Source organism: Microbulbifer salipaludis (assembly GCF_017303155.1).
Classification (GTDB): Bacteria; Pseudomonadota; Gammaproteobacteria; order Pseudomonadales; family Cellvibrionaceae; genus Microbulbifer; species Microbulbifer salipaludis.
The window spans coordinates 1,038,085-1,095,755 of sequence record NZ_JAEKJR010000002.1; the positions used below are offsets into that span (position 1 = coordinate 1,038,085).

49 protein-coding genes (1 of these 49 running past the window's edge) are annotated in these 57,671 nt (G+C 58.5%); 27 read left to right on the plus strand and 22 right to left on the minus strand.

Annotated elements, in window-relative coordinates:
• Positions 1-11 precede the first annotated feature (11 nt).
• Both JF535_RS10070 and JF535_RS10075 read left to right on the plus strand, forming a co-directional pair.
• On the plus strand, positions 12-1,127 hold the full coding sequence (locus JF535_RS10070; protein ID WP_340674159.1) for a tRNA-queuosine alpha-mannosyltransferase domain-containing protein: 1,116 nt from the start codon (positions 12-14) through the stop codon (positions 1,125-1,127).
• A gap of 84 nt (positions 1,128-1,211) precedes the next feature.
• Positions 1,212-2,219: a tryptophan--tRNA ligase gene (locus JF535_RS10075; RefSeq protein ID WP_207001743.1), complete on the plus strand. Its 1,008-nt coding sequence runs from the start codon at positions 1,212-1,214 to the stop codon at positions 2,217-2,219.
• Between the two features lie 48 nt (positions 2,220-2,267).
• Here the strand turns inward: JF535_RS10075 and JF535_RS10080 are convergent, their stop codons facing one another.
• The 5 genes from JF535_RS10080 to JF535_RS10100 form a co-directional block, all read right to left on the minus strand.
• Complete coding sequence (locus JF535_RS10080; RefSeq protein WP_242523786.1) at positions 2,268-3,260, minus strand: mechanosensitive ion channel family protein; 993 nt, start codon at positions 3,258-3,260, stop codon at positions 2,268-2,270.
• A 21-nt stretch (positions 3,261-3,281) separates the two neighbouring features.
• Positions 3,282-3,737, minus strand: a complete 456-nt coding sequence (locus JF535_RS10085; RefSeq protein ID WP_207001745.1) for a hypothetical protein — start codon at positions 3,735-3,737, stop codon at positions 3,282-3,284.
• Between the two features lie 55 nt (positions 3,738-3,792).
• Positions 3,793-4,575, minus strand: coding sequence for an esterase/lipase family protein (locus JF535_RS10090; RefSeq protein WP_207001746.1), 783 nt, complete (start codon positions 4,573-4,575; stop codon positions 3,793-3,795).
• A gap of 80 nt (positions 4,576-4,655) precedes the next feature.
• Entirely contained in the window at positions 4,656-5,093 is a 438-nt protein-coding gene (locus JF535_RS10095; protein WP_207001748.1) for a hypothetical protein, read from the minus strand.
• A 136-nt stretch (positions 5,094-5,229) separates the two neighbouring features.
• Entirely contained in the window at positions 5,230-5,772 is a 543-nt protein-coding gene (locus tag JF535_RS10100) for a PH domain-containing protein (protein ID WP_207001749.1), read from the minus strand.
• Positions 5,773-5,934: 162 nt separating this feature from the next.
• Here JF535_RS10100 and gndA point away from each other — a divergent pair, with 162 nt between their 5' ends.
• Positions 5,935-7,455: an NADP-dependent phosphogluconate dehydrogenase gene (gene gndA / locus JF535_RS10105; RefSeq protein ID WP_207001751.1), complete on the plus strand. Its 1,521-nt coding sequence runs from the start codon at positions 5,935-5,937 to the stop codon at positions 7,453-7,455.
• A gap of 82 nt (positions 7,456-7,537) precedes the next feature.
• On the opposite strand, the gene JF535_RS10110 is transcribed toward gndA, so the two are convergent.
• The 6 genes from JF535_RS10110 to JF535_RS10135 all read right to left on the minus strand — a co-directional run bounded on the left by JF535_RS10110 (position 7,538) and on the right by JF535_RS10135 (position 14,129).
• Positions 7,538-8,056 carry a DUF4136 domain-containing protein gene (locus JF535_RS10110; RefSeq protein WP_207001753.1) on the minus strand — a complete coding sequence of 173 codons (519 nt, stop codon included), beginning with the start codon at positions 8,054-8,056 and terminating at the stop codon, positions 7,538-7,540.
• Between the two features lie 140 nt (positions 8,057-8,196).
• Positions 8,197-9,189 (minus strand): recombination-associated protein RdgC, encoded by a 993-nt coding sequence (rdgC, locus tag JF535_RS10115; RefSeq protein WP_207001754.1) that lies wholly within the window; start codon positions 9,187-9,189, stop codon positions 8,197-8,199.
• A 110-nt stretch (positions 9,190-9,299) separates the two neighbouring features.
• Positions 9,300-9,938 (minus strand): HAD family hydrolase, encoded by a 639-nt coding sequence (locus JF535_RS10120; RefSeq protein ID WP_207001756.1) that lies wholly within the window; start codon positions 9,936-9,938, stop codon positions 9,300-9,302.
• Positions 9,939-9,967: 29 nt separating this feature from the next.
• Positions 9,968-10,435, minus strand: coding sequence for a Cys-tRNA(Pro) deacylase (gene ybaK, locus JF535_RS10125; protein ID WP_207001765.1), 468 nt, complete (start codon positions 10,433-10,435; stop codon positions 9,968-9,970).
• Positions 10,436-10,539: 104 nt separating this feature from the next.
• Positions 10,540-12,009, minus strand: a complete 1,470-nt coding sequence (locus JF535_RS10130; protein WP_207001767.1) for an aminoacyl-histidine dipeptidase — start codon at positions 12,007-12,009, stop codon at positions 10,540-10,542.
• Between the two features lie 122 nt (positions 12,010-12,131).
• Complete coding sequence (locus JF535_RS10135; protein WP_207001769.1) at positions 12,132-14,129, minus strand: VacB/RNase II family 3'-5' exoribonuclease; 1,998 nt, start codon at positions 14,127-14,129, stop codon at positions 12,132-12,134.
• A 374-nt stretch (positions 14,130-14,503) separates the two neighbouring features.
• On the opposite strand from JF535_RS10135, the gene JF535_RS10140 reads away from it, so the two are divergent.
• The 3 genes from JF535_RS10140 to JF535_RS10150 all read left to right on the plus strand — a co-directional run bounded on the left by JF535_RS10140 (position 14,504) and on the right by JF535_RS10150 (position 20,153).
• Positions 14,504-15,592 (plus strand): Glu/Leu/Phe/Val dehydrogenase dimerization domain-containing protein, encoded by a 1,089-nt coding sequence (locus JF535_RS10140; protein ID WP_207001771.1) that lies wholly within the window; start codon positions 14,504-14,506, stop codon positions 15,590-15,592.
• A 201-nt stretch (positions 15,593-15,793) separates the two neighbouring features.
• The gene (locus JF535_RS10145) at positions 15,794-18,640 is read left to right on the plus strand and encodes a M16 family metallopeptidase (RefSeq protein WP_207001773.1); all 2,847 of its coding nucleotides are present in this window, start codon (positions 15,794-15,796) and stop codon (positions 18,638-18,640) included.
• A 190-nt stretch (positions 18,641-18,830) separates the two neighbouring features.
• Positions 18,831-20,153, plus strand: coding sequence for a metal-dependent hydrolase family protein (locus tag JF535_RS10150; protein WP_207001776.1), 1,323 nt, complete (start codon positions 18,831-18,833; stop codon positions 20,151-20,153).
• 259 nt (positions 20,154-20,412) lie between these two features.
• Here JF535_RS10150 and JF535_RS10155 read toward each other — a convergent pair whose 3' ends face one another.
• On the minus strand, positions 20,413-21,135 hold the full coding sequence (locus JF535_RS10155; protein ID WP_207001778.1) for an SIMPL domain-containing protein: 723 nt from the start codon (positions 21,133-21,135) through the stop codon (positions 20,413-20,415).
• A 114-nt stretch (positions 21,136-21,249) separates the two neighbouring features.
• Positions 21,250-22,347, minus strand: a complete 1,098-nt coding sequence (locus JF535_RS10160) for a hypothetical protein (RefSeq protein ID WP_242523787.1) — start codon at positions 22,345-22,347, stop codon at positions 21,250-21,252.
• A gap of 167 nt (positions 22,348-22,514) precedes the next feature.
• On the opposite strand from JF535_RS10160, the gene JF535_RS10165 reads away from it, so the two are divergent.
• The 16 genes from JF535_RS10165 (at position 22,515) to JF535_RS10240 (ending at position 42,784) form a co-directional block, all read left to right on the plus strand.
• The gene (locus tag JF535_RS10165) at positions 22,515-22,955 is read left to right on the plus strand and encodes a VOC family protein (RefSeq protein ID WP_207001782.1); all 441 of its coding nucleotides are present in this window, start codon (positions 22,515-22,517) and stop codon (positions 22,953-22,955) included.
• A gap of 32 nt (positions 22,956-22,987) precedes the next feature.
• The gene (locus JF535_RS10170; protein WP_207001785.1) at positions 22,988-24,106 is read left to right on the plus strand and encodes a hypothetical protein; all 1,119 of its coding nucleotides are present in this window, start codon (positions 22,988-22,990) and stop codon (positions 24,104-24,106) included.
• 94 nt (positions 24,107-24,200) lie between these two features.
• A complete protein-coding gene (locus JF535_RS10175; RefSeq protein WP_340674160.1) occupies positions 24,201-24,875 on the plus strand; it encodes a GntR family transcriptional regulator in 675 nt (224 codons plus the stop codon).
• Complete coding sequence (locus tag JF535_RS10180) at positions 24,875-25,183, plus strand: DUF6122 family protein (protein WP_207001788.1); 309 nt, start codon at positions 24,875-24,877, stop codon at positions 25,181-25,183. Before JF535_RS10175 ends, JF535_RS10180 begins: the two co-directional genes overlap by 1 nt.
• Before the next feature lie 183 nt (positions 25,184-25,366).
• Positions 25,367-26,791, plus strand: coding sequence for a Type 1 glutamine amidotransferase-like domain-containing protein (locus JF535_RS10185; RefSeq protein WP_207001790.1), 1,425 nt, complete (start codon positions 25,367-25,369; stop codon positions 26,789-26,791).
• 746 nt (positions 26,792-27,537) lie between these two features.
• Entirely contained in the window at positions 27,538-30,402 is a 2,865-nt protein-coding gene (locus tag JF535_RS10190) for a TonB-dependent receptor domain-containing protein (RefSeq protein WP_207001792.1), read from the plus strand.
• 81 nt (positions 30,403-30,483) lie between these two features.
• Complete coding sequence (yfcC, locus tag JF535_RS10195) at positions 30,484-32,010, plus strand: putative basic amino acid antiporter YfcC (RefSeq protein ID WP_207001794.1); 1,527 nt, start codon at positions 30,484-30,486, stop codon at positions 32,008-32,010.
• A 17-nt stretch (positions 32,011-32,027) separates the two neighbouring features.
• Entirely contained in the window at positions 32,028-33,200 is a 1,173-nt protein-coding gene (iadA, locus tag JF535_RS10200) for a beta-aspartyl-peptidase (protein ID WP_207001796.1), read from the plus strand.
• 21 nt (positions 33,201-33,221) lie between these two features.
• Positions 33,222-33,620, plus strand: a complete 399-nt coding sequence (locus JF535_RS10205; protein WP_207001798.1) for a helix-turn-helix domain-containing protein — start codon at positions 33,222-33,224, stop codon at positions 33,618-33,620.
• A complete protein-coding gene (locus JF535_RS10210) occupies positions 33,617-34,927 on the plus strand; it encodes a cyanophycinase (RefSeq protein WP_207001800.1) in 1,311 nt (436 codons plus the stop codon). Before JF535_RS10205 ends, JF535_RS10210 begins: the two co-directional genes overlap by 4 nt.
• A gap of 354 nt (positions 34,928-35,281) precedes the next feature.
• Complete coding sequence (locus tag JF535_RS10215) at positions 35,282-36,631, plus strand: aspartate aminotransferase family protein (protein ID WP_207001802.1); 1,350 nt, start codon at positions 35,282-35,284, stop codon at positions 36,629-36,631.
• Positions 36,632-36,675: 44 nt separating this feature from the next.
• Positions 36,676-38,061, plus strand: coding sequence for a glutamine synthetase family protein (locus JF535_RS10220; RefSeq protein ID WP_207001804.1), 1,386 nt, complete (start codon positions 36,676-36,678; stop codon positions 38,059-38,061).
• Between the two features lie 368 nt (positions 38,062-38,429).
• Entirely contained in the window at positions 38,430-39,212 is a 783-nt protein-coding gene (locus tag JF535_RS10225) for an OmpW/AlkL family protein (RefSeq protein WP_207001806.1), read from the plus strand.
• A 253-nt stretch (positions 39,213-39,465) separates the two neighbouring features.
• On the plus strand, positions 39,466-40,869 hold the full coding sequence (locus JF535_RS10230) for a glycosyltransferase family 4 protein (RefSeq protein WP_207001808.1): 1,404 nt from the start codon (positions 39,466-39,468) through the stop codon (positions 40,867-40,869).
• Positions 40,869-41,654, plus strand: coding sequence for a class I SAM-dependent methyltransferase (locus tag JF535_RS10235; RefSeq protein WP_207001810.1), 786 nt, complete (start codon positions 40,869-40,871; stop codon positions 41,652-41,654). Before JF535_RS10230 ends, JF535_RS10235 begins: the two co-directional genes overlap by 1 nt.
• Positions 41,651-42,784 (plus strand): prenyltransferase/squalene oxidase repeat-containing protein, encoded by a 1,134-nt coding sequence (locus JF535_RS10240; RefSeq protein WP_207001811.1) that lies wholly within the window; start codon positions 41,651-41,653, stop codon positions 42,782-42,784. The genes JF535_RS10235 and JF535_RS10240 overlap by 4 nt, the downstream gene beginning before the upstream one ends.
• Here the strand turns inward: JF535_RS10240 and JF535_RS10245 are convergent.
• The gene (locus JF535_RS10245; protein ID WP_207001813.1) at positions 42,710-43,342 is read right to left on the minus strand and encodes a class I SAM-dependent methyltransferase; all 633 of its coding nucleotides are present in this window, start codon (positions 43,340-43,342) and stop codon (positions 42,710-42,712) included. The genes JF535_RS10240 and JF535_RS10245 overlap by 75 nt on opposite strands.
• 132 nt (positions 43,343-43,474) lie before the next feature.
• On the opposite strand from JF535_RS10245, the gene JF535_RS10250 reads away from it, so the two are divergent.
• Both JF535_RS10250 and JF535_RS10255 read left to right on the plus strand, forming a co-directional pair.
• Complete coding sequence (locus JF535_RS10250) at positions 43,475-44,197, plus strand: acyltransferase (protein ID WP_207001815.1); 723 nt, start codon at positions 43,475-43,477, stop codon at positions 44,195-44,197.
• Between the two features lie 53 nt (positions 44,198-44,250).
• Complete coding sequence (locus JF535_RS10255; protein ID WP_207001817.1) at positions 44,251-44,760, plus strand: shikimate kinase; 510 nt, start codon at positions 44,251-44,253, stop codon at positions 44,758-44,760.
• 18 nt (positions 44,761-44,778) lie between these two features.
• On the opposite strand, the gene JF535_RS10260 is transcribed toward JF535_RS10255, so the two are convergent.
• On the minus strand, positions 44,779-45,249 hold the full coding sequence (locus tag JF535_RS10260) for an Lrp/AsnC family transcriptional regulator (protein ID WP_010131435.1): 471 nt from the start codon (positions 45,247-45,249) through the stop codon (positions 44,779-44,781).
• Between the two features lie 273 nt (positions 45,250-45,522).
• Between JF535_RS10260 and JF535_RS10265 the strand changes: the two genes are divergently transcribed.
• Positions 45,523-49,086, plus strand: a complete 3,564-nt coding sequence (locus tag JF535_RS10265) for an indolepyruvate ferredoxin oxidoreductase family protein (RefSeq protein ID WP_207001819.1) — start codon at positions 45,523-45,525, stop codon at positions 49,084-49,086.
• 69 nt (positions 49,087-49,155) lie between these two features.
• Here the strand turns inward: JF535_RS10265 and JF535_RS10270 are convergent, their stop codons facing one another.
• Both JF535_RS10270 and JF535_RS10275 read right to left on the minus strand, forming a co-directional pair.
• A complete protein-coding gene (locus JF535_RS10270; protein WP_340674161.1) occupies positions 49,156-50,448 on the minus strand; it encodes an OprO/OprP family phosphate-selective porin in 1,293 nt (430 codons plus the stop codon).
• A gap of 68 nt (positions 50,449-50,516) precedes the next feature.
• Positions 50,517-51,353: a TraB/GumN family protein gene (locus JF535_RS10275; protein WP_340674162.1), complete on the minus strand. Its 837-nt coding sequence runs from the start codon at positions 51,351-51,353 to the stop codon at positions 50,517-50,519.
• Positions 51,354-51,697: 344 nt separating this feature from the next.
• Here JF535_RS10275 and JF535_RS10280 point away from each other — a divergent pair, with 344 nt between their 5' ends.
• Positions 51,698-52,903: a glycosyltransferase gene (locus JF535_RS10280; protein ID WP_207001823.1), complete on the plus strand. Its 1,206-nt coding sequence runs from the start codon at positions 51,698-51,700 to the stop codon at positions 52,901-52,903.
• Here the strand turns inward: JF535_RS10280 and JF535_RS10285 are convergent.
• The 3 genes from JF535_RS10285 to JF535_RS10295 form a co-directional block, all read right to left on the minus strand.
• Positions 52,900-53,496 (minus strand): acyloxyacyl hydrolase, encoded by a 597-nt coding sequence (locus JF535_RS10285; protein ID WP_207001825.1) that lies wholly within the window; start codon positions 53,494-53,496, stop codon positions 52,900-52,902. The two genes, JF535_RS10280 and JF535_RS10285, sit on opposite strands and share 4 nt — an antisense overlap.
• A gap of 125 nt (positions 53,497-53,621) precedes the next feature.
• Positions 53,622-54,773, minus strand: a complete 1,152-nt coding sequence (locus JF535_RS10290) for a sigma-70 family RNA polymerase sigma factor (protein WP_066965083.1) — start codon at positions 54,771-54,773, stop codon at positions 53,622-53,624.
• 339 nt (positions 54,774-55,112) lie between these two features.
• Positions 55,113-55,589 carry a hypothetical protein gene (locus JF535_RS10295; protein ID WP_207001827.1) on the minus strand — a complete coding sequence of 159 codons (477 nt, stop codon included), beginning with the start codon at positions 55,587-55,589 and terminating at the stop codon, positions 55,113-55,115.
• A gap of 178 nt (positions 55,590-55,767) precedes the next feature.
• Here JF535_RS10295 and JF535_RS10300 point away from each other — a divergent pair, with 178 nt between their 5' ends.
• Complete coding sequence (locus JF535_RS10300; protein ID WP_207001829.1) at positions 55,768-56,106, plus strand: hypothetical protein; 339 nt, start codon at positions 55,768-55,770, stop codon at positions 56,104-56,106.
• A gap of 144 nt (positions 56,107-56,250) precedes the next feature.
• Here JF535_RS10300 and murQ read toward each other — a convergent pair whose 3' ends face one another.
• Both murQ and JF535_RS10310 read right to left on the minus strand, forming a co-directional pair.
• A complete protein-coding gene (murQ, locus tag JF535_RS10305; protein WP_207001831.1) occupies positions 56,251-57,174 on the minus strand; it encodes an N-acetylmuramic acid 6-phosphate etherase in 924 nt (307 codons plus the stop codon).
• Between the two features lie 226 nt (positions 57,175-57,400).
• Positions 57,401-57,671, minus strand: the 3' portion of a protein-coding gene (locus tag JF535_RS10310; protein WP_066965071.1) for a YciK family oxidoreductase. It continues 485 nt past the right edge of the window; 271 of the gene's 756 nt are visible here — the last part of the coding sequence; its start codon lies off the right edge, out of view; it ends in the stop codon at positions 57,401-57,403.

Genomic DNA, 57,671 nt, shown 5'->3' on the forward strand with positions numbered 1-57,671 from the left:
GTAACCACATAGTGAAGGTGTTGCTGCTTTCTGCATACGATGCCGACAGTCACAAGCGCTGGCGTCGCGGTCTGGTGGCCGCCATTCCCGATTGGCAGTGGACCGTTCTCACGCTGCCGCCCCGTTACTTCAGCTGGCGGGTGCGCGGTAACAGCCTGAGCTGGGGCAGGGGAGACGCACTGACAGTCTTGCGCCAGCCGTGGGATCTGGTGGTAACCACATCGATGACCGACCTCGCTTCGCTGCGTGGCTTTGTGCCGGAGCTGGGTCGTGTACCCACCGTGGTGTACTTCCACGAGAACCAGTTCGACTACCCGGTGACCGGGGATGCGGTGCCGTCGGTGGAACCCCAGCTGCTGAATATTTACACCGCGCTGTGTGGTGATCTGCTGTTATTCAACTCCGAATACAACCGCCGCACCCTGCTGGAGGGTGCCGAGGTGCTTTTACATAAACTGCCGGATCAGGTGCCCGGCGGGGTGTGCCGTGAACTCGAGGATAAATCCCGCATTCTGCCGGTGCCGCTGGAAACGGCTGCGTTTGAGGTGGCGGGAGAGAAGAACCAACGCCTCACGTTCGTGTGGAATCACCGCTGGGAGCACGACAAGGGCCCGGATATTCTGCTCGCGGCACTGCGCCGCTTCGGCCGTCAGCAGGTCCCGTTTACGCTGCATATGGTGGGGCAGCAGTTCCGCCGGCAGCCGGCGGAGTTCGCCCATATTCAGAAGTTACTCGGCAAGCTGGATGCGTTGGGGGCCTGGGGCTATCGCGAGAGCGTGGCCGAGTATCGCCAGTTACTGGCTGAGAGCCACGGGGTACTGTCCACGGCGCGGCACGACTTTCAGGGGCTATCTGTGCTTGAGGCCGTTGCCGCTGGCTGCCAGCCGCTGGTGCCCGATCACCTGGCTTATCCCGAGTGGTTTGGGCGTGGGGGTTGGCGCTACTCGGAAGATGTAGAGTCCTGTGCGGCGAACCTGTGTAGCGCCATGATGCGCTGTGCCCAGCAGGTGCAGGCCGGGGCCGGGTTGGCGGTGCCAGAGATAACCCACATGAGCTGGCAAACCATGGCCAGCGACTACCGCCAGCAGTTGGAGGATTGTGCCCGCGGGGCGGGGAATTTCCCCTGAGCGTACAACCTCCTGCGGTAAACGGGTATCATTCGGTCCGGATTCGCCGATCGATGATGAGCAACAACGGAAATTCTAGGATTTATGAGCAAGCAGCGCGTACTTACCGGCATCACTACCACCGGTACTCCCCACCTGGGCAATTACGTGGGCGCCATTCGCCCAGCGATTGCCGCCAGTCAGGAAGAAAATAATCAGCCTTTCTATTTTCTTGCGGACTACCACGCGCTGATCAAATGCCAGGATCCGGAACAGGTGCACCAGTCCACCCAGGAAATTGCCGCAACCTGGCTGGCACTGGGCCTGGATAGCGACAACGCCGTGTTCTATCGCCAGTCGGATATTGTGGAGATTCCCGAGCTGACCTGGCTGCTTACCTGCCAGACGGCGAAGGGGCTGATGAACCGGGCGCACGCCTACAAGGCGGCCGTAGACGCTAACCGCGACGATGGGCAGGATTCGGATTTCGGCATCAACATGGGGCTGTACAGCTACCCGATCCTGATGGCGGCGGACATCCTGATGTTCAATGCCCATAAAGTGCCGGTGGGTAAAGACCAGATACAGCATATTGAAATGGCGCGCGACATCGCTGCGCGCTTCAACCACCACTACGGTGAGCACTTCGTCCTGCCAGAGGCGGTGGTGGGTGAGCACGTTGCCGTTTTGCAGGGGCTGGACGGCCGCAAGATGAGCAAGAGCTACGGCAATACCATCCCGCTGTTTTTGCCAGAAAAGAAGCTGAAAAAGCACATCAACAAGATCAAGACCAACCTGCTGGAGCCGGGTGAGCCGAAAGACCCGGATACCTCCACCGTATTCCAGATCTGGCAGGCGTTTGCCACACCGGAGCAAACCGCTGAAATGCGCAAGGCGTTCGAGGACGGCATTGCCTGGGGTGAGGCCAAGAAGCAGCTGTTTGAACTGATCAATGGCCAGATTGGTGAGGCGCGCGAGCGTTATGAAGCACTGCTGGCCAACCCGGCACAGATCGAACTGGAGCTGGAAAAAGGCGCGGAAAAAGCGCGCGCCTATGCTGCGCCTTTCCTGGCGAAACTGCGTGAGGCGGTGGGCATTCGCAAGATTGGCTGAGCGAAAAGTACCGGCAGTTGAGCAGACTGGGCCCACCTTTTGGTGGGCTCAGTCGTTTTTGCCTTCTCGTTTTTGCGCTGCTCCCTGCGCTCCTTCTTGCGCGCCTGTGTGCCGTTCCTTGCGCTGCTTGCGGCCAGCGCGGTCGTGCCCCTCCGTCTGGTCGTGGAACAGATGTACCTGGGTCTCGAAGGGCATGTCGATACCGGCTTCATCCAGCGCTTCTTTTACTGACTGGATCACCCGTGCCCGCACATGGGTCACATTCGCCTGCGTGCTGCTGGTCCACCAGCGGGCACGGATCGACACCCAGCTGGCGGCGAGATCCCACGGCAGCGCTTCCGGTGCCGGATCTGCCTCGACACCTTCGACTGAGGCAACCGCGCGTCGAATGATCTCGCAGGCCTCGCCAATATTGTCGTTGTAGCCGATACCGATTTCGTAGTCGCTGCGGCGACTGGCATGGGTGGTTTTGACCAGGATGGCGTTGGTATAAATATCGCTGTTGGGTATGACCACCCGCTGGCCGTCGTAGGTGTCGATGAGGGTCGCGCGGGTTTCGATGCGGTGCACAGTGCCCTCGAAATCGGTGACTTTGATCTGATCACCGATTTCGAAGGGCTGGCGCAGCAGAATCAACAGCCCGGCCAGCCAGTTTTGCAGAATGTCCTTGAATGCAAAGCCAATGGCCACCGAGCTCACACCCAACCCGGCAATCAGGTCGCCGGGTTTGAGACTCGGCATCACGATGGTGGCAGCAAGCAGAAAGCCCACCAGCACTACACACCACTTGACCAGGCTTCCGAGCACTTCGCCCAGGTTAGGCCTGTCCCTACGGCGCAGGTGCCGGCGGACCAGAAAGCGGAAAATACTGCCGAGGATAAACGCCACCAGCAGTACCACCAGCGCCACGGTGAAGTGGGGGATGAGCCGGATGGCGCCATCGACCCAGCTGTCGACCTGATCGATGGCTGCACTGTAGTCTGTTGAAACGGCCCCGAGTTTGTCGAGCGCGTTATCCTGGGACTCCTGAGCTTGCATCATCACCCCTGTGACCTTGCCGGACTAACCGGGATTACGCAGTCGGATACGCAGGGCGAAATCTGCACTTTCCCCTTTGTCGGCGGCACCGTGCAAGAGATAGATCCGCACCCGATAGGTGCCGTCCCGGGGAAGCGTGGCGGAAAAGTGCGCACTCTGGCCGTGCCCCTTGTGCAGGGCCCGGGGGGCGGCGGGGGCAGTAATGCGAAAACCGGCCTGGGTATTGCTGCTGAGCAGGTCGAGCTCCAGGGATTGGCCGGTGCGGGCGTCGATTAGGTATTCAATGGCCTGGTGGCCGATGATGGTCGCGGATACGCGCGCACTCTGGCTGAGTGGCGCGGCAGGTTGACCTCCCGATGGCTGGTCGCTAGTCAATTCAATTTTTTCACGCTGGGCTTGGGGCGCTTCCCGGGCGATGCTGTTCTCACACAGCGTGATGGCGAGCAGCGGCAGTAGTAAAACCCATCGAATATTCAGCACTGGAAACCCTGGATACAGTAGAGCAGGGAACCAGTGTAGTTTGGCGCGGGGCAGATCAGTCGTCGGCGCCGGACCCTGTCTGCCGCTGGAATTTTCCGTGCTGAAGGTAGTGAATCACCTGCGCAATGACTTCAGGGTTCTTCATCATGAACACGTGAGTGACCGGCATTTCCAGGTGATCGTCCATACCCTCGAGGCGGGTGCGCTCGACAGTGACTTTTCCGTCATCTTTCCCCGGCAGCATGCTGGAAAGTATCGGGTTGATACTGCTGGTGCCCGCAATGATGCCCAGGTCAAAGTGTGCCGCACCCAGCGTATTGGGCACACTCATTTCACCGCTGCCCAGCTGTAACCCGGCATCGCCAAACACGAAGTGAAACCCGGGGAAATTCCCCAGTTTGTCCACCACCTCGCTGCCTTGATTGGGTGGGCCCAGCATCACCACACGGCCCAGGTTTTCCACGCGGACCCGGCTCAGATAATGGCGCACCAGAATGCCGCCCATGGAGTGGGTGACAAAGTGCACGCGGTGGTTGGGTTCAGCGGTCTCACTGGCCTGCCGGGTACAGGTGTCCAGCGCCGGGGCAATGGCGGGGCCGGCGAGTGTTTCGATAGGGAAGTCTGTCGATGGGTAACCTACGTTGACCGCCGTAAAGCCGGCGTCATCGATTGCCTTCTCAAGCTTTTTCATCGAACGGTCGGATTTGGCCAGCCCGTGCAGGAGGATCACGCAGTCACTGGCATGCACGGGAATGGCCGTCGCGAGCAACAGCGTGCAGAAAATAGCGTGGCCGAAACGGACAGTGGCGGGAAACAGTCTGGCGCAGGGGCTGTGCATAGGGCGTCGATCCGGGGCTAAGTGTAGCCCCTGATTCTAACCGCTTTGGCCGACCTATGTAGCCGGCGGGCTACTCAGGGCTATTGCTTGGCGTTGTCGATGTCGACGCGCAGTTTGAAATCCGCCGATTCATTGCGCCGCGCTGCGCTGCGCATCATGTACACCTGAATGGTGTAGGTGCCGCTCTCGGGCAGGGTGGTGGTGAAGTGCCCGCCGCTGGTGGAGCCGATAAAGATGGCCGCGTCTCCGGGGCCGCTGCCAGGGCCGTACACGTTGAAATACGTCGCGGTGTGGCTGGTGGAAAGTTTCACCACCATGTGCTGCCCCGCTTTAGCGGTCACCTTGTAATTGACACTGTCATAACCGGTAATTTTGCTGGTTACGGACGTGCCCGTTGCTCCCTTGGCAAAGTGCAGGGTTTCCGTGCGGGACTCTTCGCCCAGGGCGCCATTACCGAACAAAACCAGGGTAAACAGCACCAGAAGTTTTGTCAGTCGCGTTTTCAGCAAAGCTTGCATCACAGATCCTCTCGCCGATGCGTTGGACGCACCAAAATACAGACTTGAAATAGAGTGTAGTTCAGCGCCAAAGAACCCGTGAGTTTTCGATCGACTCCAGAACTCAACCCATCCAAATGCATGCAATTTAAAGTGCTCAGCGCTCGGCAGTTGGAACCGAGCCCGCGAGGTTGAACGCGGCGTTGACCTGGGTCACAAAGCCGGCCGGGTCATCGGGCGTTACCACGATGGTCCGAGCAGGCAGTCGAAGCACAACGGTGCGGGAAAAGTCGGTAGCAAAGGCCCGGTAGCGTCCCAGCGTCTGGTTGCGAAACAGGCCGATAAAGCCAAAAAGCCCACCGTTGCCAAATATCCGGATTGAACCATTGGTGGCCTCCGGCTGGAACACCGCAGATTCGATGCCTTGCAGCGATAGTCGTGTAGACCAGCCGGGGCGAAGCACGAGGAGTCTGTCTCCCTCAAGGCGATAGCCGCGCACAGCAAACAGGGCGCCCAGCAGGAAGATGACGGGACACAGCCAGATCCCGAGCTGATACAACAGCGGTGGAGACTCGGGTGCTTGCGCCAGCATGGTCCCGCTGATACCGAACAGAATCAGGCCGCACAGGCCTGTGAGGAGTGTCAGCTGCCGGCCCCAGGGCGCGGAGAACTCGTGCGAGGGCGTATGCGGTGTATTCATGAGTGCATTCCGGTGGTGTCGACTACAAAGCCCGCATTGTAATCTCTGGCTAATATGTGAGGAATACAGGGCTACCTGATCGCGCAATTCCACCTCCCGGCATGGGCTCTGGGTTGCTATACTCCGCGCGCTTCAAGCAGTACCAATTTTCTGGAGAGATTCATGTCAGATGCACTTTGCGATATCGGCTTCATTGGCGCGGGCGTCATGGGGAAGAACCTGATCCTCAACCTCGTCGACAACGGATATCGCGTATGCGCGTTTGATCTGGACCACGGGCGGCTCGAGACTCTGCTGGAGCAAGACGCCAGTGAGCGTGGCGACCAGCCACCGCGGGTGGAAGTGTGCAATTCCTATACGGAATTACTGTCGCGGGTGAAAGCGCCGCACCTGGTTATTCTCTCGGTGCCTGCCGGTGCGCCGGTGGACGATGTCTGCAACAAGCTGCTGGATGCCGGGCTACAGGCGGACGATATCGTGATCGACACCGGCAACAGCCTGTGGACCGACTCCGTGGAGCGCTGCAAGCGCTATGAGGGCAAGCTGATTTTCTTCACCACGGCGGTGTCTGGTGGCGAAGTGGGTGCGCGCTTCGGACCGTCGTTGATGCCCAGTGGCGACCGCTACGCCTGGGCCCGCATCGAACCCGTGTGGCATGCCATCGCCGCCAAGGTGGACCCCGCCTCGGGACAGCCAATCGAGCGGTTTGAACCGGGTAACCCGGTGAAGGAAGGGGAGCCCTGTGCCGCCTATATCGGCCCCATCGGTTCCGGGCATTTCGTGAAGATGGTGCACAACGGCATCGAGTATGCCGACATGCAGATGATCTGCGAAGTGTACGACGTAATGCGCAGCGCCCTGGAGATGTCGCCCCAGGAAATTGCCGGGGTCTTCCGCGAGTGGAATAAAGGGGTGCTGAACAGTTACCTCATCGACATCAGTGCCGAGGTTCTGGATACCCTGGACTCTGAAACCGGCAAGCCGCTGGTGGATGTGATTCTTGATCGCGCGGGTCAAAAGGGCACCGGTTTGTGGACGGCGGTCGGCGCCTTGCAGACCGGTTGTCCCGCGCCGAGTATTGCGGAAGCCGTGTTTGCGCGTTCGCTTTCCACTCGCAAGGTGCTGCGTACCCGCGCGGCGAAAAAACTGGTGGGGCCGGATGTGGCACCGGTGCCACAAGAAGAGCGCGAAGCTGTGATTGCACAGCTGCACGATGCGCTCTACTGCGCAAAAATCTGCGTGTATGCGCAGGGATTTGACTTGATGAAGCTGGCCGCCAGAGAGCAGGGGTGGGAGCTGAATTTTGCCGAGATCGCCAGAATCTGGCGGGCCGGCTGTATTATTCGCGCGGTGTTCCTGCAGTCCATCAGCGATGCCTACGAGCGTGACACCAAGCTTTCCAATCTGCTGCTGGATGATTTTTTCATCGATCAAATCGCCCGTCACCAGGGCAACTGGCGCCGGGCCGTGGCCGATGCCACCATCGGCGGTATCCCTGTGCCGGCCCTGTCTTCCGCCTTGAGCTACTACGACGCTTTCCGTCGCGAATCCCTGCCGGCCAACCTGCTGCAGGCGCAGCGAGACTTTTTCGGCGCACACACCTTTTCACGGGTGGACAAGCCAGAGCAGGAAAAGTACCACGTACTCTGGGGTGAGTCTGGCAGGCCGATAAAAAAAGTCTGAAAACAAAATGGCCGCACTTACTATCAAAAGCTGCGGCCATTTTTTTGCGCAGCCTTTCTGGTTTCCCAGCGGCTGCTACGGATTAGCGTGCGCGTAGCGGAAAGCTGCGAAATGCCTCACTCACCCCGCGGTCCATGGAGCGCTGGGGTTCGTTTAGCACCTGCCGGGTAATCGGTGCGACCGTGCGGCCTTGCCACACCAGATGCTTTTGACGCGCATCGACAAGGTCAATTGTCAATTGCCCCTCGGTGGCGGATTGCCTGACGCTGGCATGTGGCACACTTGTCAGCATTTGATTCGTGGGATATGCGCGCACCTGCACGTTCACTAGCAGGTCGGGATTACTGCTTGGCATCAGGCCGCGGGACATCAATTGTTGGGAAACTTCATTCTGCGCCAGTGACACGGCGCGGCCGTTACTGGCGGTAACCGGTGCGAAGCCAAAGGTTCGGTACTGGCTCAATGCGGCTGCCGCAGCGTTGTCCGTGGGCGGGCTGGCGCACCCGGTCAGAGTGAATGGCACTGCCAGAGCTCCGGCCAGGGAAAGGGCCAGTAGAGCAGAGGTGGTGGTAGAAGCGGTAAAGGGCTTCCAGTGTTTCATAAGCCAACCCCGAAACGTCAGTAGTGATTACCGACACCAGCTTAGTTTCGAGGTGGCGTAAAAACATCGCTGGAACCAGTTGGTCATTGCGAGGCTTGCTATGGGTCTTACTACGGGGCGTGGTGATAACCCTCCCGGTTCTACTCCACTTCTTCCACTTCTCTGCTGAGTTGTTGTTCTCGATCCTCGCGACTTGCGCGGGCGACAATCTCATCGACGCTGGCGGTGTCTGTATTGAGTCCGCCAAAGGCATTGAGCAGGTCCTTCAGCAGGGCGGAGATTTCCAGGGTCATTACCGAGAATTCAATGTCGAAGCGCTGCGCCGCATTGTCCGCGTCGGCATTGTCCGCTTTTTCAGTGACCGCATCGCTGAACTTCAGGCGCTTGATGGCGAGCTGGTCGTCCACCATCAGCTCCACGCCATCGCGCCAGGTAAGCCCAAGCTTGTGCACCTGCATGCCCGCCACCAGGTGATTGTGGATTTCCTCTGCGCACAGGTCCTGGTTTTTACAACGGATCACGCTGCCGGATTCCTGCGGGTCGCGCAGTTCGCACTCGTGGCCGAATTCGAAGTTGGGCGGCGCTTCCGGGGCGGTGAGCCAGTGGGTCATGGACTGCTGGGGAATATTCTTTGCCGTCAGCGGTATCACCGAGAGGCTGCTGATGGCTTCTCGCAGGTTTTCCAGCAGTTCTTCGGCGGCCTTGGCCGAGGAGGCATTGACTACGATCCAGCCGTCTTTGGGGTCGATATAGGCAAACTGCAGCCGGGAGCGCGCGAAGGCCTTGGGGCGCATCTCTAGCAGGACTTCGTCTTTGAGATTTTGCCGCTCTTTGCGGCCCACGCTGCGGGCTTCTTTTTCCGCGATGGCCAGGGCCATTTCCTCGACCTTCTCATTGACCACTGCCGCGGGGATCACCTTCTCCTGCTTCTTGGCGCACACCATCAGGTAGCCGTTGGCGGCGTGTACCAGTGCACTGCCGTGACGCCCCAATGGCGGAACCCAGCCGTAGCGGGCCAAATCCTGGCTGCCGCATGGCGTAAAGGTACCAGGCTCCAGCAATTCGTTCAGTTGTTCAGCGGAAAGCGTGAATTCGCGGGTAAGGCGGTAGACGCGGAGGTTTTTAAACCACATACAGCAGGCCAGTCGTCAGTTTGAAAGTTGGCCGCGCATTATGCGATGTCTGCGACCTGGGAACCAGCCAAAGTCCGGACTGGTGGTTCCCAGTCAGTCGATAGCGGCCGTCAAATAATGTTCAGGATTTCCTCGGGATGGGCGAACAGGTGCGCCGGGCCGTGCTCGTCGAGTTCCGTGCGGGAACCATAGCCCCACAGTACCCCGGCACTTGGCAGTTGATTTTTTGCGGCGGCGGACAGGTCGAAGTGGCGATCGCCAATCATCAGTGCGCGCTTTGAGATCCGGTTGTCTGCGAGCAGCCTCTGCAGTTGCTGCCACTTGGCAATTCCCACATCGCCGCCACTGACAAACTCGAAATAGTGGTACAGCCCGAATTGTTTGAGTATGCGCTCTGCAAAGTCCGCGCGTTTGGAGGTGCATACCCCGAGCCGGATACCATCTTTCTGGCTGAGGCGTTCCAGCATCTCGGAAATGCCCGGATACAGGGTGTTTTCCGCGTAGCCGCTTGCCCCGTAGCGTTCCCGGTACTTGTCGACCAAGGCCTGGATATGGGGGCCGTCTTCCGAGCCCGTGAGCTTGGCCAGGGTGATCTCCAGCGGCGGGCCGATGTGTGGTACCAGCTCGCTTGCCGGCCGGGTCGGATAGTCAAAGGCGAGCAACGCATGATTCATGGAATTTACGAACCCCTCAGCCGGGTCGCTCAGGGTTCCATCCAGGTCAAACACGAGATAGTCGTAGGCGGGCATAAGTTTCCTTGTCGGCATGTTTTGTCATGCTACTGACAGAGCGCAGCGAAGGTGCCGCGGGTGAGTGCCAGCAGATCTTGCGGCGCGAGCTCAATTTCCAGGCCCCGCCGACCGGCGCTGACGTATAGGGTTTCCAGTCCTTTGGCGGAATCGTGCAGGAAGGTGGGCAGCGGTTTTTTCTGCCCCAGTGGGCTCACGCCACCCAGCACATATCCCGTGGATCGTTGCACCACCTGCTTGTCGGCCATCTCCGCTTTCTTTGCACCGGCGGCCTTGGCGATCAACTTCATGCTGAGGGAGTGCTCGACCGGTAGCACGGCCACGGCGAGCGATGCACCGTCCAGCGCGACGACCAGGGTCTTGAAAACACTTTGCGGCGATACCCCAAGCTTCTCCGCCGCCTCAAGTCCGTAGGATGCTGCCGCAGGATCGTGGGTGTATGTATGGACCTGAAATGGAATTTTTGCTTTTTCTGCGGTCTTGATGGCTGGAGTCATTACACATCCGTGTCCGTTTTTTCCCATTTTGTCTTTATTTTTTCCTGAATACAAAAAAGCCCGGCGCGATTGGCCGGGCTCGGTTCAGAAACTGTATTTCACCGTCAGCGTTGGGGAATGGCTTCCACCACTTTCAGAAAATAATTCCAGAAGTTGCCCACGCTCTGAATATGCACACGCTCCTCCGGTGAGTGGGCGCGGCGGATGGTGGGGCCGAAGGAGACCATGTCCCAGTTGGGGTAGGGCTTGGCCAGCAGGCCGCACTCGAGACCGGCGTGGATGACTTTGACTTCCGGCTCTTCGCCTTCCATTTTCTGGTACACGTCCTTCATCAGCGCCAGTAACGGAGATTGCATATTGGGTGTCCAGCCCGGGTAGGCGTTGTCCAGGGAGGTCTCTGCGCCGGCGAGTTCAAAGGCCGCGGCGACGTTGAGACCGTGTTGGTCGCGGGCGCTGTCGGACAGGCTGCGCACCAGGCACTGAACCCGCACACGGCTCGCGCCGTCTTCGGTTTCGGTCACGACCCGCGCGAGGTTGTTCGAGGTGTCCGCAATGCCTGCCAGCGCGGTGCTCATCCGCTCGACACCGCTGGGGCAGGCGCGCAGCGCCAGGATCAGTTTGCGTTGGCTGGCACTGTCCATAACGCTGGCGGGTGCTTCGCACTCCTCCAGAGTGATATCCAGTTTGGCTTCATTATCGAACTCGGCCTTGATGATTGCGGTTTGCTGCTGGACGATCTCCTGCAGGCGCGGGGCGTCGTCTGCGGGTACGGTGATCACGGTGAAGGACTCGCGCGGAATGGCGTTGCGCAGGCTGCCGCCGTCGAGGCTTGCGATACGCAGGGCGTTCAGTTCGCCGTGTGCGGTGTCGATGATGCGGTTGGCAATTTTGTTGGCGTTGCCGCGGCCCTTATCGATATCCAGCCCGGAGTGGCCGCCGCGCAGGCCGCGCACGCTCAGTTTGAATGCCTGGTGTCCGGCGGGGAAGGATTCTGCGGTATAGGGCAGGGCGACGTTTACGTCGACACCGCCGGCGCAGCCCACGTAGAGTTCCCCTTCGTCTTCCGTATCCAGGTTGAGCAGCAGGTCGGCTTCGAAGTGGCCCGGTTGCAGGTTTTTCGCTCCGGTCATCCCGGCTTCTTCGTCGATCGTCAGCAGTGCTTCCAGGGCGGGATGCGGAATATCGGTGGATTCCAGCAGGGCCAGAATGGCGGCGACACCAATGCCGTTGTCCGCGCCGAGAGTCGTGCCTTCCGCGGTGACCCATTCACCATCCACGTAGGGTTTGATGGAGTCGGTGAGGAAGTCGTGGTCGGTATCCGCGTTCTTCTGCGGCACCATATCGACATGGCTCTGCATCGCCAGGGTTTTGCGATCTTCCATGCCCGGGGTTGCCGGCTTCTTGATGATGATGTTGCCGACCTGATCCAGCTTCACATCCAGACCACGGGCATTGGCAAAATCCACGATATAGGCGACGACTTTGTCCTCGTGCTTGGACGGACGCGGGATCTCGCACAATTTGGCGAAGTGTTTCCACAGGGGGACGGGATTGAGTTCGGCAATGGTGGACATGGGTATTCCTTAATCTTGACCGGGGATGGGTAGATCCGGATGGGCCGGTTTTGGCCGCGGCGCTTTTGGCGCCGCGGCTGCAAGTCTAGTCTGCGACGGCAGCATGCAGAGGCTTCGCGCCGTTACGCCTTGGGGCTGTCTGGCCCTTCCGCAGCCGGGTTCTGCGAGCCCGGCTTTTCACTGGCCGCTTCGCCAACCAGATCAAACGCGATGCGACGTTTTTCAGTATCGACGGCGGCGACTTTTACCTGCACCTGCTGTTCCAGCTGGAAGGTCTCGTCACCGCGGGTGATGCGCAGCCGCTTGCCATCGAAATCAAACGGGTTCTTTTTGCTGTTGAAGCGTGCAAAGCCGTTGATACCAAAGTCGTCCAGGCGGACGCCGATGCCGGCGCCATTCACCAGGGTAATGGTGCCGGTAAATGTTTCTCCGACTTTACCCTCGAGGAACTGGCAGTAGAGCCATTGCTGCAGTGCGCGATCTGCCTGACGCCCGGTGCTGACGCTTTGTTGCAGGGCTTCACCCTGCTCGTCGCCAAGGGCGGGGGTCTTGTCACCCTGCTTTGCTGCGCGCAACACCCGGTGATTGTGCAGGTCGTTGAATTTGCGGATGGGGGAGGTGACCGTCGCATAGTGACCGAGCCCGAGGCCAAGGTGCGGTGCCGCCTTGTTACTCAGTTCACCAGGGCGCAGCATGCGCTTGAGAACGGCGAGGGCATTGTGCATTTCTGCATCCGCATGCGCCTCCAATTCTTTTACCAGCTTCAGGTAAATGTCCAGCTGGTGCAGATCCTGCTCGGCATATTCCGGCAGTGTTTCCTTGAGCAGTGCGCGGACTTCCGCCATGCGCTCGTCGCGGAAGCCGAGGTGCACGGAAAAGCAGCCTGCGCCGATGTCCGCAAGTTTCTCACCCGCACAGATATTGGCAGCCAGCATGGCTTCTTCCACCATACGCTGGGCCGCGGTGCGTTGTTGTTTCTCGATCCGCTCGATTTTGCGCTGCTCATTGAGGATCAGCTCGTAATCCGGGCGGTCCTCCATCACCAGGGAGTGGCCGGCTCGGTATGTGGCGCGGGCCTTACTCAGGGCGTTCAGCTGACGCAGGGGCTCGTGCTGATCGGCCGGTACCGCGCTGTCGTCACCTTCAATAAACTGCGCCACCTGTACGTAGCTGAGTTTGTGCTGGGAACGGATGGCGGCAAATTCGTAGTCAAACCCTTGCAGTGCCCCGTCCTTATCCACGTCGATATGCAGTACCAGTACCGGGCGCAATTCGCCGGCAACCAGGGAGAAGCTGTTTTCGCACAGGTTGGCGGGCAGCATGGGCAGGGTTTCACCGGCGAGGTACACGCTGTTTGCACGAGCGCGGGCTTCTTTATCTAGCGGGGAGTCTGCCTCGATCAGGCTGGAGGGGTCGGCCACGGCGATGTGCAGTGTCCAGCCGTTTTCGGACTGGGTAACGGCGAGCGCATCGTCCATATCGCGGGTAGATTCCGCATCAATGGTGACAAATCCCTGGGCCGACAGGTCTTTGCGTTCGGCAACCAGTGATTCCAGTTGTGCGGGAATCGCGTCGGCTTGCTCCAGTGCCGCCTTGCCAAATGCGTTGGGCAGCCGGTGCTGGGCCACGGTAAAGGCGTGCTCGATGCCCGCCATATCCGGTTTGCCAATGACGCTTTCCACTTTCGCTTGGGACTTGCCGTCCTTGAATGGGTGCCGGGTGATGCTGCAGGCAATGAACTCACCCGGTTGTGCTTTGCCGCGGGCCCGCGGGGGCAGGAAGATCCAGCGCGACAGGCCGTGCTCGCTGGGCTGAATGAAATGTCCCTGGCCGCGCTGCACATACTGACCCACCAGGTACTTGAGGTCGGATTCGATCAGCTGGTCGAGCTCTGCGGAAAGCTTGCCCTTGTCTTCCTCGGTCAGGCTGATGCGCACGCGGTCGCCCGGAAACACCCGATCCATTTCTGCCGGCGGCAGGAATGCCTCGCGACCGTCGTCCAGTACGACGAAGCCGAACTTTCCGCTACTCCCGCGCACACGCCCCTCGGCGAATTCCTTGGTTGAACGGATGTCGGTCTTCAACTGGGACAGCTGTTTCAGGGCGTCGGCATTGAGCATGAAAGGTTCTCTGTAACTCGGGGTGGGTCGGTTTAGGGCGCGGATTCTACCAGACAGGCGGTGACAGGCCAGCGCGGGTATCAATGGCGCCCGGCAGCGGGCGTTGGCGGTAGCGCTGGCGACAGGGCGCTCGATGTCGCCCAGTGAGTGACCAATGCGCCTATTTGGTTATTGTGGGCCTGTTTATCCTAAATTATCTAAAAAATTGGGATGGTATTTGTGCTTAGCGGACTTTGGATGCAAAGAATGCAATGTTCCTAAGTGCCCAGTGGCTATATTCTTAGGGGCCTACAATAAAGCACGGTTGCGGACAGAGCTGACACAATTGGCCGAGTCTGGCGCCGACGTAAAACCGGCCTCCGGAGAGGATTGTTATGAGTATTTTTTCCCATCCTGCCTACGATAACCACGAAGAAGTTGCCTTTTATCACGACGCCAAAAGCGGCCTGAAGGCAATTATCGCCGTGCACAATACCAATCTCGGGCCGGCACTGGGTGGCTGTCGTATGTGGCCTTATGCCGACGATGCCGAAGCCCTCAATGACGTACTGCGCCTCTCCCGCGGTATGACCTACAAATCTGCCATGGCCGGCCTCAAGCTGGGCGGTGGCAAATCCGTGATTATTGGCGACCCGCGCAAACAGAAGACGCCGGAGTTGCTGCGCGCAATGGGCGATTTCCTGAACACCCTGGGCGGCCGCTACATCACTGCGGAAGACTCTGGAACCAGCGTTGCGGACATGAAGATCATCGCCGAGCGCAGCCAGTTTGTGTCGGGTGTGATTGCCGGCCAAGAGCACGGCGGTGACCCGTCCCCGTCCACTGCCTACGGTGTGTTCGTTGGCCTGCAGGCCGCAGCGGCCCACCGCTGGGGTCGCACTGACCTCAAGGGCCTGAAAGTGTCCATCCAGGGTGTGGGTAATGTGGGCTTCCGTCTCGGCAAACTGTTGCAAGAGGCCGGTGCCGAGCTGTTTGTTACCGATATCTTCCAGGACAACGTGGATCGTGCCGTTGCCGAACTGGGAGCTACTGCGGTCAGCTCCGAAGAAATCTTTGACCTGGATGTGGACCTGTTTGCCCCGTGTGCACTGGGCGCCATCCTCAATGACAACACCATCGATCGCCTGAAAGTGGGCGCTATTGCCGGTGCTGCCAACAACCAGCTGGCGGAAGAGCGCCATGCACAGGTGCTGAAAGACAAGGGCATCCTGTATGCGCCGGACTACGTCATCAATGCTGGCGGCATCATCGATGTGTATTACCAGCAGCTGGGCCAGGAGCAGGGCGAGTACAACGCCGAGCAGGTGAAAGCGCACATTGAAACCATCGGTACCACGATGCAGGAAGTGTTCCAGCGCGCGGACGAAACCGGTGAAACCACGGCGCATGTCGCGGACCAGATCGCCGAGGAGCGGTTCGGTCATAAAGACGCCCTGAACAACACTGATTCCGCGGCCGCCTGAATGGCGCGCCAAGGTGTGTAAGAAGCTAGGTAAAAAAGTACCTGTAAAATAGGTGACACACACGCTATTCCATTTCCTCTGACGACGTCATCGTCTCTCTGTGAAGTATCTTTCGGGCGCCACGGCGCCCGTTTTTTTTGCCTACACTTTGCTGCACTGTTCGGGCACAAAATCGGGATACATGGCACAGGACCAATGACAATGGATATGCGAATCGCCTGGAGGCCGGCGGGCCTGATCTTTTTACTGATGCTGTTGGGGACGGCTGGCTGTGACCGCCATCAGGCGCCAGAGGATCGCAAAGACAATGTGCACCGGGCGTTGACGCCAGACAGGGAAGCCGCTGCCAGCAGTAAGGCGGCTGCCAGTCGCAATGCGGCGTATGTGAAGCCGCCAAAAATTGAGCTGCCGTTTCACCGGGAAACCCTGAAGAATGGCCTGACTGTCATCGTGCATGAGGACCGCAAAGCGCCGGTGGTCGCCATCAATATCTGGTACAAGGTGGGTTCCAAAGATGAGACCCGCGGCAAGACCGGTTTTGCGCACCTGTTTGAACACCTGATGTTCAATGGCTCGGAGAACTTCCCCGGCGAGTATTTCGAACCCTTCCAGCGTTCTGGTGCCACCGATATGAACGGCACCACAAACAACGACCGCACCAACTACTTCGAGACCGTTCCCGTCGGCGCATTGGATATGGCGCTGTGGATGGAGTCCGACCGTATGGGGCACTTCAAGGGCGCCATCAGTCAGGAAAAACTCGACGAGCAGCGCGGCGTGGTAAAAAACGAGAAGCGCCAGAGCGAAAATGCTCCCTACGGCCAGGCGTTTGACCTGATTGCCACCCATACCTTCCCTTCCGATCATCCCTATTCATGGACCACCATCGGTTCCATGGAGGATCTGGACCAGGCCAGCCTGGAAGACGTCAAGCAGTGGTTTTCCGATTACTACCAGCCTGCCAATGCGATACTGGTGATCGTCGGCGACATCTCCGTCGAAGAGGCCATGAAAAAGGCGCGGGAATATTTCGGCCATATTCCCAGCACCTCGGTGCCCACCGAGTTGAAGGGCTGGGAGTTACCGTCGCAGGTCAACAAGCGCCTGGTGACCACGGACCAGGTGCCACAGGCGCGGATTTATAAAGTGTGGAATGTTCCAGCGACCGCCAGCCGTGAAGAAAATGCGCTGGACCTGATGACGTCACTGCTGGCCAACCGAAAAAACTCGTTACTGTACCGGCGCCTGGTGCGCGACGAGCAGGTGGCCACCAGTGTCAGTGCGTTTTACTACGGCCGGCAGCTCGCTGGGCAGATCATTATCATGGTGGATGTCAAACCCGGGCAGTCGGTAGAGAAAGTCGAGAAATTACTGGACGACGAGCTGCGGGAATTTGCGCGTTCCGGAGTGAATGCGGAAGAGTTGCGCCGTATCAAACAAAGCGAGTTCGCCAGCCTGGTCAAGGGGCTGGAAAAAATTGGTGGCTTTGGCGGCAAGTCGGACATCCTTGCGCGCTCGGAGTTTTATTACGATGACCCGGGCGCAATGGTCAACGGGCTTGATGACTATGCGAAGGTGTCTGCGGACGATGTGCAGGACGTTGCGCAAAAGTGGCTGAAGCCCGAGCACTTCACCATGGTGATCCGTCCCAAAGGGGAGTACGCGGTAACCGGCGAGAGTGTCGATCGCAGTCAATTGCCCGCCGTCGACAAGACCGTGGAACTGGATTTACCCGAACAGCAGTCCTTCACGCTGGATAATGGCCTGAAGGTTGTGCTTGCCGAGCGTCACGACACGCCCGCCGTTTTCATGAGCCTGCAGTATCGCGGCGGTGCATCGGTGGATGGCGACACCCCCGGCCTTGCGTCGGTGGTCGCGCGTATGCTGAGTGAAGGTGCCGGCGATTACGACAGTCTCGCGTTCAGCGCGCGCCAGGAAGAACTGGGTGCGAGTATTGGCGCGGGAAGCGGGTTGGATTACAACGCGCTGAGCTTCAGTGCCCTGAAAACGCAGCTCGAGCCTTCACTGGAACTGTTGCGTGAGGTGATTTCCAGTCCGCGCTTTGAAGAAGATGACCTGGCGCGGGTGAAGTCCAACTGGCTGGATGCCATTCGCCAGGAGGAAGCGCAACCCCAGGGGCTGGCCATGCGCAAGTTGCCGCCGCTGCTGTTCGGTAAAGATCACCCTTACGGCGCACCGCTGACGGGTTCCGGCACCCCGGAGGCCATTGAGTCCATCGCTCGCGACGATCTGGTGAAGTTTCAAGCCACATGGCTGCGTCCTGACAATGCACAGTTGACGGTGGTCGGCGATGTCACCCGGGACGAAATCGAGAAGCTGCTCAATGACACCCTGGGTGACTGGCGGGCGCCCAGCGACCCACTGCCAACCGTGGAGATTCCCGCGGTGGAGCGCCCGCAAAACGCGCGTATCTACCTGCTCGACCGACCTGGCGCACAGCAGAGTTACATTATGGCCGGGCTGGTGATGCCACCGTGGAAGCCGGAAGGTGCAGAGGCCTATGATGCGATGGCTTCCGCAATCGCCGGCAAGTTTACCTCGCGTATCAATATGAACCTGCGCGAGGACAAACACTGGTCCTACGGCGCGCGCGCGGTTTCCATGGGCTCGGAAGGGCAGCGGCCTTATATCGTGTTTGCACCGGTACAAACGGACAAGACTGCCCCGGCCATGGGTGAGATTCTCAAGGAGTTCAATGAGTACCTGGGTAAGCGCCCCATCAAGGAGAGCGAGCTCAAGGACTACCAGGACGACGAGGTGCTCAAGCAGAGCGCGCGTTTCCAGACCAAGGTACAGCTGCTGTCCAGTATCGTCTGGCAGCTACAGAAGGGGCTGCCGCCGGAGTACATCGCCGAGTATCCGCAGCGGGTCAGCGCGTTGACGCAGGAGGAGGTGATGCAGGCCGCAAAAGAATTCCTCGCGCCGCAACAGTTTACCTGGGTGGTGGTGGGCGACCTGAGCAAAATCCAGAAAGACATAGAGGCGCTGGATATCGGTCCGGTCGAGGTACTTTCTGCCGATCAATGACAGGTCGACAAGCCGCGAGTCCGGCTCCGGTCATGCACAGGGAGGGTGCATACCGGAGCCGGGCTTTTTTTATGTACCCGGAATACGGTAAATTGGTGCGCGCCGGCGATCCTGCATGCCGGCAACAACCGTATTGATCGCAATATTATAAAGAGGCGGCATCACTGCCGCCCGGAAACCTGGACACCACATGACCATCACCCAAAGAATTTCATTGATTGTCGGGCGCGCTCTCCGCACTCTGCTTGGCCTGGCCCTGCTCACAACGGCGAATCTGGTTGCCGCAGAAAATATAGCGGTGCACGCGGGATGGCTGTTCGACAGCGAGACAGGCCGTTTGCTGGAAAAACGTACGGTGCATGTTGTGGACGGTAAAGTGGAGTCTGTAGAGCGGGGTTATACCCAGCGTGCCGGCGAGCGGGTTATTGATCTGACAGCCTTCAGCGTGCTGCCCGGGCTGATGGACATGCATACGCACCTCGCCTATGAATTCGGCCCGCGCACCTACACCGAGGCATTTACCTGGAATCCCGCCGATTACACGTTGCGGGCGGTCGATACGGCCAAGCGCACGCTGATGGCCGGCTTTACCACGGTGCGGGACCTTGGCGACAGCGACAATGTAACGGTGAGCCTGCGCAACGCCATCAACCGTGGCGATATTGTGGGGCCGCGTGTCTATACAGCGGGTAAATCAATCGCCACTACCGGCGGTCATGCGGATCCGACCAATGGCCATCGCCACGACTTGATGGGCAGCCCGGGTCCCGCCGAAGGGGTGATCAACGGTAGTGCCAGTGCCCGGGAAGCGGTACGGCAGCGCTACAAAGATGGCGCCGACCTGATCAAGATTACTGCGACCGGCGGTGTCTTGAGCGTGGCTAAGAGCGGCCAGAATCCTCAGTTTATGCAGGATGAAGTGGAAGCGATTGTGCAAACCGCAAAGGATTACGGTTTTACCGTCGCAGTGCATGCGCACGGTAAAGAGGGCATGGAGCGGGCCATCCGCGCCGGTGTGGACTCCATTGAGCACGGTACCTACATGGATGATAAAACCATGGCGCTGATGGTGGACCACGGAACCTGGTATGTGCCCACCCTGTTGGCGGGGGATTGGGTTACGCAAAAATCCGCGATCGACGGCTTCTTCCCGGAAATGGTCCGCACTAAAGCGGCGAAAATTGGTCCGCTGATTCAGGACACCTTTCAGCGCGCACACAAAAAAGGCGTGAAAATCGCATTCGGCACCGACACTGGGGTGAGCCGACACGGAGAGAACGCCAAAGAGTTTGCGCTGATGGTGCAAGGCGGGATGAGCCCGGCCGATGCTATCCGCTCTGCAACCTGGAATGCGGCACAGTTACTCAATGCCCAGGATGAACTTGGCAGTATCGCGCCCGGTAAACAGGCAGACCTGGTGGCGGTGATTGGCAATCCGCTGGAAGATATTTCGACCCTTGAGCGGGTACGGTTTGTGATGAAGGGTGGCGTGGTTTACAAGCAGCCCGAGTAAGTCACCCGGGTAGTACAAATAAAATAATCCCGGCAATGTCGTAGTACGGTGCACCCAAACCATTTGGTGGCGGTGCCGCTACCGGGTGCGGTCTTGCGAGACACGCCGTAAACCCATCCGTGGGGCTCTGCACCGCCATCCATGGCGGTGAAGGTCTCGCAAGACCGCACCCGGCATCGGCACCTTCGCCCGTAGCTGAGTTAAGTGAACACCATTACGGCATTGCCGGGTTTTTTTGGTGAACAGCCGAGTCGAACAATTATTTCTCGAGTTCGAATAGCAGTTCCAGGTTTACCGAAACGCTGCTCTCACCGCGCGCGATGGGCGTGCTCGGCCCGTCCTGGGCGGCGGCCATTTCCATACGAGCCATGGGGCGGGGCATACCGCCCTGGCCACCTTCAGAGATGCTCACGATTCTGCGCACCTTGGTTCCTAGGGATTCCGCATAAGAAGCCGCCCGTGCCTGCGCTTGCTGCAATGCCTTGTTGCGGGCCTCAGCCAGCAGGGGCTCCGGTTCGGCTATGGAAAAGCTTGGGCCATGCAGCTGGTTCGCGCCCTCGGCCGCCAGTGTATCGATCACGTTGCTCAATTCGTCCAGTTTACGCAGGGTAATACTGACGGTATTGCGAGCCTGATAACCGACGATTTCGCGTTCGCGATTCGGCTGGTAGTCGTAGCGGGGATTCAGACTGATACCGCTGGTCTGCACATCCTTGTCCGGTATGCCGGCTTTTTTTATGGCTTGCATCAGCTTGTCCATCTGCTCCGCGTTAGCCCGCATGGCGTCATTGCTGTTAGCGGCTTCGGTAACAATACCGGTGGACAAGTGTGCGGTGTCCGGTGCCTGGCTTGCTTCGCCCTGGACGGAGATGGAAATCAGCGTACCCGAAGGGTGGCCGGTGTCATCACTACCGCAGCCGGTGGTGAATGCGACGAACCCGGCCAGCAGGCCGGCGGAAAACAGTTTCAAAGCGCTGTGCATGGCGAATCCTTACTATTGCCAGTTGTACTTCATCGTCACTGTCAGGTGACGAGGTCCATTGTGATGCCAGAAAGATGAATACCTGATGAATGCGGTTGCGTGCAGCGCTTGTGGCTATTGAAACAACCGCTCAAATGTTTCGTCCGCCGGGTGATAGAGCGCAAACCCGAGCCGCAGCAATTGCTGCCGACGATCGCACAGCACATTTTTCTTGCGCAGCTCTGCCTGCAGATTTTCCGCGTTTTCGGCACTACCGCAGCGAAAGGTAAAGAAGTGCCCGTGTCCGTTTTCCAGGTCATGGGCGATCAGTGTGTCGCGGTTGAGCAGCGGGTGTTGTGCCGCATCCATGGCGCTGAGGAAGCGCCGCTGGTTTTGCAGTACATAGTCGTGAATCGATCCTACGGTGATGCCTTCCTGTGCATACAGCTCGAATACCGCGAGGGCCTTGTACAGCGGGGAGTAATCCATGGTGGCACCGGCAAACCGCAGCCAGTCGTTGCCGAAGCCCACGCCCGCAGTGCGGTTTTCCAGCTCCGCCATTTCCGCAAACCAACCGGTGTTCAATGGGCGCAGCTGGCAGCCTCGGGGAATGGACATAAAGCACATACCCTCACCGGCACCCAGGTATTTGTAGGCGCCTGCGGTATAAAACACCTTGTCGGCAATCGCACTGAGATCGGTGGGGCGGGCGAAAAATCCGTGGTAGCCATCGATCACCATTTCGGTGGTATCCGGTTTACGCGCGGCCAGATCCAGCAGGCCCGGGAAAGCCACCCCGGAGTCGAAGAACACCTGACTGGCGTAGGCCAGCTGATACTCGCCACTTTGCAGTTCCTGCTCGAACCGCTGGGGCAGGGTGGCGAAGGGTTCCGTGGGCACCCGCACCACGTCGACGGTAGGCAGCTCCTCCAAACGCAGTAACTGGCGGGCAAAGCTGTAGAATTCCCCGTCGGTTGTGAGAATGCGCAGGGGCTGGCTCAGGTCGAAGGCGCTGAGCAGGCGATAGATAAGCTCGTGGGTGTTCGGTGCCAGGGCAATCTGGGCCGGATCCGGCAGTTGCAGGGTGCTCGCTATACCGCGCTGGAAAGCGGGTATTTTTTCTCCGAAGATCTTGTCCCACTTGCTGTCGGCCATTTGCGCGGCATCGTGCCAGTAGGCGGTGACGGCATCGAGCGTTACATCTGGCCAGTAGTGGTGGGAGTGGCAGGCCATGTGCAAAACCGGCAGGTCACAGTTCGGGGAGGCCGCTTTTTGAGCAGCCTGTAAGAATTGTCGATAGTATTTTTGGTACATTTCGCGCTGGTAACTTTGTTTGAGGTGACTAAAGTAGTCACCTGATTGGTGTATCGGGATTGTAATCCCCTTAAGGAGGCGTTGCAGTGGAATATTTACACACGATGGTGCGTGTCACCGACCTGGAAAAATCCCTGGAGTTTTATTGCGACAAGCTGGGACTGTACGAGGTCAGCCGCAACGATTACGAGAAAGGCCGCTTTACCCTGGTATTTCTTGCCGCACCCGGGGATGCCGATTCGGCAAATAGCGACAAGCGCCCGTGCCTGGAGCTCACCTATAACTGGGACCCGGAGACCTACAGTGGCGGTCGCAACTTTGGCCACCTGGCTTACCGGGTCGACAATATTTACGAAACGTGTCAGCGCCTGATGGACATGGGGGTGACTATCAATCGTCCGCCCCGGGATGGCCATATGGCATTTGTGCGCTCACCAGACAATATTTCTATCGAACTGCTGCAGAAGGGTGAGTCCCTAGCACCGCAAGAGCCTTGGGCGTCGATGGAAAATACCGGTGAGTGGTAATTGAACAGAGTGAGTGGTTTGTGAGCGGATCGATGGCGAAAGCAAAGCAGTACGGGAATTGTGTGGTGCTGGCCGGGGGTAGTGCAGCGCGTAGAATCCGCCAGGAGGGGCTGCGCCCGGAAATGGTGTCTACCCTGGTCGGCGCGTCTGGGGGGCCGAAATGGCTGTCCATCAGCCAGCTGGACCGGGTGCTGATTGGCGAGTTTTTTCAGGGCCGTCGCACACCCATCGCGACCTTGGGCTCGTCGATTGGGAGCTTTCGCAATATGTGCTATGCGACCGCCAACCCGCTGGCCGCACTGGAAAAGCTTGAATACGGCTACGTGCATCAAACCTATGCCAGCGCTCGGCCGACGCCTGCAGAAATTACCGCAACCGGCGAAAACATTTTGCTGGAGGTTCTGGGAGCGGAGGGTGCCGCTGAGGTGGCTGCAAACCCCGTGTGGCACAGCCATTTCGTGACTGTGCGTGGCCGCGGACCTCTGGCCAGTGAGAAAAAGGCGGTACTGGGTCCCGCGCTATTGGCCTCTGCGCTGGCCAATGCCGTCAGCCGCCGTACCCTCAAAGCTTTCTGGGACAGGGTGGTGTTCCATTCCGGGCAGACACCTACAGTGGCTTTCCGTAACCTGTCCACGGTTAATACGTCGCTGAGCCCGGACAATGTGTGCCATGCAGTACTGGCCTCTGGCTCCATCCCCCTGGTGATGGCCGGTGTGCCATCGCCGGCAGGAGCACCCGCCGGCAACTATCGGGACGGTGGGATCACAGACTATCACTTTGATCTGGGCTTCGAGCACCCGCAGGGTCTGGTGCTGTATCCGCACTTTTTCCCCTACATGGTACCGGGCTGGTTCGACAAGAGTCTGCGCTGGCGTTGGGTGCGCGGCGGTGCCATGGATAATGTGGTCCTGGTGGCGCCATCGCCTCAGTGGGTTTCTCGCTTGCCGTTTGGCAAAATCCCGGATCGGGATGATTTTGTGAAGCTCACCACCGAGGAGCGGCTGAAATACTGGAATGCGGTAACCGAAGCCGGCAAACAGGTGGCAGAGGATTTCTTCGAAATGTGGCAAACTGGTGCCATTGCCGACGCGCTCATTGAAGTTGGCTCTGATCAGGCGCCGCACAAGCTGGCGCAGGCAATGTCTGCATAGTTGACAGGTGCAGGGTGGAGCGGAGCAGGGCTCCGGCCACCTGTATCCGTCGATGCGGGCTTGAATGTATTCCGATCCAGCCACGAGGCCGCCCGTGAGAGACGCCGAGTTTACCGAACCACAGGAAGAGTTCCGCACAACCCAAGAGCGGGTGTACTACCAGGTGCGCGATGCGATTCTGCGCGGACAGTTTTTGCCGGGTAAGGCGGTCACTATTCGTGGTCTGGCCGCGGAGCTGGATTGCAGCCCGATGCCGGTCCGGGAGGCCTTGCGCCGGTTGACCTCGGAGCGCGCGTTGGATCTTTCCGATACCCGTCGGGTGACGGTGCCAACCTTGACCCGGGAAAAGCTGGATGAAATCTGTGCGGCCCGGGTTGCCCTGGAGTGTCAGGCTGCGGCGCAGGCCCTGCCATTTGTCGGGGAGGCGGAGCTTGCAGAGCTGCGCGCGCTCGATGACCGGGTGACGGAAGCACTGGAGAGAAAAGATATTCAGGGGTACGTAACCGCGAACCTCGACTTTCATTTCACCCTGTATCGTCTGGGGCGCCCACATATCATACTGTCGTTGATCGAAAGTCTGTGGCTACAGACGGCGCCGTTGCAGCACCTCGTGTTCCAGCGCTTCGGCGTTCAGGAGCTGCCTGATCGACATCAGGACCTGATCGATGCCATTGCCAGCAACGATGAGCAGCGCGTGCGCACCGCAATACGCCAGGATATCGAAGAAGGCCTGGGTTCCATTTCTGCTGAAGAGTTATTGCCAACCTGATGTTCAGTTATCTGCATATTGTTTTACACGCTCTCGTTCCTCTTGCCATCGCCTGGTATTTTTTCCGAGATGACTGGAAGAAGGCTGCGCTTATCATGCTCGCGGCCAACCTGGTCGACCTTGACCACCTGCTGGCATCTCCGTTGTATGATCCCAATCGCTGCAGCATTAACTTCCACCCTCTGCATAAACTGCTGCCGATCTCCTTCTACGGTGCCATGATGTTCCTGCCGTGGAAGCCGGTGCGTTGGTTGGGTATCGGCTTGATTACGCACATGCTGCTGGATGCGGTCGACTGCGCTATTTGAATATAGGTGCAGCGATAGGCTGGCGATTTCCCCGCGGACGATGCGCGATAGAGCACCAAAGTGTTCTGTTTTATCCCAAAACTTGTCTGTTTTTTCCCGTTGGCCACCGCTCTCGTCGCGGCGGCCTCGGGTTTGAGTACTCTTGAGTGGCAATAACAATAATGACACCTCAAGGAGACCCACATGGGAAACAAGCTGTTATCAATCTTGCTGTTATCCGCATTCAGTCACGGCGCACTGGCTTGTATTTCTGCGGAAAGTGAATCGAACGACGCCGAGTCCGACGCAGATGGTCCCATCTGTTCCGGCCAGTCTGTAGTCGGCGGTATCGCCAATCGCCGGGACCAGGATTGGTACTATTTCAATATCGACGCTCCCGCTGACCTGGACATTTCCCTGAGTCATTCCAGTGGCGATGATTTCGACTGGCACCTTTACGATACCTCCCAGCGGCTGTACAGCGCGGAAACCAGTAACCGTCCGGAATCTGCCAGTGTCAGCGTCGGTGGCAATGGTCTGTATACCCTGAAAGTAACCCGCTATAGCGGTCGTGGCGACTACACCCTGAGTGTTGCCGGTATCCCCTCGTCCAGTGGGGGCGGTAGCAGTAGTGGTGGCGGTAGCAGCAGTGGAGGCAGCAGTGGAGGCAGCAGTGGCGGCGGTAACTGTGACCTCGGCGCCCGCCCAACCAAGCCCGGCGGCCTGACCCGCGCCATAACCGGAAGCGAAGCCGACGTCTGTGTCGATCAGGCAACCGGTGGCCTGTTGGTTATGGGTGGTGGTACCGATGTGGATGCGGCCTTTACCCGTCGCGTGGAGCCGCTGATTGGTGGTGGCGATGTGGTTGTGCTGCGCACCAGCGGTAGTGACGGCTACAACGACTATCTGCAGGGGCTGCTGGGTGCAGACTCTGTGGAAACGCTGATTGTGGATCGTACACAGTTTGCCAATGACGAGTACGTGACCTGGGCCGTGCGCACCGCCGAGTTCGTGTGGATTGCCGGTGGTGACCAGTCGGATTATCTCAACCAGTGGCAAGGTACTGCGTTGCAGCAGGCGCTGGATGAAGTGATGGCGCGCGGTGGTGTATTGGGTGGCACCTCCGCTGGTGCGGCTGTACAGTCAGAGTATATCTATGATCCGGACGGCGTGCTGGGTGCTTACTCTTCCGAAGCGGTCACCGACCTGTGCCACGAGTACATCAATATCTCCACCAACTTCCTCAGTACACCCATCATGCAGGGCTTGATTGTGGATACTCACTTCGCCGAGCGCGACCGTATGGGTCGCTTGATGGCCTTTATGGCGGGACTGCCGAACGGTATTCAGGGTATCGGTGTCGACGAGGCCACTTCTATCTTCTTCACGCCGGACGGCAGCGGTGTGGTTGACGGGGCGGGCAGTGTGTACGTCCTGCAGGAAGATGGTCAGACCTCAAGAACCCAGGCGCAGTGTGGCCAGCCGGTGATTTACGAGAATGTCCTGCGCTACCGTCTGGATGAGTTTGACCAGTTCAATATCTCTACCGGTGCAACGAATGTCACGCCGAAGCGGATCGGTATTGACGGAGGTTCATCCAACTTTTATATCAACCAGCCTTACCAGTGAGTCCTTGGTTGGTAGCCGTTAGGTGAAAAATACTGCTTGATCGAGCAGGCCGGGGAAGTATTTCTTTCCCGGCCTTTTTATTTGCGCTTTCGTTTGCGGTATTCGCCACAAAATAATCATCGCGACTATTGGTTCAATTTTGCAGATTATTCGGCTGCCCCATCCATTTGCGCACAAACTAAATTCCGTGAAAGAAATGGTTTACAGCATTTTTTCACCGTGATAAAAAATATGGCATGGTTTGGCTGGAATAGGTTGTATACAGCTGACCTGTCATCAGAAAAACAGCGCAACGTACTTATCTAGGAAGGTAAGTTCTAAGAAAGTACAGGGCTAAGTGCAAAATGAATCACATTGCTGCCATAGAGCGCTGCTCCTCCAACTACTACCTCAGCGAGTGGTTTGACGAGTAGCTTCCCCACCTCGGTATGACCGGGGCTCGGTGACGTCATTGATCAGTACTTGCTGGTCACTGTCCGTCGCACGGGCGCAAGGAAGCTATAAGTCGGTTTTTTCCGTTCTTATCTCCCCATCCACACTGCGTATTGAACTTGGTGACGCTTTGCTGTTGCTGTTCATACAAGTGTTGGGCCGCGCTGGAATGCCGCCGGTCGTCATCCTCAACGAACCTCTGCCCGACTGAGGCCGTCGACTCTGTTCGTGTGCCCGTCTGGCAAGAAAGATCGATCAAAGAGCATCGCAAGAGAATAATCGTAGACAGGAATAATTCCTGGAGGGCACATAAGATGGATAACAACACCCAATTGACTAGATCCCCCCTAAGCAAAGCCATCCGACTGGCACTGGGCTGCTCACTGCTGAGCGGTAGCGCCTTTGCCGTTGCACAGCAAGCGCCGGAAGTGGCGGACGCTGTGGAAGAGGTGGTGGTAACCGGTACCCATATCAAAGGGCTGGATGCCGAAGGTGCGGTGCAGGTGGTGCAGATAAATCGTGAGGATATCGAAGCCTCCGGTGCAACTTCACCGATCGAAATCCTGCAACAGCTCTCTCAGACTGGCGGCGGCAGCGGTACTTTCTCCACTGCCACGTCTGGCGCCCTGTCCAGCAGCACTCCAGTAGGTGCAGCAGGCGTTTCCCTGCGCGGCCTCGGTGCCAGCTCTACCTTGGTGCTGGTGAATGGCCGCCGCGTATCTGTCAGCTCTTTCGCCAAAGGCCAGGAATCCTTTGTCGACGTGAACTCCATCCCGCTGTCGGCGATAGAGCGCGTCGAAGTTCTGCCCAGCGGTGCCGCGGCAACCTATGGCGCTGACGCCGTGGCCGGTGTGGTGAACTTTGTCCTGCGTGATGATTTCACTGGCAGTGAAATTTCACTGACTCACGGCAACTCCACCGCCGGCAGTGATGAAGGTAAATACAACCTGAACTGGGTCTGGGGCCGTGAAGGTGAGAATAGCCACACCATGGTGGTGGTTGACCTGTTTTCCCGCAACGCCATGTATGATCGCGATCGCAAGCTGACTGCCAACTCCGTGCGTCCGAGCCAGCAGGGTGTTTACCCGAGCTTTAACGACTTGTTCCTCGCGTATTACGACCAGACCGAGCGCCCCGAGACTGGTGGCTGCCCAGAAGACCAGTTTGGTTTCGGAAGTTTCGGCGATTATTGCGAATTCAATACCAATGCTGTTTCCGCTACCCAGGATGAGTATGAAAGTGCCAGTGTTGTAGCAACCTTCAACTACGACATCTCCGATAGTCTGGAGTGGTTCAATACTTTGATGCTGCAAACCAGTGAGTCGCGCGGCACATCTTCCCCAGCGAATTTTTCTCGCGCACCGTTTGACCCTGAAAATCCGTACTGGCCGGAAGGGTTGAAAGCGGACCTGGTCGAAGAGGGCTCCTTCCACCCGGATTACCCGACGAGTGATTTTAGTGATTTTTACGGTTACCCGATTTTCGCCTGGGGAAAATTCCCTGATGCGCGTGCCGTGGAAGTAGAGAGCGAATCCATGCGCCTCGTATCTGGGCTTCGTGGTGAAATCGAGGACTGGAACTGGGAAGTTGCAGCCAATATGGGTCGCAGTGAGTCCGAACAGCGCGGTATTTCGGGGCTGTACAAGGCGGACGCTTTCTACAATGCAAGTGTTGGTAACTTGTGCACCGATGGTTCGGTTGTCGATCGCTGGGACGTAGATTTTGCGCGTCCAGGTGCCAGTTTTGGCGCAGGTGAAACTTGCGAAGATCTCGGTAAAACTACTGCCTGGTACAATCCGTTCGGTGGCCAAATTGATCAAATCGCCGAAATGGACGACCTGATTCGCACCGATGCGAAACGCAGTGGTAAATCCAATCTGTATGCTATCGACGGGAATATCTCCGGCAGCTGGATCGAATTGCCGGCCGGCGCGATTCAGGTCGCATTTGGTGGTGAGTTCCGCCGTGAAACCGTGGTAGATACTCCGTCAGGCGATGCGGTTTCCACCACATTGAATCCTGAGCCGATTCTCGGCTTCAGCTCCACCTCTGCAGACGCATCGCGCAACCAGTGGGCGGTGTACATGGAGCAGATGATTCCGCTCGCGACAAACACCGAACTTCAGGTGGCCCTGCGTTACGACCACTACGACAGCTTCGGTGGTGACGCCAACCCGAAGGTCGCCCTGCGCCATGCATTCAACGATGCGATTATTTTCCGCAGTAACTGGTCCACTTCTTTCCGTGCTCCGTCTCTGGCACAGGTCGGTGCTGGCACATTGCTGTCCAGTTACGCGGTTGACTGTAGCGTAACACCGGTCGCCTGTGATGGCCTGATCGATGAGTCCGGTGAGTCACTGCTTTCTGAAGAGGTAAGCAACGATGATCTGAAACCGGAAACCGCGACCACATGGGGCGCTGGCTTCCTGCTGAAGCCCACCGCGGATACCGAAGTCAGTATTGACTACTGGAATATCGAGCACGAGAACCTGATCGGCGTGGAAGAAGACGATTTCATTCTGCGTGCCTTCAATGGTGACTTCCCGATTGTCGGTGAGGGTGAACTGCCTACCGGCCAGGCGGGCCTCGAGGTGGCAGGCGGTTTTGTCGTGGATGCCCACTTCCAGTTGTCCAACCTGGGTTGGCAAAAGACCAGCGGCATCGACATGGCGTTGACTCAGTATTTCGAAACCGATAGCTGGGGCAGTTTCCGTTTCACTCTGGATGGCACTTACCTGGCGGAATTCGACAAGCTACCTTCCGATGCCCTGGGTATTGTCAGCGAAGCCGGTAATTACACCTATCCGCGCTGGTTGGCCAACAGCTCCCTGCGCTGGCGCTATGAGGACTGGTCCTCCACCCTCTCTGCGCGCTACACCCATAGCTATCGCGACGACCCAAGCCCCCGCACTCTGGACGCTATCTTCGAGCCGGGCGCTGAGTACTTCCTGTCTCGCGTTGACTTCGATGATGAGGGCAACGTGGAAGTGGACAGCTGGCTTACCTTCGACCTGAGTGTGGCGCGCGACTTCGACAACGGCAGCTGGTTGAGCCTGCGGGTGAAGAATCTGCTGGATGAAGAGCCGCCGCTGGTGCTGGGGACCGGTGCCAACGTGGATCACTTCAACCATGACTCCATGGGGCGCTTCTACACCCTGAGTTACGGCTACGCGTTCTGATCGGCGTCTCACAGGACCTGATCTCGGCGGGTGCGCAGTGTGCACCCGCCGATCCTATTCCTTTTACTGCGGTGTACTCCTATGCAGACAAGCGATACCCAAGCCACCTGTGGCAACACCACCGGTGATGTGGAGCAGCCAGTGAATAAAACCTGGGCAATGCCGGATACCTATCTGATATTGCTGGCGGTGGCACTGGTCGCGTTCGCTTTGAACTTTCTGGTCCCTGCGGGCACCTTCGATACTGTGACCAGTATGGTCAATGGTACTGAGCGTACGGTGATTGATCCGTCGAGTTATCAGCGGGTATCGGATGAGCCTGCGGGCATGTCGCTGTTTGCCGAAGGTGGTGGTATCGGTTTTCTCAATTTTGCGTTTGAGGGAATGGTGTCCGGCAGCAAGTGGGGCGCGTCGATTGGTGTCTTCGCCTTTATTCTGCTGACCGGTGGTGCCTTTGGTCTGATTTTCGCCAGCGGTTCCGTGGAGCGCGGTCTGTTCCAGGTGATTGCCCGCAATCGTGAAGCGGGGCACTTTTATCTGGCGATTCTGTGTTTCCTTTTTTCCCTGGGTGGTGCCGTATTTGGCATGGGCGAAGAGGTGATTCCGTTTACCCTGATTGTGGTGCCGTTACTGGTCACCATGGGCTACGACAGTATTACTGCACTGTTGGTGACTTATGTTGCCACTCAGGTGGGGTTTGCGACCTCATGGATGAACCCGTTCGGGGTGAGTATTGCCCAGGGCATTGCGGGTGTACCGCTAATGTCCGGCAGTGGCATGCGCATGGCGCTGTGGCTCATCGCCACCTGTGGCCTGGCGGGCTACACCATCTACTACGCACGGCGGATCCAGTCGCAGCCTGAGCGATCACTCGCCTATGAATCCGATCGTGTATTCCGCGACAAGTCGGTGTCTGCGCACTCTCTGCAGAGGATGACCCGAGGGGATGGTTGGGTGCTCCTGCTGTTTTGCGCAGGTATTGCATGGATGATCTGGGGCGTTGTTGAGCGCAGCTATTTCCTGCCGGAAATTGCCAGCCAGTTTTTCACTATGGGCATCGTGATTGCCATTGTGGCGATTGCCTTTGGCCTCAACGGACTGACGGCGAACAAGGCTGCGGCGGCTTTCAAAGAAGGCGCTCAGCAACTGTTGCCGGCGGCCATGGTGGTGGCGTTTGCGAAAGGCATTGTGCTGCTGCTTGGCGGTGATGATCCTCAGGGCGCAAGTATTCTGAATACGATTCTGCATTCTGCGGGTAACGGCCTCGCAGATGTTTCTGGCGCTGTCTCCGCCTGGTTCATGCTGGTGTTTCAGACAGTGTTTAATTTCTTTATTACTTCCGGATCCGGCCAGGCCGCGTTGACCATGCCGATCATGGCGCCGCTTGCGGATGTGGTCGGTGTCACGCGACAGACGGCGGTGCTGGCGTTCCAGTTGGGGGACGGCCTGACCAACATCGTTGTTCCGACCTCCGCAGCTCTGATGGGCTGCCTTGGCGCTGCACGCCTGGACTGGGGTGTGTGGATTCGCTTTGTCTTGCCGTTACAGGGTGCTTTGTTCCTGTTTGCGTCGCTGGCGGTACTGGTGGCAGCGGTTTCCGGTTTCTAACTTTCAAGCAGCTATTTATGTCTCAAATAACTCTGATAAAAAATGCAGAGGTGTTCGCGCCTCGTGGTCTCGGCCGCTGTGATGTCCTGGTGGCGGGGAATCGGGTGGCGAAAATCGACCAGCACCTGAGTCTGCCGGAGGATATTGGCCAGGTAGTGGATGCCGATGGTGCCTGGCTGATGCCGGGCCTGGTAGATACGCTGGTTCATATCAGCGGCGGCGGCGGGGAGGCCGGCTTTGGCTCGCGCACACCGGAGCTGGATGTCCGCGAGGCATTTGCGGCGGGTGTGACCACGGTGATTGGTGCCCTTGGTACCGATGCGATGACGCGCACGCTCAACGAACTGTTCGGTAAAGCCAAAGCACTGGAAGCCCAGGGGCTCACGTGCTTTATACAAACAGGTTCTTATCAGGTGCCGGTGAACACACTGACCGGTAGTGTGCGCAGCGACATCATGCTGATAGACAACATGATTGGTGTTGGTGAACTGGCGATTTCCGATCACCGATCGTCCCATCCCACCCGCGATGAACTGGTCCGTATTGCTGCGGATGCGCGGGTGGCCGGCCTTCTGAGCGGTAAGGGTGGTGTGGTCAGTGTGCATGTGGGCGATGGAGCGGGCCGGCTGCAACCATTGTTTGATGTTGTGGAGCACTCTGAAATACCCATCACCCAGTTTTACCCGACGCACATGAACCGCAATCAGTCCCTGCTGGAGCACGGTGTGGCATTTGCTCGCGCCGGTGGTTTCATCGACTTCACCACGTCGACAACGGAGGAAATCCTGGCCAGTGGCGAGATGCGTGCGAGCAAGGCTCTGGCTGTTGCGCTGGAGCTGGGTGCGCCTATTGACCAGTTGACCTTTTCTTCGGATGCCCAGGGATCACTCACTAATTTTTGCGATCTCGGCGAGTTGCAGGACATTGAAGTGGGCTCGATTGCCAGCCTGTTTGAGGAGTTCCGCCGGGCCGTGCAGGACGAAGGCGTGGAATTGTCACGGGCACTGCAGGCGGTTTCCAGTAACCCGGCGCGGGCCTTGGGGCTCAAGCACAAGGGGCAGGTGGCTTCCGGCCGCGACGCGGATCTGATGCTGGTAGATCCACAGCGATTCCAGATCACCCATGTCATGGCGCAGGGGCGCTGGCAGATGTTTGATCGCCAGCTTCGCACTGCGCGATGCTTTGATTAGTGGGAGGAGTGGATGACGACATTGCAAGATCAGCAACTGTTGGACGAGGCATTAGTATTGATGCGCAACAATCTTTCCGAACCGTTGCGCACCGGAGAGCTTGCGGCGTATCTGGAAATTTCGGTCAAGAAGCTGGAACGTATTTTTTGCCGCTTTAAGGGAGTGCTGCCGGCGCGATATTACCGTGAACTGCGCTTGCAGCGGGCGCGCACGCTGTTGTTTGAGAGTGCCCTGAGTGTCGAAGAGGTGGGGTTGCAATGCGGATTCCGTTCGGCGTCTCATTTCAGCCGTGCTTTCCGCGATACCTACGGGCGTAGCCCCCGCGCCGAGCGCATGCTGGCTACGCGCGCAGAGGCTGCGGGTTATTTCTGTTTCCGCCCGACAAAGTCGGATTATTTACGAGTGGAATTATGTGTGTGAATTGTTCGAGCGCCATTCGGTTATTACTGGTTGCAGCGCTGTTTGTTACGCTGGGTTGCGGTGCGGAAAATACGGCGACGCAGGCTGAAACCAGGCCCGCCAGTCAATCCGGCCACCTGTTGATTGTCGGTGGCGCCCTGCGCAGTGATAACCAGGCGGTGTACCAGGCTTTTATCGATGCGATTCCCGCGGCGTACCCGAATGTTGCCATCGTGCCAGCGGCTTCCGGACGGCCCGCGCATTACGCGCAGCAGTTTACCGATGATCTGCGGGCATTCGGATTTACCGGCGAGGTACGCGTACTGCCGATTGCGGTGAAAGACGACCCGTCCACCGAGTCTGTGGATGAGAGCCAATGGCGCAACGGTGGGAGCGACGAGGCGCTTGCGGAAAGTCTGCAGGACGTGGGAGGCATCTGGTTTGTGGGCGGCGACCAGACCAGAACCACCGATACGCTTCTCGATCAGGAAGGTACCGACACCCCCGTCCTTGCGGCCATTCGCACACAGCTTTCGCGCGGTGCGGTGATTGGTGGTACCAGTGCCGGTGCAGCGATTATGAGTCACAGCATGATCGCGGCCGGAGATTCACTGAGCGCGTTGACCTTGCCCGCGACAGATGAATACGTGGGGATGGAAAGCCAGGAGTCCGGCCAGTTGCTGCTTAGCCGCGGTCTGGGTTTTCTGCCGGTGGGAATCGTGGATCAGCACTTTGATCGCAAGGCACGGCTTGGGCGCCTGGTGCGGGCTCTGGGCCATAGTGCAGAGCCCATCGGGCGGATCGGCTTCGGTGTGGATGAAGATACCGCGCTGCTGGTGAACCTTGACGGTAAATTCATGCAGGTACTGGGTGCGGGTAACCTGGTTGTTGCCGATGCTCGCAATGCCCACTTTAGTGATGACAGTGAGGCTGAGGGGGCATTTGCGGTACGCGGCGTAGAGCTCAGCGTACTGAGTGCCGGCGACCGACTGCACTGGAGTGATGGCAAAGTGGTGGCGGGCGGCAGCCAGACAACGGGCAGTGAAGCCTTTGGGTATCGTGCGACGCAGGGCGGAGGCTTTGCGCTGGCGAATCCGCGCCTGGATCAGCTGCTCGGGTTTTCCCTGCTGGACAACAGCGAGATGCGTGAGCTGCGGCGCTATTCCTTTGACGAACAAACCGGGCGTGGTGTGCTGTACCGCTTTCGACAAACGGACGAGTCCCTGGGCTATTGGCGCTACGGTTCCGGTACCAAGGATCAGTACTCGCTGGTCGGGGTGGTCATGGATATCGAGCCGGTGTCCGTTGCGATTACCTCTGCTCGTTAAGGCGGGAAGTTTCTATTTATAGCTTCCTTTTGTAACTTCGATCCAAGGCGGTCGCCGGGCGCAGCCCTCGACCGTCTGGTCCCGCAACCTGTCGGTCACACGTCCGCTTCACTCTCCCACCCATTCTGTCCTCACTTTCTGCTCTTCTGTCATTGATTTGCACAAAAAGCGCGCAACTACTGCTCTGCAATCGGCGCTACGCTAGAGCCAATCGTGTCACTGCAGCCCGGTAAAGCCCGCTTCCCGGATCAATAGCGGTTGCACTGTTTCTATTCTTGCCCCTAAAATGTGATCACATTTTGCAGCGCCGCCCTGTGGGTTATCGCAGGGGGTCTATGAATCAGGAGTGAGTTCATGAACAAGAGCCAGTTACAACAACATGACCGCGAGCACCTGTTGCACCCGTTTACCGATTTCCACGATCTGGGCAATCAGGGCACCCGGGTGATCACCAGTGCCGAAGGCGCCTACATCAATGATATTGATGGCCACCAGATGCTGGACGGTATGTCTGGCCTGTGGTGCTGTAACCTGGGGTACAGCCGCCGCGAGATCAGTGAGGCCATCTACGAACAGCTGAACAAGCTGCCGTTCTATAACAGCTTTTTCCAGTGCACCACCGTACCGTCCATCGAGCTTGCTGACATGCTGGCGGACGTGACCCCGGCGGGGATGAACAATGTCTTCTTCACCGGTTCCGGTAGTGAAGCGAACGACACCAACTTGCGCATCATCCGCCGTTACTGGGACCTCAAAGAGCAGCCCGAAAAACGCATTGTGATTTCCCGCAAGAATGGTTATCACGGTTCCACCATTGGTGGCGCCAGCCTCGGCGGCATGAGCGGTATGCATAAGCAGTTCCAGGCGCTGGACTACATCGAACATATTCAACAGCCGTACTGGTTTGGTGAGGGTGGCGACATGTCACCGGAAGAATTCGGTGTACATGCGGCGCGCTGTCTGGATGAGAAGATTCAGGAGCTGGGTCCGGACAAGGTAGCGGCCTTTATCGCCGAGCCGATTCAGGGTGCCGGTGGCGTGATCATTCCCCCGGAGACCTACTGGCCGGAAATCAAAAAAATTCTGGATCAGTACGACATCCTGCTGGTGATGGACGAAGTGATCTTCGGCTTCGGGCGCACCGGTGAGTGGTTTGGTGCAGACTACTACGGCATGCAGCCGGACCTGATGACCTTCGCCAAAGCGGTGACCAACGGTTACTTCCCGCTGGGCGGTACCATGGTGAGCGATCGCGTTGCCGACGTCATCAAGTCCAAAGGTGGCGAATTTACCCACGGTTATACCTACTCCGCTCACCCGGCGGCCTGTATGGCTGGCATTGCCACCATCAATATCCTGCGCGATGAAAAAATCATCGAGAACGTCCGTGATAATACCGGGCCTTACCTGGCCAAGCGTTGGGCAGAACTGGCGGAACATCCCATTGTGGGTGAGGCGCGCAGCCTCGGACTTGTAGGCGCCCTGGAGCTGGTGAAAGACAAGGGCAGCCGCGCACGTTTCGACGACAAGTGCACCGCCGGTGCAGTGTGCCGTGATATGAGCATCAAGAACGGTCTGGTCATGCGCGCTACTGGCGACACCATGATCATTGCTCCGCCGCTGATTCTGACGACGGAACAGATTGACGAGCTGGTGGAAAAGGCGCACCGTGCGCTGGATGATACCGCTCGGGCCATGGCGTAACCCGCCCGGGGCCACGTACAGTTTCCATTAGTGTGAATCGATTTATGGCAGCACAAGAACAATATCAGCCGTCCGCCCAGTTGCTCTCGGATTCGGAAGCGTTTCTCGAGGCGCACCCGGACCTCAAGTGGATCGAGGGCTTTGCTTTCGACATTAACGGCGTGCCGCGCGGCAAGTGGCTACCCGCAGACTCCGCCAGGAAACTGCTGGGCGGTGGTTTGCAAATGCCCCGCAGCGCGGTGAGCCTCGATATCTGGGGGCGCGATATTGAAAACAGCCCACTGGTATTTGCCAGTGGTGACAGCGACGGGGTTTGTCAGCCGGTGTCGGCGCTTTGCCTGGCACCCTGGCATCGGGAGCAGACCGCACAGCTGCACATGCAGTTGTTTGAAGCCGATGGGTCGGACCTGTATGCCGACCCGCGCGCGCAATTGCAGAAGGTGGTGGATCGCCTGGGCAGCCTTGGCTACAAGGCCGTGTGCGCGACCGAGCTGGAGTTTTATCTGCTGCGGGAAGACGCCGATGAGCTGGGGCGCCCGCGCCCGGTCAGCGACAATGACTCCGATCTGGTTCCGTCCACGGACGTATACGACCTTGCAGAGCTGGACGCCCAACGGCACTTTTTTGCCGATGTGCGTGCTGCCTGTGAGGCGCAGGGCATCCCCGCCGACTCGATCCTGTCCGAGTGCGCGCCGGGGCAGTTTGAAATCAATCTGCTCCACTGCGACGACCCGGTGAAGGTCGCCGACCAGACCCTGCTGTTCAAGCGCCTGCTGAAAGGTGTGGCTCGCAGCCATGGCCTGCGCGTCAGTGCTATGGCCAAGCCCTTCGGTGAGCTTGCCGGCAATGGTATGCACGTACATATGAGCCTGGTCGACAGCGAAGGAAACAACGTCTTCGACGATGGGAGCGAACAGGGTTCCGAGTTATTGCGCCACGCGGTTGCCGGCATGATGACCACGGCCAATGATGCGATGGCGATTTTTGCTCCGCACGCAAACTCCTATCGTCGTTTTCAGGAGAGTAGCCACGCGCCGCTCAACCTGTGCTGGGGCTATGACAATCGCACGGTGACTTTCCGCATTCCGGCCAGTGAAGCCAAAGCACGGCGGATCGAGCACCGGATTGCCGGTGCCGATGTGAACGCCTATCTGGTGTTGGCCGCCATTCTGGCCGGTGTCTGCCATGGCCTGGAAAACAAGCTCCAGCCTCCGGCGCCGGTGGAAGGCGATGCCTATCAGGTAGAGAGTGAACAGCTGATCAATACCTGGAGTGGCGCACTCAACCGGTTCGCCGAGAGTGCCCTGTGGAGAGAGTATCTCGATCCGGAATTTGTCGAGCTGTTCGTGCTGCTCAAGCGGCAGGAACAGGCGGAAATTGCCGCGCGGGTCACGGACGTGGAGTACCAGAGTTACCTGCAGCGCGTCTGATTGGGTGCCAGGTTGTCTTCAGGCGTGGATTGCGACCGCTAATCAACGGCTTTGATGACAGCCTGGTTGGTAGCTGCAAATGCTCTGCTATACCTAATTCAGACAGCTGTGGACTTGCGTACACAGCGCGTCGCAAACTCTCCTCCTGAAAGTGTGTTCGAGAAAACTAGCCCGCCTATTGGCGGGCATTTTTTTTGGGCGAAATATTCTTGCAGAAATTTCTTCCCATTTGTCGGCTAAACCTTAGGCAGTACTTGCTGTTTTCCGGAAAACTCCACCTATACTGAAACTAACCGCACGCACGGGTCACACTTTAGTCAGTGGCTCAGGGCGGCTATGGAGCATTTCAGAGATACAAGGAGTTACCCATGCGAACCAAGTCTCTTCTTTTACCGCTGGCTATTGCTGCCGCCAGCGCGACCTCGCCGGCATTTGCCGACTTTAATGGCGGTGATTTTATTGTGCGGATTGGTGCGGCTTATATAGAAACCGATGATTCGGTTTTTTCCGAGTCCGCCGTTGTGCTGGTGCCGGACCCCAATGATCCGGCGTTGACTGTCCCGGTGCAGGTCGGCGACGCTCTGGACCTGGACGACGACACCACTTGGTTCATTAATGGTACCTATTTTGTGGTGGATCATTGGGCGGTCGAGCTCTACCACATGAACAGTGCTGACCTGGATGCCACATACAGCACCTTCGCAATTTCCGATGACTTCGATATTCGCAGTTCGGACGGATTGGGGGACTTTGAAACCAATGTCACCAGTCTCTACGCGAACTGGTATCCGGTGTGTGTGGAGTCCTGGGTGCAGCCCTACATTGGTGTCGGCGTGAATTACACCGATATCGAGCAGGATTTCCTGCGTCCGGTATTCCGCGATCAGGACATCAATTACGGTCTGGTGAATTTCGGCAGCTCGTTTGGCTGGACTGCGCAGGTGGGCGTGGATATCGAGTTTGGCCGCGATGCCAACTGGTTGTTTAACGCCTCGGCCATGTACATCGATGCGGACCCCGAAATCGAAGTGGGCGTGGATGATGTCGTCCTGAGCAATGGCCTGGTGCTGGATACCATTCGCTATAAAGATGACCTGGAAATGGATTCCTGGATCTTTAATCTGGGCGTAGGCTACAAGTTCAGCTTCTGATCTGACAAATGCTCCAGACATCATTGCCCCGGCTCTCGTCCCCGTGACGAGGCCGGGGCTTTGTCGTCGTAGCCGGATTTTTGTCCGCTCCTGCCCGTATATCCGCCGCTGCCTTTGGCGCGGAGGTTGAGTCGTTTCGCCTTCGGTGTGGACGGTTTCTGTCTGGTAGTCATTTCTTTGCCGGTGTATTCTTCGCCTCTTTCGGCGCCCGCGCTTTGTTTGTGTTCGCCAAAACAATAACTACGGGGAAACTATGACCGCCTTGGGAAATCGTACAGACGGTCCATCGGCCCAGTCGCGGCCACTGAATATCTGCCTGCTGGGTTACCGGAGCCATCCCCACTGTGGCGGCCAGGGGGTTTACCTTTATTACCTGAGCAAGGCGCTGGTTGAGGCGGGGCACAAGGTTGATGTGATTTCCGGCCAGCCGTATCCGGAGCTGGATCCCCGAGTGCGCCTGATCAAGATGCCGGGCCTGAATCTCTATGAACACCCGCATCCCACCCGGGCGCTGCGCCCCAGGCACCTGTTGAGTTGGGCAGACTGTTACGAATGGTTTGGCAAGCTGACCGGTGCGTTTGCCGAGCCGTACAGCTTTGGCCGCCGCGTCGCCCATTATTTACGCACCCACGGCAGTCAGTACGACGTGGTACATGACAACCAGTCGCTGTGTTATGGCCTGCTGGCGATTGAAAAGCAGGGGCTTCCGGTGGTTGCCACGATTCATCACCCCATTACCCGCGACCGCCAACTGGCGATTGACGCGGCGCCAGACTGGTTCTATCGCCTGCTGGTGCGCCGCTGGCACAGTTTTCTCAACATGCAGATAAAGGTTTCCCGGCGTCTGCAACATATCGTCACCGTTTCCACGCAGTCGTTTAACGATATTGTCGAACAGTTTGGCGTTTCGCCATCCCGCCTGAAGCTGATTTACAACGGTATCGATACCGAGCTGTTTGCACCGCAGCCACAGAAAGCGCCAGATCCCTGGCAGATTATGACGACCGCCTCCGCAGACCAGCCACTCAAGGGGTTGCGCTTTCTGTTGCAGGCGTTGGCACTGCTGCGCGCGAGGCACCCTAAGCTGAAGTTACTGGTGGTGGGCAAATTGCGCGAGGGTGGCGACACTGCGCGGTTACTGCAAGAGCTTGGGCTGCAGTCCGCGGTGCGTTTTGTCTCGGGAATCTCGAATCAGGAGATGGTTGCGCATTACACCGCATCAGCGATGGTGGTCTGCCCCTCACTGTATGAAGGTTTCGGTCTGCCGGCCGGCGAGGCCATGGCCTGTGGTGTGCCGGTAATTTCCAGTGATGGCGGAGCGCTGCCCGAGGTCGTTGGCGACGCGGGGCTCGTAGTGCCAGCCGGTGACAGCGGCGCTCTGGCGCGCGCGATCGAACAGCTTCTGGCGAATGATGATTTGCGTGCGTCGCTCGGCCAGGCCGGGCGTCGGCGTATCGAAGAAACATTTTCCTGGCAGGTAGCGGCAAAACATCTGGAATCCTACTACCGGGAGATTATCGGTCAGAGTGCGCAGGCACAGTCGGACACGGAGCACCGGATTGCCCTCGCCGGGCTTGTTGAGCAGCGTCCTGCAAATCGCGCCGCTTCCCAACCGGGCGATGCACCAAACCCGAAAAACCAGGGGGAGGCGGCCTGATGATCACTGTAGACCCGGCACTGCTGAATCTGACCTCGGGTCAGCGGGTACTCGACCTGGGGTGTGGCGAAGGTCGCCATGCCATTCACCTGATGTTGACGGATGACGTTGATATTTTTGGCATAGACCTGAGTGAGCGGGATATCACTACCGCGCAACAGCGCGCTGCTGAATTTCAAGGTGCCGGGCACGGCACAGGGCGCCTGCAGTTTGGTGTTGGCAACGCATTACAGTTGCCTTTTGCCGACCAATTTTTTGATGTGGTGATCTGCTCGGAAGTGCTGGAGCATATCGAGGATTACCACGGTGTGTTGCAGGAGATCAATCGGGTACTCAAGCCATCCGGCATTTTCGCCGCAACCGTCCCGGCATTTTTCCCTGAATGGGTCTGCTGGAAGCTCTCAGATGCCTATCATCAGGTGGAAGGCGGGCACATCCGAATTTTTCGTGAAAAGCAATTGCGTAAAAGTATTGAGGCGCTGGGACAGCAGTATTTCGCCCGTCATAAAGCACATGCCTTGCATGCGCCTTTCTGGTGGCTCAAGTGCCTTTTCTGGGGGCGAGACGATCACCGCCTGGTGTCTGCTTACCACCGGTTGCTGGTGTGGGACATGATGCAAAAGCCCCGCGTGACCCGCTGGATGGAAAAACTGCTCAATCCACTTCTCGGTAAAAGTATTGCGCTTTATTTTGTGAAGCCAGCATCGGTGAAGGCAGCGAACATGGCACCTGCGCCACAGGCAAGCGAAACCTCGTCCAGCGCAGACCGGAGGGAGGTGGCATGAGTCTCTTCTCGGGTGAGACGACGGGTGCGGCGACGGGCACGGACCATCAGCCAAGTATTTTTCCGCAGGGGTTCGTTCGTCAGAGCGCAGATTATATTCTCGCGCGTCAGCGAGCGGACGGGTGCATACCCTGGTTCGATGGGCACTACGCAGACCCATGGGATCATGTGGAAGCCGCCATGGGGCTCAGTATTGCCGGTGAATATACCGCGGCGGAAAAAGCCTACGCCTGGCTCGCCAGCCTACAACTGGACGATGGCAGTTGGTGGGCAGCTTATAAAGATGGCCAGGTAGACAACCGGGAGCGCCGCGAGAGCAACTTCGTGGCCTATATCGCCACGGGTATTTGGCATCATTACCTCATTACCCGGGACCAGAGTTTTCTCCGTCGCTACTGGCCGATGGTAGAAAAGGCCCTCACCTTTGTACTGGCGCTACAGTCTGAGCACGGCGAAATCCAGTGGGCGGTAGACGGGCAGGGCGAGCCTCTGATGGACGCACTGATTACCGGCTGCTCCTCAATTTATAAAAGCCTTGAATGTGGCATCAACATCGCCGTCGTCCTTGAACAGGATCGCCCGGACTGGCGGATTGCGCGGCAACGTCTGGGGGATGCACTGCGCCACAAGCCTCAGCGCTTCGATCGCACCTGGGAGAGCAAGGCGCGCTTCTCTATGGACTGGTTCTATCCGGTATTGACCGGCGCCATCGAGGGTGCCGGTGCGAAGGCGCGGCTGCAGGCGAAGTGGGAGGAGTTTGTGGTGGCGGGGTTGGGCTGCCGCTGTGTCAACGATGAGCCCTGGGTAACCGTGGCCGAATCCTGCGAGCTCACCATGGCGTTGCTGGCAGCTGGTGAAGTGGCAAAAGCGCACACCCTCTACCGCGGCCTGCATCGCTGGCAGGATAACGATGGCGGCTACTGGACCGGCTACGTCTATCGCGACAGCGCCGTGTGGCCAGAGGAAAAAACCACCTGGACGGTCGGCGCCATGTTGCTCGCGGCGGATGCATTGGCGGGGCTTACGCCCGCCAGCACCCTGTTTACCCGGGTAGAGTTACTGGATACGCCGCAGAATACCCAGCGTCTTGACCATCTCCACCCGCTCGAACTGACCGGAAGCCAGCGCTAGCTGATAAATTTCATAGGGTGCCTGACCGCCGTCTTCCGGGTTGGGGAAGATATCGTGAATCGCCAGGTAACCACCGGGCACAATGTGCCGGCTCCAGCTGCGGTAATCGGTGAGTGCCGCCTCCCGCGAGTGACCGCCATCAATGAATACCAGCCCCAGTGGCGTGTTCCAGTGACGGGCCGCTACGGCTGACGGGGCGACTACGGGTACCACGTTTTGCTCCAGCGCTGCGGCCCGCATTGTGGCGCGGAAACTGCGAAAGCTGTCCATCAGCTGGCTGCGATCGTCAAACAGTTCCCGGTCGTGGTACTCCTCGCCGGGCTGGTGTTCTTCCGAGCCGCGATGGTGATCAATGGCGAACAGTGAGTTGTTCATCAGCTTGCAGGCGCTGCCGAGATACACCGTGGATTTGCCACAGTAGCTGCCGACTTCCAGTGCGGGCCCCAGGTCGCTGGCTTCCGCTGCCAGGCGGTAGAGTGCTTCGCCCTCTACCGGGTCGAGAAAGCCCTTCACGGTGTGAATGTCGAGGGGTAAGTCGATGGGATGGGAAATTTCCATAGTGTTTATGGTCTGCTGTGTGGCTGATTGAATAGCGCAAGACAGTACCGAGGGGCATCGTGTATTGCAATGTATCCGCAGTACAGATCCCATGACAAAAAATACAAAGACCGGCGACGGCTTCGATACCTTATGCGAAAAGATCATAGACCATACTGGCTCAAACGCCTGCTGCTCGGGTTCCGCCACTGGCGGTGTCAGCATTTTTTATTGCCGCAGTTCGATGCCATTGGCCACGAGCCGGAAATCATGCATCCGGCTTCAGTAAAAGTGTTCGGCAGCGGTATTCGGCTCGGAAACTTTCCGCATCTGATTTCCACCCCGGACAACTGTATTCGCCTCACGGCCATGGGGCACCGTGGCGGCGAAGCGAGCATCACCATTGGCGACTATGTGCTGATTTCCCCCGGTGTGCGGATCTCTGCCGGTCAGTCCATCACCATTGGCGACGCATGCATGCTCGCTGCCAATGTGTACATCTCGGACTCCGACTGGCACGGGCTGTACAACCGCACCCGGCCATTTCGCTGCACGGCGCCGATCACCCTCGGCAACAATGTGTGGATTGGTGATAGCGCGATCGTCTGTAAGGGTGTCTCCATCGGCGATAACGCAGTGGTGGGGGCGGGGAGCGTGGTTACGCGGGATGTGCCGGCCAACGCGGTCGTTGCGGGCAATCCCGCACGGGAGATCAAGCAAATCAACCCGCGCCGCAGAATGATTACCCGCGAGGCCCTGTTTGCCGACAGTTTCCGGCAGGCGCACAATCTGGATGAATTGGATAAAATGCTGCTCGCGGGCAACAGCCTGCTCGGGTGGTTGCGGTCGGTCGTATTGCCACGAAGAGGAGATTAGCGGGTTGCACAGATCCCGGTCTCACGTAGCGTTAGTTAGGAAGTCGAATAAAAATGCATAAACAGGGTAGTGTGGTACTGATCGGGATGCCGGGTGCTGGCAAGAGTACGCTGGGGGTATTGCTGGCAAAGGAACTGGCCAAGGATTTTGTGGATACGGATGTATTGATCCAGCTGCGGGAGAGCAAAACCCTGCAGGAAATCATGAACGAGACCGATTATCTGAATCTGCGCCGTATTGAGGGAGAGGTGATCGCCGAGGCCAGGCTCCCCAACCATGTGATCGCCACCGGTGGCAGCGTGGTGTACAGCGAGGAAGGGATGCACAATCTGCTTAAATTCGGTCCCGCGGTTTTCCTGAACTGTTCCGCAGAGGAGTTGCGTAGAAGAATTCACAACTACGAGAGCCGCGGTATTGCCAAGGCGCCGGGACAAAGCTTTGAGGAATTGTTTGAGGAGCGCCAGGCGCTGTATCGTCGCTATGCGGATATCGTGGTGGACTGCGATGGCCAGGACCTCGAGGGGGTCCTGGCGCAGGTGGTGAGCAAGCTGGACGCTCGCTGATGCCGCGAGTGCGCCGCCTTATAGCGGCAGCTGGGTGGTGTACTTGACCTGCTTCAAGGCGAAGGTCGAGTTTACCGAGGCCACATTCGGCAGGTGGACCAGTGAGCGCTTCAGTAGCTGCTCGTAGTGCTCCACACTGTCGACCACGACGCGCAATACGTAGTCTTTATCGCCACTGGTGGAGTAGCATTCCACCACTTCCTGCACATCCTGTACCGCAGACTCGAAGTTGTTCAGCGAGTCTTCGTCGTGGTTGTGAATGGTGACGTAGCAGTATACTGTGACCCCAAGGTCAAGTTTACGCGGATCCAGGAGGGTGACGCGGCCACGGATGATGCCTTCCGCCTCGAGGCGCTTGATGCGACGCCAGCAGGGGGTGTGCGACAAACCCACTTTGTCTCCCAGCTCCGCCATGGAATAATCCGCGTTTTCCTGCAGCGCCCGCAGAATCTTGCGGTCGAAATCATCCAAGTCTGTTGAGCGCTTCATATAAACTCCTGTCCTACAATTTCTACATTGGCCGAGATGGTTGTCACAATTTTAATCGCAAAATTGTAAATAAAGCAATGTTTCATTGTGCCTAAGGCACTAGTATGACTTGACCAAGCCGTCGCTAATTCGGGCCGCCATACAATAACTCGTTTAAACGGGCGCCAAGGCCAGCGACGCGAGCCTCAAATCACAATAAGTCGAATCACAATAGTTGGCGGAAGTCCGCGCGCTACGCGGGCCACCTGACACCAGCGGGAAAGAAGTAGGCGTATGAGCGAGCATAAAGTGAATACCGATTCTCAGGCAGTCACTGCCCCGGCAGGCACCGACAAAAAGGTTTCCCTGGACGACCGATACACCATTGAGAAAGGGCGCGTGCTCCTTTCCGGTATCCAGGCGCTGGTGCGCCTGCCCATCGACCAGATGCGCATCGACCGCGCGCGGGGCCTGAATACCGCCACCTTCATTTCCGGCTACCGGGGCTCGCCCCTCGGCGGATACGACCAGCAGCTCTCCCGCGCCAGCAAGCTCCTTGATGCACACAATATTCGTTTTGTACCCGGAGTGAACGAAGAGCTGGCAGCTACCTCGGTCTGGGGCTCCCAGCAGGTGGGCCTGTTCGACGGTGCCGAAGTCGATGGTGTTTGTGGTATCTGGTACGGCAAAACCCCGGGGGTAGACCGTTCCTGCGACGCTTTCCGCCACGCCAATGCCGCCGGCTCCTCGCCCAAGGGCGGGGCACTGATCATCGCCGGTGATGACCACGGCTGTAAGTCCTCCTCCTATCCCGGGCAGTCCGAATTTGCCTTTGTGGACATGCATATTCCGGTGTTGAACCCCGCTACGGTGCAGGAAGTACTGGATTATGGTCTTTACGGCCTGGAGCTGTCGCGCTTCAGCGGCTGTTGGGTGGCGATGATCACCCTGGCGGAAAACATGGACAGCTCCTCCACCGTGGAAGTGAACCCCGCCGGTGTTTCCTTTGAGTATCCAGAAGTCGAACGCCCGCCGGGTGGGCTCAATATCCGCAAGCAGGACAACCCCCTCGAGCAGGAAGAGCGCCTGTGGCGCTACAAGCGCCCCGCAGCACTGGCGTTTGCCCGTGCCAACCAGCTGAACAAGCTGGTGCTGGACAATCCGCAGGCGAGCCTGGGTATTGTCACCGCCGGCAAGGCGCACCTCGATTTGATGCAGGCGTTCGAGGACATGGGTATCGACGAGGAGCGCGCCCGTGCCCTGGGTATCCGGATCCTAAAGGTCGGCATGACCTACCCGTTGGACGTGCCCGGCATCCAGGAATTTGCCCGCGGCCTGGATAGCCTGCTGGTACTGGAAGAAAAGCGCAGCCTGATGGAAGTGCAGCTGAAAGAAGAGCTGTACAACGTGCACCTGCGCGATCCGAATTTCCCGCGCATTCTGGGCAAGGTGGACGAGCACGATAAACCGCTGCTGCCGATGTATGGCGAACTGTCGCCGGCGGTGGTGGCGCAGGTGCTCGGCTATCTGCTGGGAGAGGAGAATCTCCACGAGCGCGCCAAGCACCGCCTGATGCGTTTGGATGCCTTGGCGGAACGTATTTCCGCGCAGGCGGGCTCCAGCGTTGCCCGACTGCCCATGTTCTGTGCCGGTTGCCCGCACAACCGCTCCACGCGCGTTCCGGAAGGCAGCCGCGCGCTGGCCGGAATCGGTTGCCACTACATGGCCCAGTGGCTCGATCGGGAAACCTACACCTTTACCCAGATGGGCGCCGAGGGCGTCAACTGGATCGGCCAGGCGGCCTTCACCAGTGAGCCCCATGTGTTCGTCAACCTGGGCGATGGCACCTACTTCCATTCCGGTATTCTCGCCATTCGCGCTGCGGTGGCGGCGAAAGTGAATATCACCTACAAGATTCTGTTCAATGACGCCGTGGCCATGACGGGTGGCCAGCCGCACGATGGCGAGTTGCTCCCGGATATGATCTGCCGCCAGGTGCTGGCAGAAGGGGTCAACAAGGTCGTGCTGGTGATGGACGACACCGACAAGTACAAGGGCAAGCTCCAGTTCCCTGATGCAGTGGAGATTCGTCACCGGGATCATATGCCGGCCGTGATGGAAGCCCTGCGCGAAGCGCCCGGTTGTACCGTAATCGTCTACGACCAGACCTGTGCCACCGAGCTGCGCCGCAAGCGCAAGCGCGGCCTGCTGCCGAAGGCGGAAGGGCGCCCGTTTATCAACGAGCTGGTGTGCGAAGGCTGTGGTGACTGCGTTACCCAGTCCAGCTGTATCGCGGTGGAAAAAGTCGACACCGCCCTGGGTGACAAGCGCCGTATCAACCAGACCACGTGCAACCAGGATATGTCCTGCGTCAATGGATTCTGTCCGTCGTTTGTGACGGTCAAGGGCGGCAAGCTCAACAAGCGCGCCGGCGTGGGCGATGCCCTGTGTCAGGAGGCGGACAAGCTGCCGTCACCGGTGCTGCCCGCACTGAACGAGCCGTTCAACCTGCTGGTGACCGGTGTCGGTGGCACGGGTGTGGTGACCATTGGCGCACTGCTGGCGATGGCTGCGCACATTGAAAACAAGGCCTGCAGCACACTGGATCAGACCGGTCTCGCGCAGAAGGGCGGTGCGGTTTACTCCCATGTGCGCTTTGCCGACAGCCCCGAACAGCTCAAAGCGGTGCGGATTTCTGACGGCCGCGCCGATGCGCTGATGGCCTGTGACCTGATTGCCGCGGGCAATCTGTCGGCCAGCCTGGCCAAACTGGATGAAACCCACAGCCGCGCGGTGGTGAATACCCATTTGAGCCCGACGGCGGCATCCGTGCTCGGGCGCGAAGACATTCATTCGCCCCAGGCGGTACTGGATACCATCAAGGATGCGGTGCAGGTACTGGATGTGGTGGAAGGGCATGCCCTGACCAAGGCGGCGCTGGGCGACACCCTGGCGGCAAATATTTTCATGCTCGGCTATGCCTGGCAGAAAGGCTTGATCCCTCTGGGGCTGGAGGCACTGCGCGAGGCCATTCGCCTGAATGGTGTGGCCGTAGAGGGCAACTTGCAGGGGCTCGCTGCTGGGCGCCTGGCCGCGCAAGACCGCGCGGTATTGGATCGCCTGCTTTCTCAGGACGACGTGGTGGTGATGCCGCAGGGGCTGGAGGCCATCGTTGCGCACCGGGTGGCGCATCTGACCGGTTACCAGAATGCGGCGCTGGCCAGGCGTTACCGCACACTGGTCGACAAGGTGAAAGACACCGAAATTCTCCGCGTGCCGGGCAGCGAGGCCCTGGCGGAAGTAGTCGCGCGCAATTATGCGAAACTGCTTGCCTACAAAGACGAGTACGAGGTGGCGCGCCTGTACAGTGATGGCCGTTTCATGGAATCCCTGCGGGAAAACTTCGCCGGGGATTTCGAGCTCGAGTTCAATCTGGCGCCGCCGCTACTGAGCCCGTTTGACAAAACCATCGGGCGCCCGCGCAAGCTCAAGTTTGGTGGCTGGATGCACAAGGCATTCGGTGTGCTGGCGAAGTTCCGCTTCTTGCGTGGTACGGCGCTGGATATTTTCGGCTATACCGCCGAGCGCAAAATGGAGCGCGCGCTGATCAGCGAATACGAAAAAATCGTAGAGGAAGTGATTGGTCGCCTGAACGCGGAGAATCATGCAGCAGCTATCGAGCTGTTGAGCTATCCCGACCAGGTGCGTGGCTACGGGCCCGTCAAGGAACAGAATGTTGCGCAGGCACAGCAGTCGAAAGTTGCGGCCTTGCAGCGTTTCTACAATCCTGAGACGGCGTCACCCGGTGAAACCCCGGTAGAGGTGTTTGACCCGGCCAAGGCGCAACAGGTGGGGTAACGTCAGCGCGCTGTTTTAGATAGCGATTGAAAAAGCGGGCCCGGTGGGCTCGCTTTTTTTTTGTGCCGGCTACCAGGCCATTTGCACACGCAATCCCAGCTGATTGGTGTCGTCGCCGGTGAAATCATCCTCACCAAAAATCAGGTTGAGCATGACCCGGACATGGCGATTGGCGTAGTAGTTCAAGCCGATTTGCGCGCTGCTGGCTTCGAGCCGGTGTATGTCTCGATTTTCCATGGTGTCGTAGCGAGCGGTGAGCTCCCAGGCGCCCCCCCAGAGTCCGTCGCCAGAGGGTCGGGCGGAATTGAAGGCGCCCCGTTTCTTGTTGTAGGTCTTGTGCTCGCCGGTGAGCATCCAGCTGCCCTGCACATACCAGGTGTGTACCGATTGATCGTCGATGTAACAGCCGAATTGCGGATCGCAGAAGAAGGGCGCGGGCGCCCCGAACTCCCGCTCGAACTGCGACTCTGTCAGATAGTAATCGGCATCAAACTCGCCAAGTGCGTACTCGGCCTGCAGATACAGTGGGCCGTAGCTACCGGCAATTTCCAGTGAGGCCAAAGAGGCCTCATCCCCGAGGTCGCCAGGCGTCAGCGCCATCAGCTGCGAGGGACCCCGGCGCCCGGCGTAATCGGCCTCCGCGGTAATATCGGCGGAATTCTGGTTGGCGTTTTCATAGCTGATCGACGTGCCCAGATGAAACGTGGCAAGGTCTGTGTTGATCGGTGCCCACGCCAGTCGGCCCGCGGCGCCAACGCCTTCATTGCGGCGCGTACCCGCGTCCCGCAGGTTGAACGCCATCATGCCGAGGGTGAAACAATCCAGTACGCCGGTCCAGCCGATGCCTTGCTGGAACTGGTAGTCTTCGTACAGGCCGGTGGCACTGGAAAAGGGGCGCTCCAGCATAGTGATTTCGTTGGAGCTGGTCATTTCTGCCATGGAACGGAACGGCTTGAACTGACCAATGCGAATTTCACCATTCAGAAACGCGTGTGCAATAAACACATCGCGAAATCCGTTCAGGGTGCTACCACCGGTAAAGTCCTGCTCCAGCACGTATTTCCAGTCGTACACATTGCCTTTCAGGGTGATGCGCGCGCGACGGAAATCCGTGGTGCTCACCGGGTCTTCGATGTCGCTGTCGAACAGGTAGGTGTCAAAATGGATTCGGCCACCCAGGGAAGCAGAAAAATTTCCGTCGTCGGAGGAGATCTTCAGCCCGCCCCTGGTCTCTGCTTCGTCCGCCATTACGGGCGCGGTAGCAAGCAGTACACAGAGCTTGAGCAGGTGGGAGGCCACCGGCGAGCGGTGGCCCTCTGGCAACGCTTTTTCCGCCGAAGCGAATGAAGAGAGTAATGACACGGCGTCCTTCCTTTCCAGCTGACTAAGGCCAGTTTAGACGGCCTGGAAAAGTGTGACGCGCGTTCAGGCTAAATTTGCTGTACGGAAAAGCCGGCTTGTTCCAGATACTCCGTGACAGACTTGGCGCCTACGAGGTGCCCGGCACCGACAACCACAAAAAGGGTGTTGTGACGCTCGCTGAATTCCTGGATTTTTTTCGCCATCTCACGGTTGCGTTGATAAAACAGCAGTTCAAAGAGAGGGGCGTACTCCGGGTTCTCTGCCAGTCCCTCGCGGATGACCAGGTCATAAATGTCACTTTGTTCGCCTTTTTTCCATGCCCGGGTCAGGCGTGGCACAAAACGATCCATGTCAGAGACCTGTTCGAGGGTCTGCTTCAGATACAGCTCCGGGTTTTCGAGGCTGTTTAGCATTTCGATTTGTTGCAGCACGCTTTCCAGCTCGAGGATCCTGGCGTTGTCGCGGTGGGCCTGGCTGAGAAAATGCCGGTCGATACCGGCCTTGGGATCCAGCCCGCGCGCCTGCATTTCGATCAGGCTGAGGGTAATCATGGCGATGGCGGGGCGCATACGATTGAAATTCGCTTCGGGAATCCGCCGCTTCTTTAGCCACTGCTGAAGCTGGGCATACACCTCCGCTGAAATATGGTCTTTTAACTGCTCTCCCGGTGGGTAAAGGGATTCGAGCATGACTTTCTGTTGCAGCAGTGGATCGGACTCCATGGCGAGCACGTCGGCCTCCACCACCAGCACGTCGCTCTCCCGGTAGGCCTGTTCGATCGTCTCTCGCAGTGGATAAAAGCTCTCATCAGCCAGGTGGATAGAGCCGAGCAGGTACACCGTTTTCTTCTCTTTTGTCGCCTCCAGTAATAAACCCCGGTCATTGGCCGCGAAGGCCGTATTCACCGCGAGCAGTAAAACTAGCCCGAAACAGGCAATACACCGGTGTGGCCAACCGCGTGTGACAGCGCGCGAGCCCTGTGCCGGGAGTGGGAGGGGGATGCGCATAGGGGCCTCGCAGTGTTCTTTGATGGGTTTGTCGGGTGCAATCTCGATGAGATCATGGCAAAAATTCTACAGGATTCCGCAGCAATTGTGATTTGCATCGCCATTGTGAAAATTGTGCGTTGTGGCGCAGAAATCACCTGTACAATCATGGCACTTCATCAATGGATGTACCGCAAGCCACACCGGCGGTTGGGATAAAAACACCCCCGGGGTTGCGGCGAATGAGCGAGGGCTTGTCAGATATGCGGATTGTTCAACTGGTGCCCACAATGGATGCGGGGGAACTCGCGCAGGAGGCGTTGGAGTTTGCGCAGGAGCTGTCCCGGCAGGGGCTGGACTCGGTGGTAATTTCTTCCGGCGGTCCGCAGGTTTCTCGTCTGACCTTGCACAAATGCCAGCATTTCGAATTGCCGCTGCATCCGTCAAAACTGTTCAATGGCGTTTTGCAGCGGAAACTGCGCCGGTTAGTCGAATCGCTGCGGCCCGATATTCTATTGTGCCGTGGCCCCCAGTGTGCCTGGCATGGTGTGCGGGTCTTGAAGCGGCTCAAGCCGCAACAGCGACCGCGCCTGGTGACCAGTGTGCACCAGTGGCCGGTTAATGGCTTGCTGCGTGGGCGGCGCGCCAATCCGGCGCTGCTGCAGGGTGAGCTGGTGCTGGCGGCGTCAGACTCTCTCGGGCAGCACGTTGTGCGTCGCTATGGTGTAAAAAGTGCCAAAGATGCCAAAGCTGCCAGAGCACAACAGCCCGCCACTCCCTCTGTCGCGGAGCCGGTGCGCACCCTGTACCGCGGGGTAAACACCCGCGAGCTGGATAAAAATGCACCGGTATCCGGACACTGGCACCACCGACTGTTGAATGACTTTCCTCAATTGGAGGGACGCAACTGGCTGTTGCTGCCCGGAGCCATCGGCCCGGGAAGAGGGCAGGAGCAGTTCCTCGACGTGCTGGCGGCACTCAAGCCTGAGCGGCCGGATATTTTTGGCCTGATTGTGGGCGGCGTGGTGCCGGGGCAGGAGAAGTTTGCGCGCGCCCTGGAGCATCGTGCCGAGTCCATGGGGCTTGGGGAGCATGTAGTGTTTCTTGGAGAGCGCCGCGACATGCGTGAACTGTACGCCAGCGCGCGGATTACCTTCGATCTCGTGGGTGACCGCGGCAAGGTTGCGCCTTCCAGTGGTCGCACAGTGGCGGAGTCACTGGCCATGGGATGTCCGGCAATTGCGGCCGGTGGCACAGGTGCAGAGCTACTGCAGCGGTGTTTTCCCCAGGGGGTTGTGATGCCGCGGGAAGGGGAGAACGCGTTTGCCGGCGCAACGGTGGACCGTCTCGTTGAGGTCGCCAAAGCAGTACTCGAACGGCCGCGGCCCATCGAATTTGCGGGATTCAGTCTTGCGGAAACGACGTCTTGCGCGGTGCGCTGGTTCCACGAGCTTCAGGCGGGGCGTTAAAAGCGGGTGTGCCAGTTTAACGAGGCAAAATCGAACCCCGGGTTGGGGGTGTTGGTATAGCCGTTGGAGAAGTGGCTGTAGCGCAGGGAAATCGTATGGCCACTTTGCAGGGTGTAGCCCCCGGCAAAGTGCAGGGAAAAATTCAGGTTGGTCGAAAGGTCGATAGCGCCGAAGCTGCGTTCGGTCAGGTAGGCGGCACCGACACCCACTTCGCCAAATAGCCCCTCGGCCTCCCGGCGGGGGTACCAGCGCAGTACGGGCTTCAACTCCCAGATATGCTGCTTCTGATCTTTTCCCCGATAATCGCGCCACATGTAGCTGTAGCTGACCTGCGCCCACCACTGCAGATGGTGATTGCCCGGGTAATCGTAAAATTGATAGGACCAGTTGGCGCCGACCATATCGGAACCGGCGATGGATTTCTGCTGAATCAGTGCGCTGCCCAGCCCCTTGCCGCCGCTCAGGATCAGCTCATGGGCGCCTTCCTTCAGCCAGCCCTCCGCAATCGCGGTGGGTGCAGCAGCGGTGCCGATTGTGAAGCACAGGGGAAGCAGGCACTTGAGTCGTGCAGCGGTTACGCGGGGTAAAGGCATAATGCAGTCGCCAGTTATCGCTATTAGAGGCTGGTCAATGCAAGATTAGTCGGATTTGTGGCGAAGGCAAGCCGGGCAGCGATGTGCCCGGCTGGCGCAGGTGGTGCCCTGTCAGGGCAGGTGGTTCATCGCCATTGGCGTTTCAGCTGCCTGAGGGCGTCGGAGTGCAGCTGCCGCGCGCGTTCCTGGCTGAGTCCCAGTTGCTCGCCGATAACCCGAAACGAGCAGTCGCGGTCCGAGATCAGCCCGTAACGCAGGCTCAGCACCGTGCGTTGCCGTGGCGGCAGCCTGGCCACGGCATCCCTGAGCCGTTGTGCCAGCTCCTGATTCGATACCAGCTCGTCGGTATTGAACAGCTCGTTGGCCGGCGCGTAGTCGAGCCGTGTGCTGTTCTGGTCGTCGGAGATGGGATCGTCCAGCGAGCCGGTTGGGCCGGGTAGCTTCAGCAGGCTTTGAACCCGCTCCAGATCGAGTCCGGTCTGCTTGGCAATATTGTCATCGGACGCTGGCAGCCCTTCCGCCCGCACCTGGTTGATGGCGCGGTATATATTCCTCAGGTCGTCCTGCACATTGGCCGGTTGGCGAACCATGTCGTCGTTGCGGCGCAGCGTGAGCTGGATCTCCTGTTGAATCCACCAGTAGGCGTAGGTGGAAAAGCGGTAGCCCATCTGCGGTTTGAAGCGCTCGATGGCCTTCATCAGGCCCACGTTGCCTTCCTGAATCAAATCGATAAATGGCACCGATGGGTTTCGGAAGCGCTTGGCGATCGCGATAACCAAACGCAGATTGCACTGAATCAGCTTCTTGCGCTGTGCCTTGAAGCGCTTCATCAGGTTTTGCAGGGAGCTGCGGTCGCGCTGAGAGATCTTGCCGGTTTCCAGTAGTTCGTTTGCCTTGGCAATGATCAGCCCGTGGTCGTAGGCCCCGGTGCTGCCGCGCTGCTCCACACCTTCACTGCGCAGATCCACCAGGGTGATTCCGCGCTTTTGCAGCAGGGCAATAATCTTGTCCTCCAGTTCTCGCAGGAGGCAAGTGGTGGTGTGCTCATCTTCCGGGGTGAGGAGGTCGAGTCGGTACAGATGCTTGAGGTAATTCTGCATCGGCGTGCTGACATTTTCCGCCAGTGAGTCACTGGACGAAGCCTCCTCTTCAGGTACCTCCGTGCGAGCCTGTATGGGTTGCTCGGGGTCTTCCTGTGAGAAGTTTTCCCCGGTCAGATTGTTGCTATTTTCCTTCAGCCATTCGTCATCCCTGGAGTTGATATTTACTCGGGACAAAGTCTGAACCTTATGCTTGTGGCAGTGCGGTGTCGTCGCTCGACCGCCTGCCTGCCGTTGAATCACCGGCGTTGTCCTTTCGCAGGATCGAGGCATGGCGTGCAAATTGCCATGTGAACAAGTTGACTATAGATGATGGTTGAACAGCGCGCCCGCAAAAGACCGACTCACGGGTTTTTTGTCGTCTACGGGCGTAGAAGAGCGAAAAACAAGGGCAATTTTAGGTTGAAATGGCGCTAGAAGGATCCGTGTCAGAGGCTGCGGTTATAACCGGAGAGGGATGGTTATAACCGGCCTGGATCTGGTGGTAGTGGATGGGGGCAACGATAGGATCGTGGTTTATTTCACCCGTTTCACACGCAGCGAGCGCCCACCGGTGGTTTTGCGCATAAAAAATGAACCCAGCGCGCCGCGCTCCAGGGTGATCTGCTCACCGCCACGCCAGATGCTGCGGGAGCTATCGGTCTGGCGCCACACCTGGCCGTTGTCCAGGGTAAAGATGAATTTACCATGGGCGCCTTCCTGGACGGTGGTAATGGTGGCGGTAATCGACTCCGGTGCGTTTTCGATGACCTGCTTTTGTTCCTGGCCGAACTGCTGCTCCGCATGTTGCTTTAAACTGCCCGAGAGCTTGTCGTAACAGGCGAGACGTTTGTTATCGTCGCTGAACTGGCTGCACTGCTGCAACTGTTCCGCGAGGGTTGTGGCCGAGGTTGGCAGCGCCAGGGCAGCGAGCAGGGCAAGCGATGCCGCGCGTGCGATACGCAGGCCTGTCCGAGACCGTAAGGGCGAAGCTGGGAGGGTGGTTTTTCTCATAATGTCAGTTCCGGTCGGTGAGTCCTCAAATTTTGCCCCACAAGCAAGCGTCACACAATTCAAATTGAGTTACTGGTCACATTCCCCGTGCGTGCAGCGTGGAAGAATGTCCGTGCTAGTGCATTGCAGAATAATCATCAAACATAACGATAAAACAACACACTGTCAGGGGTTGGAAATGAAGAAACTTGTAATTCCCGCCATTGCCATCGCTGCGATTGGCGGCTACCTGTACTACACCAATCTGGATAACGCCGCACCCGAGGCGGTGACAGCAGAGGAGTCTATTGCGGAAGCGGTGGAGTCTGCTGTAGCCGAGGCAAAGGAAACTGGTGCTAAGGTGGCGGACTCCACGGAGGCCATGATGGCGTCTGTGGAAGGCGATGTATTCGCGGATGTGCCGGAAGCCATGGGCGACGCAATGGACGAAACGACCGAAGCCGCTGAGGCCTCTGTCGACGATGTGGAAGATGCGGTGGACGAGGCGGTGGACGAAATCGACCACGCCGATGAGTAAATGCTGATCGCTCTATGTCCGCGGGCCGCGCATGGACTTTGACGCGAATCAGTCAGCGCGTGGCCCAGACCATCTGTAACGCGTCAAAAAATACCCGGAGAACCCGGGTATTTTTTTGCCGCCTTATCCGCTTTTTTATCCGCGTTATCCCCGGCCCAAGTTCTGCAGGGCACGCCGTAGAAAACCGTCGGCCTTGTCCAGCTCCGCTTCTGCCTCGGCTTGTTCCAGCCCACTCAGGATCATCATGATGGCAAGTTTGGCATTGTGATCGCAACGCGCCAGGACCTGGTCGGCCTCTTCGTAGTTCACCCCGGTTGCCTCCATCACTATCCGGCGGGTTCGATCGACCAGCTTCTGGTTTGTTGCTTTTACATCGACCATCAGGTTGTAAAAGCTTTTGCCGGTGCGAATCATGCTGGCGGTAGTGATCATATTCAGCACCAGCTTTTGTGCGGTGCCCGCCTTCATGCGCGTTGAGCCAGTGAGTACCTCGGGGCCGACCTCGGGGAGTATCGCAATATCCGCGTCTTCTGCGATGGTCGCCGATTTATTGCAGGCCAGCGCCACCGTTGTACAGCCCAGGCTGCGGGCGTAGCGCAGGCCGCCGGTGACGTAAGGCGTGCGGCCGCTGGCGGCGATGCCGACGACCACGTCATGGGGCTGTAATGCAATTTCCCGCAAGTCTGCTTCCCCCAGCTGCGGATCATCTTCCGCGCCTTCCTGTGCTCGGTGCACAGCGGCTTCGCCACCGGCGATCAGTGGAATCACCATGCCTTCGGGCACGCCGTAGGTGGGCGGGCATTCCACGGCGTCCAGCAAGCCGATACGGCCGCTGGTACCGGCGCCCATGTAGATCAGGCGCCCGCCGGATTTGAACGCGGCGACAACGGCATCCACGGCGCGGGCGATCTCAGGCAGAACCTGACGCACCACCGCGGGTACCCCGCTGTCCGCGTCGTTGATCTTTTCCAGTATGCCAAGGGTGGGGAGCAGGTCGATATCCTGCGTATCCGGATTGCGGGATTCGCTGGCCAGGGCACCGAGTTCGTTGGTGAGTGACGTTTTCATATCCCCCTCGCCAGTCGGTCGTGCTGTGAAAGCCGCTGTGATGTCCAGGGCGCGGCAGTGTGGCGCAGCGTAGCTTGATACAGCGTGACGCATAGCCGGCCTCGGAAAGTGTAATCAGGGGGGCGGTATACCACCACCTGGCTCCCCAGCGGGGGCAGGCGGCGGTCAGGGGCAGGCGGCGGTCAGGGGGAGGTGGGGTAGAGCGGGGCCGCGACGGAGTGCGCGCTCAGCCCTGCGCGTTGAACTGCTTGCCGTTCACACCGATGCTGTCGTCGCCCATCAGGTACAGGTAGGTGGGCATGATGTCTTCTGGCGCAGCGACGGTCTGCGGGTCTTCCGCCGGGTAGGCGGCCGCGCGCATATTGGTGCGTGTGGCGCCCGGATTGATGCTGTTGGCGCGGATATTGGAAACGCCTTCTACCTCGTCGGCGAGTACCTGCATCATGCCTTCGGTGGCAAACTTGGAGACCGAGTAGGCGCCCCAGTAGGCGCGCCCT

Excerpts from the sequence above, each read along its gene's own strand:
- JF535_RS10255 (WP_207001817.1), top strand. The coding sequence starts at position 44,251 with ATGCATAAACAGGGTAGTGTGGTACTGATCGGGATGCCGGGTGCTGGC.
- JF535_RS10075 (WP_207001743.1), top strand. The coding sequence starts at position 1,212 with ATGAGCAAGCAGCGCGTACTTACCGGCATCACTACCACCGGTACTCCC.
- JF535_RS10080 (WP_242523786.1), bottom strand. The coding sequence starts at position 3,260 with ATGATGCAAGCTCAGGAGTCCCAGGATAACGCGCTCGACAAACTCGGG.
- JF535_RS10280 (WP_207001823.1), top strand. The coding sequence starts at position 51,698 with ATGCGGATTGTTCAACTGGTGCCCACAATGGATGCGGGGGAACTCGCG.
- JF535_RS10170 (WP_207001785.1), top strand. The coding sequence starts at position 22,988 with ATGGCGAAAGCAAAGCAGTACGGGAATTGTGTGGTGCTGGCCGGGGGT.
- JF535_RS10150 (WP_207001776.1), top strand. The coding sequence starts at position 18,831 with ATGACCATCACCCAAAGAATTTCATTGATTGTCGGGCGCGCTCTCCGC.
- JF535_RS10095 (WP_207001748.1), bottom strand. The coding sequence starts at position 5,093 with ATGCAAGCTTTGCTGAAAACGCGACTGACAAAACTTCTGGTGCTGTTT.
- JF535_RS10260 (WP_010131435.1), bottom strand. The coding sequence starts at position 45,249 with ATGAAGCGCTCAACAGACTTGGATGATTTCGACCGCAAGATTCTGCGG.
- JF535_RS10240 (WP_207001811.1), top strand. The coding sequence starts at position 41,651 with ATGAGTCTCTTCTCGGGTGAGACGACGGGTGCGGCGACGGGCACGGAC.
- JF535_RS10145 (WP_207001773.1), top strand. The coding sequence starts at position 15,794 with ATGGATATGCGAATCGCCTGGAGGCCGGCGGGCCTGATCTTTTTACTG.
- JF535_RS10130 (WP_207001767.1), bottom strand. The coding sequence starts at position 12,009 with ATGTCCACCATTGCCGAACTCAATCCCGTCCCCCTGTGGAAACACTTC.
- JF535_RS10220 (WP_207001804.1), top strand. The coding sequence starts at position 36,676 with ATGGCAGCACAAGAACAATATCAGCCGTCCGCCCAGTTGCTCTCGGAT.
- JF535_RS10100 (WP_207001749.1), bottom strand. The coding sequence starts at position 5,772 with ATGAATACACCGCATACGCCCTCGCACGAGTTCTCCGCGCCCTGGGGC.
- JF535_RS10265 (WP_207001819.1), top strand. The coding sequence starts at position 45,523 with ATGAGCGAGCATAAAGTGAATACCGATTCTCAGGCAGTCACTGCCCCG.
- JF535_RS10160 (WP_242523787.1), bottom strand. The coding sequence starts at position 22,347 with ATGGCCTGCCACTCCCACCACTACTGGCCAGATGTAACGCTCGATGCC.
- JF535_RS10225 (WP_207001806.1), top strand. The coding sequence starts at position 38,430 with ATGCGAACCAAGTCTCTTCTTTTACCGCTGGCTATTGCTGCCGCCAGC.
- JF535_RS10110 (WP_207001753.1), bottom strand. The coding sequence starts at position 8,056 with ATGAAACACTGGAAGCCCTTTACCGCTTCTACCACCACCTCTGCTCTA.
- JF535_RS10285 (WP_207001825.1), bottom strand. The coding sequence starts at position 53,496 with ATGCCTTTACCCCGCGTAACCGCTGCACGACTCAAGTGCCTGCTTCCC.
- JF535_RS10295 (WP_207001827.1), bottom strand. The coding sequence starts at position 55,589 with ATGAGAAAAACCACCCTCCCAGCTTCGCCCTTACGGTCTCGGACAGGC.
- JF535_RS10135 (WP_207001769.1), bottom strand. The coding sequence starts at position 14,129 with ATGCTCAATGCCGACGCCCTGAAACAGCTGTCCCAGTTGAAGACCGAC.
- murQ (WP_207001831.1), bottom strand. The coding sequence starts at position 57,174 with ATGAAAACGTCACTCACCAACGAACTCGGTGCCCTGGCCAGCGAATCC.
- JF535_RS10120 (WP_207001756.1), bottom strand. The coding sequence starts at position 9,938 with ATGCCCGCCTACGACTATCTCGTGTTTGACCTGGATGGAACCCTGAGC.
- JF535_RS10140 (WP_207001771.1), top strand. The coding sequence starts at position 14,504 with ATGAGTATTTTTTCCCATCCTGCCTACGATAACCACGAAGAAGTTGCC.
- JF535_RS10180 (WP_207001788.1), top strand. The coding sequence starts at position 24,875 with ATGTTCAGTTATCTGCATATTGTTTTACACGCTCTCGTTCCTCTTGCC.
- ybaK (WP_207001765.1), bottom strand. The coding sequence starts at position 10,435 with ATGACTCCAGCCATCAAGACCGCAGAAAAAGCAAAAATTCCATTTCAG.
- JF535_RS10250 (WP_207001815.1), top strand. The coding sequence starts at position 43,475 with ATGCGAAAAGATCATAGACCATACTGGCTCAAACGCCTGCTGCTCGGG.
- rdgC (WP_207001754.1), bottom strand. The coding sequence starts at position 9,189 with ATGTGGTTTAAAAACCTCCGCGTCTACCGCCTTACCCGCGAATTCACG.
- JF535_RS10090 (WP_207001746.1), bottom strand. The coding sequence starts at position 4,575 with ATGCACAGCCCCTGCGCCAGACTGTTTCCCGCCACTGTCCGTTTCGGC.
- JF535_RS10245 (WP_207001813.1), bottom strand. The coding sequence starts at position 43,342 with ATGGAAATTTCCCATCCCATCGACTTACCCCTCGACATTCACACCGTG.
- JF535_RS10155 (WP_207001778.1), bottom strand. The coding sequence starts at position 21,135 with ATGCACAGCGCTTTGAAACTGTTTTCCGCCGGCCTGCTGGCCGGGTTC.
- JF535_RS10235 (WP_207001810.1), top strand. The coding sequence starts at position 40,869 with ATGATCACTGTAGACCCGGCACTGCTGAATCTGACCTCGGGTCAGCGG.
- JF535_RS10190 (WP_207001792.1), top strand. The coding sequence starts at position 27,538 with ATGGATAACAACACCCAATTGACTAGATCCCCCCTAAGCAAAGCCATC.
- JF535_RS10230 (WP_207001808.1), top strand. The coding sequence starts at position 39,466 with ATGACCGCCTTGGGAAATCGTACAGACGGTCCATCGGCCCAGTCGCGG.
- gndA (WP_207001751.1), top strand. The coding sequence starts at position 5,935 with ATGTCAGATGCACTTTGCGATATCGGCTTCATTGGCGCGGGCGTCATG.
- JF535_RS10300 (WP_207001829.1), top strand. The coding sequence starts at position 55,768 with ATGAAGAAACTTGTAATTCCCGCCATTGCCATCGCTGCGATTGGCGGC.
- JF535_RS10185 (WP_207001790.1), top strand. The coding sequence starts at position 25,367 with ATGGGAAACAAGCTGTTATCAATCTTGCTGTTATCCGCATTCAGTCAC.
- JF535_RS10215 (WP_207001802.1), top strand. The coding sequence starts at position 35,282 with ATGAACAAGAGCCAGTTACAACAACATGACCGCGAGCACCTGTTGCAC.
- iadA (WP_207001796.1), top strand. The coding sequence starts at position 32,028 with ATGTCTCAAATAACTCTGATAAAAAATGCAGAGGTGTTCGCGCCTCGT.
- yfcC (WP_207001794.1), top strand. The coding sequence starts at position 30,484 with ATGCAGACAAGCGATACCCAAGCCACCTGTGGCAACACCACCGGTGAT.